Here is a 56,218-nt window from a genome sequence, read left to right on the forward strand (position 1 = left end):
TTCGCGCGGCGAAACCGGCTGCTTAAACGAGTAGTAGGCTACGCCCTGCGCGAACAGCACCTCGATCAGTGCGAGCGTGCGGACATTGGCCGCGGCGGTCAGCGCGAAGGACAGGAACCAGAATTGCGAGGCGAAGGCGCCCATGAAACCGGCGAGCAGCGACGGCTTCCAGAGGCCGAGGATGGCACGCAGGATCTTGGGTGCGCGCCAGAGCAGGTAGACCGTCAGGATCAGCGTCTGCACGAACAGGCCCAGCACCAGCGTGAACGAGGACGCCGTCACGAAGGAGACGCCGGGCACCGCGATGATCGCGCCGCGGAAGCCGACGGCTGACAGCGCGAACGCCGCCGCGGCAACGAGGCCGATGATGGTCGGCTTCAATTCGGCAAAACTCTTCTCGCCGCCGGGACGCAGCGCGGTGATGACGACGCCGACGGTCGCGATCACGATTGCCAGCACCTTGAGCCAGGTCAGGTGATCACCGAGGAAGACGAAGCCGAAGATCGCGGTCTGGATCGCTTCGGTCTTCAGGTAAGCCGTCGTCACCACGAACGACCGATCGTTCATGGCGAGCAGCATCAATCCGGTGGCGACGATCTGGCTGAGCGCCCCTAACAGCAGCCACGGCCAGAACACGGTCGGCGGCGCGCTCAGATGATCGCCCGAGACGACCAGCACGACGGCCAGGAAAAGCACCGAGAACGGAAAGCCGAACAGGAAGCGGATGTTGGTCGCGCCCCAGGTGCCCAGCGGCTTCGTCAGCGACCGCTGCATCGCGTTGCGCGCCACCTGCCCGAGTGCGGCAATGACGGTGAAGGGAATCCAAAGGCTGGTGATGGTGAACATGGGCGGGGGAATGGCTGGGAATGCAGTAATCGTAGCCCAAACTGCCGAGACCGACTCAAGAGGTCAATTGGGCTCACGTCATAGGAGCGATGCTCCTGCTACAAACTTCGTCGTCGTCCTGGACAAGCGAAGCGCAGATCCAGGACCCATTACCCCAGGGAGTAGTTTGGCGAAGACTCGTGGTTACCAGCGCGCCACAACCTCTCCCTGGGGTTATGGGTCCTGGCCTTCGCCAGGACGACACCTTTAGTGCTGTTGCAGCGAGACCCTCAAAGCCAGCATGCCCGCTCACACCATCCCTTCCGCCACGACCATGTAGTTCACGTCCATGTCGGACGAGAGGCTCCATCTGTCGGCGAAGGGCGAGTAGACGACGCCGGTCTGCTCGGTGATGACGAGGCGGTTGTCGAGCAGATATTTGGCGAGTTCGTCGGGGGTGACGAACTTGTTCCACTCATGGGTGCCGCGCGGCAGCCAGCGCAGCACGTATTCGGCGCCGACGATGGCGAGCGCAAAGCTCTTCCAGTTGCGGTTCAGCGTCGAGACCACCATCAGCCCGTTCGGCTTCAGCATGGCGGCGCAGCGGCTCAGGAAGACGCCGACGTCGGTGACGTGCTCCACCACCTCCATCGCCAGCACGATGTCGAAGCGCTCGCGCGGATCGACCTCCTCGACCGTGGTGCAGCGATAGTCGATCGACAGATGCCCCTTGTCGGCATGCAGCTTTGCAGCCGCGATGTTGCTTGCCGAAGGATCGATGCCGATGACCTGCGCCCCGAGCCGCGACAGCGGCTCGCAGAGCAGCCCCGCACCGCAGCCGATGTCGAGCACGCGCAGACCTCCGAGGCAGTTGAGGCTGCGCACGTTGCGCTCGAACTTGCGGCAGGCGGCGTCGCGGATATAGCCGAGCCGCAGCGGATTGATCTTGTGCAGCGGGGCCATCTTGCCGTTGGGGTCCCACCACTCGGCGGAGAGCTTTGAGAACTTGGCGACCTCGCCGGCGTCGACGGTCGAGGACTGGCTAACAATCGTGGTGGCGGAACTATTCTGCTGCATGCTCATGAAAACGCGCCGTCCTACCGCACGGTGATCGAATTGCGGAAGGCAAGTGGGGACGCGATGGTCTGGATCTTCTCGATCCCCTCGCCCACGCCGCGGATCGTCACATCGCCGTAGTTGAAGATGCGACCCAGAATGGTCTGGTCGACATCGACACTTTCGACCTTGTCGAGGCTCATTTCAAAGGTCTTTCGGGTGATGAACCCGGTCTTATGCACAACCCTGAAATTGGTCACATCGGTTTCGGTGGTGAAGCGGTGGAACCAGCCCTTCAGTGTCCAATAGAGGGCGCCTAGTGCCACCAGGCCACCGGCCGTGAGGCACAGCAGCACGAGGCCCTCGGTGGTCGTCTGCCGGGACATCAGAAGCAGGACCAGGGCCACGATCCAGGCCAGAATCGCCGGGGAATAGAAGATCCAGTGCGCATTGGTCGAATACAGCACCTTCTCGCCGGGCTGCAGGATCTTGTCGATATAACGCGCCATAACCTCGATTAACCCATTCCCCGCCCCGACGGGTCCGTCAGGAACCGGCTTGCCCCCGGCCCCGCCGCTCTGTATACGCGCGGTCGGTAGCTACCCCGTCCAGCGCGGGCCACCATACTGATCCTCAAGAGGGAATGCACGCGTCGTCATGAGCCGCCTCGTGATGAAATTCGGCGGCACATCCGTCGCCAATATTGAACGTATCCGCAACGTCGCACACCATGTGAAGCGTGAGGTCGACGCCGGCCACGAGGTTGCCGTGGTGGTCTCGGCGATGTCCGGCAAGACCAACGAGCTGGTCGCCTGGTGTACCGAAGCTTCGCCCATGCACGATGCGCGTGAATATGACGCCGTGGTCGCCTCAGGCGAGCAGGTGACGTCGGGCTTGCTGGCCATCGTGCTCCAGGGCCTGGGCATCCAGGCCCGCTCCTGGCAGGGCTGGCAGATCCCGATCAAGACCAGCGACGCCCATGCCTCGGCCCGCATCGAGGACATCGACGGCAACGAGATCATCAACCGTTTCAAGGAGCGCAAGGAGGTCGCGGTCATCGCCGGCTTCCAGGGCATCAATCCCGAGACCGGCCGAATCACCACGCTCGGCCGCGGCGGCTCCGACACTTCGGCGGTCGCGATCGCCGCCGCCGTCAAGGCAGACCGCTGCGACATCTACACGGATGTCGATGGCGTCTACACCACCGACCCGCGCATCGTGCCGAAAGCGCGCCGGCTCGACAAGATCGCGTTCGAGGACATGCTGGAACTTGCCTCCCAGGGCGCCAAGGTGCTCCAGGTCCGCTCGGTGGAACTCGGCATGGTCCACAACATGCCGATCTTCGTCCGGTCGAGCTTCGACAAGCCCGAGGACATCGACCCGCATGCCAACCAGCCGCCCGGCACGCTGATCTGCAGCGAGGAGGAGATCATGGAAAACCACGTCGTCACCGGCATCGCCTTCTCCAAGGACGAGGCCCAGATCTCGGTGCGCCAGATCGAGGACAAGCCGGGTGTCGCCGCCTCGATCTTCGGGCCGCTCGCGGACGCCAACATCAACGTCGACATGATCGTCCAGAACGTCTCCGAGGACGGCAAGACCACGGACCTGACCTTCACGGTGCCGGCGACCGACTACGCCCGCGCCAGGGACACGATCGCCGCCGCCAAGGCCAAGATCGGCTATGCGCGGCTCGACAGCGCCACCGACGTCGCCAAAATCTCCGTGATCGGCAGCGGCATGCGCAGCCATGCCGGCGTCGCCGCCCAGGCGTTCTCGGCCCTCGCGGCACGGAATATCAACATCCGCGCCATCACAACCTCCGAGATCAAATTCTCGGTTTTGATCGACACCGCCTATACCGAGCTTGCGGTGCGAACCCTGCACACGCTCTACGGTCTCGATCAGGTTTAGACGAATTTTCTGTTAGCGACCGCAGCAAACGCGAAGGTGTACACACCTTCGCGTTTGGCAGGCGTTTTGCTTGGCAAAACAAGCCTCAATTCGCTATACGGCGAACAGGGTGGGCTGCCGCAGACTGTGCCCCAGTTCAGGCGGTGCCGATTCGGCACAGGCGCTAAATCTGAAAAGATTTGGGCTCGTGCCGACGCCGGAAGAGCAAATTTGTTGTTTCTCTGGAGTTTTGGGCCAGCCGCCGGCTACCCCGCCGGGCCAGGCAGATGGAGGAGATTGACGGCACATGCGGAGCGCGTCGGGAGGTCCCCGCGTCTTGTTGAGACGGCTCCGCGAAACCATGGCGGAGCAGGTCTCGGCCCAGGAGCGGCTGGACAAGATCGTGGTGCTGATCGCTGCCAACATGGTGGCCGAGGTGTGCTCGGTCTATGTGCTGCGCGTCGACAATACCCTCGAGCTCTACGCCACAGAAGGCCTCAACCGCGAGGCCGTGCACCATACCGTGCTGAGCGCCCATGAGGGCCTGGTCGGCCTCGTCGCCAGCGAGGCGACCCCGCTCAACCTCAGCGACGCCCAGAGTCATCCGGCCTTCTCGTTCCGTCCCGAGACCGGCGAAGAAATCTACCACTCCTTCCTCGGCGTGCCGATTCTGCGCGCCGGCAACACGCTCGGCGTGCTGGTGGTGCAGAACCGCGCCAAGCGCAATTATGTCGAGGAGGAGTTGGAGGCGCTCCAGACCACCGCAATGGTGCTGGCGGAGCTGATCGCCTCGGGCGAATTGTCCGCGCTCGCCCAGCCCGGCCTCGAACCGGCCGCGCGCCATTCCGCGCAAAAGGTCGGTGCGATCCTGTCGGAGGGTATCGCGCTTGGCCATGTCGTGCTGCACGAACCGCGCGTCGTCATCAAGGACTACATTGCCGAGGACCTGCCGAAGGAAATCAAGCGGCTCGACACCGCGCTCGCCAAGCTGCGCTCCGATCTCGACCGCATGCTGGAGCGCGGCGACGTCGCCGAGGGCGGCGAGCACCGCGACGTGCTGGAAGCCTACCGCATGTTCGCCAACGACCAGGGCTGGTCGCACAAGCTGCATGAAGCGGTGGCGACCGGCCTCACCGCGGAAGCTGCCGTCGAGCGCGTGCAGTCCGACACCCGCGCGCGCATGCTGCGCTCCACCGATCCCTATTTGCGCGACCGCCTGCACGATCTCGAAGACCTCGGCTACCGCCTGATGCGGCAGCTCGTCGGCCAGGATCACGCGCCGTCACGCGAGCAACTGCCCGACAACGCCATCGTCATTGCACGCGCGATGGGACCGGCGGCGCTGCTCGACTACGACCGCAAGCGGCTGCGCGGCATCGTGCTGGAGGAAGGCACCGCAAACTCGCACGTCTCGATCGTGGCGCGTGCGCTCGGCATCCCCGCGGTCGGCGAGGTGCCGAACGCGCCGGGTATTGCCGATCCCGGCGACGCCATCATCGTCGACGGCACCTCGGGCTCGATCTATGTACGACCCTCGCAGGAGATCGAGGCGGCCTATGCGGAGCGCGTGCGCTTCCGCGCGCGGCGCCAGGCGCAGTATCTGGCACTGCGCGACCGGCCCTGCGTCACCAAGGACGGCGAGGCGGTCGAGCTGATGATCAACGCGGGTCTCGCCATCGACCTGCCGCATATCGACGACACCGGCAGCGCCGGCATCGGCCTGTTCCGGACCGAGCTGCAATTCATGGTCGGCCAGAGCCTGCCGCGCACCAGCGACCAGCTCGCGCTCTATCGTACCGTGCTCGATGCCGCCGGCACCAAGCCCGTCACCTTCCGCACCCTCGACATCGGTGGCGACAAGGCGCTGCCCTATATGGAGGCGGTGATCGAGGAGAATCCCGCGCTCGGCTGGCGCGCGATCCGGCTTGGCCTGGACCGCCCCGGCCTGCTGCGCGGCCAGATCCGCGCGCTCTTGCGCGCCGGCGGCGGCCGGGCGCTGCGCGTGATGTTCCCGATGATCTCCGAGGTCGCCGAATTCGATTCGGCGAAGGCGCTGGTCGAGCGCGAGCTGACATATCTGCGCCAGCACGGCCACACGCTGCCGGAGCGCATCGACATCGGCACCATGGTCGAGGTGCCGGCGCTGCTCTACCAGCTCGACGAGCTCCTGAAGAAGGTCGATTTCATCTCGGTCGGCTCCAACGATCTGTTCCAGTTCCTGTTTGCGGTCGATCGCGGCAACGCCAAGGTCTCGGACCGCTTCGACACCATGTCGGCACCGATCCTGCGCGTGCTGCGCGAGATCGTGCGCAAGTCCAAAGCCGCGCAGAAGTCCGTCTCGCTGTGCGGCGAGATGGCGTCCAAGCCGATCGGCGCGCTGGCGCTGATCGCGATGGGCTATCGCTCCCTGTCACTGTCGGCGACCGCGCTCGGGCCGGTGAAGGCGATGGTCCTCGAGCTCGACGCCAAGAAGGCGGCCGCGATGCTCGATCCGCTCCTGGATGCGCCGACCGGCACCGTCTCGATCCGTCAGAAGCTGACGCAATTTGCCGAGGCCGAAGGGCTGTCGTTGTAGCGGGCCGGTCCGAAACCCGCCCCGCGTTGCCCCTTTTTGCATCTGAGACTTGATCGATGTCGTCACTCCCCGAAGCCAAACTGGACGTCCTCCTTGCACATCATGCCTCGCTCGAGGCCGAGTCGCTCGGCCAGCTCTCCTCCGAGCGTTATGTGCAGGTCACGCGCGAGCTCGCCGAGATCAGCCCGTTGATCGAGGCGGTGAAGACCTATCGGTCTGCGGTGAAGGAGCTCGCCGATACCGAGGCGCTGATCGCCGATCCCGCGACCGACGCCGAAATGCGCGGCATGGCCGAGGCAGAGCGCGACGATCTCTCGCCTAGAATCGAGGATCTCGTGCAGAAGATCCGCGTGGCGCTGTTACCCAAGGACGCCATGGACGACCGCAACGTGGTGCTGGAAATCCGCGCCGGCACCGGCGGCGACGAGGCCTCGCTGTTCGCCGGCGACCTGTTCCGGATGTACGAGCGTTTTGCCGGCTTGCAGGGCTGGAAGGTCGAGGTGATCTCGGCGAGCGAAGGCACCGTCGGCGGCTACAAGGAGATCATCGCCGAGGTGCAGGGCCGCGGTGCGTTCTCCAAGCTGAAGTTCGAATCCGGCGCGCACCGCGTGCAGCGCGTGCCCGACACCGAGACGCAAGGCCGCATCCATACCTCCGCCGCGACCGTCGCGGTGCTGCCGGAGGTCGAGGATGTCGACGTCGACATCAAGAACGAGGATCTGCGCATCGAGACCATGCGCGCACAAGGAGCCGGCGGCCAGCACGTCAACAAGACGGAATCGGCGATCCGCATCACCCACATCCCGACCGGCATCGTCGTGATGATGCAGGACAGCCGCTCGCAGCACAAGAACAGGGCGTCCGCGATGAACATCCTGCGCTCGCGCATCTACGACGCCGAACGCCAGCGTGTCGAGGCGGCGCGCTCGGCCGACCGCAAGGAGAAGGTCGGCTCCGGCGACCGCAGCGAGCGCATCCGCACCTATAATTTTCCGCAGGGGCGCGTCACCGACCACCGCATCAATCTGACGCTGTATAAGCTGCCGCAGGTGATCGCGGGCGAAGCGCTCGGCGAGCTGATCGACGCCCTGACCACGGAGCATCAGGCCGCCCAGCTCGCGGCGCAGGGTGCTGCGGCCTAACGCCTCTTCGTGCGGAATGATCGCAGGATCTTGCTCAGGGCCGGGCTTGCCGCGCGCAGCTCTTCGAGATGGATTTTTGAGAGCGCCCGCAGCTTCTGTTCGCCCTTGGCTGTCAGCTTGAGACGGACCTTCCTGGCATCCTGCGGATCGGCAACCCGGGTGATCAGCTTCAGCTTCGCCATCCGGTTCATCAGCTCGACCGCAGTGTGATGCCGGATCAGCAGGAAGCGCGCGACGTCGCCGATGGTCGCATCTTGCGGTCCGGCAGCCCCCTTGATCGCGAGGAGGGCCTGATGCTGCTGGGGCGCCAGACCGGCGCGCCGGGCCGCGGCCTCGCTGAAGGCCAGGAAGGTTCGCACCTGGTAGCGGAATTGCGCTAGCGCCTGATAGTCGGCCTCGCGCATCGCCGCGCTCTCGGGCCGCGCCGGCGTTGTCGTCTTCTTCGGTTGAACCATGCCGTGCCGTCCGCCTCGATCTCACCACCCGCCGACAGGAGCGGATAGGTCAAGGCTAGCAAGCGGCCAGCTCCGGACCAACCGGCCGGCACCGCGGATGCACAGCTATCCGCCCGCCTATTCGAAGTTGGAAAAATTCGAGAGCAGGATCTTCACCAGGATGATCTGGAACGCGATCGGGATGCGCACGCTTCGCCGCCGGATCGACCGCTGCAACGCGCCGGCGATCTCGGTGCTGGTGAGTGCGCCGGATGCGGCGTTGGCGATCAGCCGCGTCCACATCTCCGGCAGTGATCCGCCGGGCCGGACCGCCGGCTTGATCGTGACGCCGCAGCCCTGCGCCCAGGCGATGATCTCGCGTGTCGTGTGCGGGCCGCAATTGCGCGCGGTCGCAAGACGCTCGGCAGTCAGCGCGAGCAGCAACTCGCGTGACGGCGACCAGCTTCCCTTCGGCGGCTGCTCACCCGTCAGCTCGACCGCAAGCTCCTTGAGCACGTTCTGGGCGCGCACGCTCGGCGTCTTCATCGGGCCGGGCGCCAGGTTCGACTGACCGGCCGGCGAGCTGCGCCAGCCGTCCGGCCGATTGCGCGCCTCCGGCGCGCGAAAAGCGTCGAGAGCCTGCGGCGTGGTCCGGTGGCCGTCACCATCCGCCGCTGCCCGCCGCGAGTTCCGCGGCCATGACCGCCGCTTCCTGACACCTGCCACTCTCGTTTGCCGCGTCATGTCGTCTGCCGAACCATCGAGTACGTACTCATAAAGGCTAATATGTATCGTAACACGATATGTTTTTGCGGGACAATTTTCTCACCTAGACCAAAGGCGAAATTGACAGCGAGACATCACAAGCAATGCTTGCGGCAAGAGTTACACGGGGATGTGACACGACGCGCAACCGGCAAGGCCGGGAGCAGCGCCGATGGATGGTCACGTCCCCCAAACAAACATGCTCGGGAGGAACTTGATCATGACAAACAGCTCCATCAGCCGCGGCCTGAATTCAAGACTTTCGCGCCGACGCCTGCTGCAAGGCAGCGCCGGCATCATCGGCGGCTCGCTGCTGCCGGCGATGCCCGCGCTCGCCGACGACAAGCCCGCGCTCGGCACCTATCCGGCGGGCGCCTCGGGCTCTTCTGTCTTCATCGGCATCTCCGTGCCGCGCACCGGCACCTATGCGGTGCAGGGCGAGGACGAGCTCAAGGGCTATCAGCTCGCGATCGAGCACATCAACAGCGGGCATGATCTGATCAAGAAGATCTCGCCCAAGACCAGCAAGGGCGTGCTCGGCAAGGAGCTGAAATTCGGTGTCGCCGATTCCGCCGCCAAGCCCAACGAGGCGGTGCAGGCGCAGCAGCGCTTCATCAGCGAGAACAAGGCGATCATGATCACCGGCGGCACGTCGAGCGCGGTCGCAGTCGCCTTGAACAAGCTCGCGCAGCGCGAGAAGGTGCTCTTCGTGTGCGGCATCTCCGGCTCGAACGACACCACCGGCAAGGATTGCGTCCGCTACGGCTTCCGCCAGGATTTCTTCGGCCAGACGGCGGCCGCGGCGATCGGCCCGGTGATGGTCAAAGCCTTTGGCAAGAACAAGAAGGCCGCTTACCTCACGCCCGACTACACCTACGGACACACCGTGACGAAGTCGATGCAGGATTTTCTGGCAAGCGCGGGATGGACGACCGCGACGAACCAGGTCGCGCCACTCGGCGCGCCCGACTATTCCTCATATCTGCTCAACGTCGCGAACTCCGGCGCCGACGTGCTCATCAACGTCAACTGGGGCCACGATGCCGTTCTCTCGACCCAGCAGGCCAAGCAGTTCGGCGTGCTCGACAGGATGAAGCTCGTGATTCCCTACCAGGTGCCGTTCATCGCGCGCGAGACCGGCGGCCTGATGCAGGGCGTCTATGCCGCGACCGACTATTGGTGGACGATCGAGGACAAGTTCCCGCTCGCCAAGATGTTCAACGACGCCTTCGCGGCGAAGTACGGCTACAAGCCGGAGTGGGGCGCCGAGAACGCCTATGTCAGCTTCGCGCACTGGGCGCGCATGTGTGAGGAAGCCGGCAGCTTCTATCCGCCTGACGTCATCAAGGCCTATGAGAAGGGCGAGACCATCCCCTCCTTCGTCGGCGACGTCCATTATCGCGCGGAAGACCATCAGTGCGTCCGTCCTGTCATCATCGTCAAGGGCAAGATGGAAAAGGACATGAAGAACAAGGAGGACTATTACGACGTCGTCGAGATCGTCCCCGGTGAGGGCCTGATGCAGAAGCCGGACGCGTTCGGCTGCCATCTCGGCGAGTACTCGTGAACCTGGGTTGACCCCTGTGACGCCGCGGGCAGTTGCCACGCCTGCGGCGTCAGCCTTTTGCGGATCGGCGCGTCGGTTCGCGCGGCTCGGAATCAAGACGCACTCATGATCAGTTGGCCCAATCTCATCTCCCAGCTCTTCAACGGGCTCGCGCTCGGCGCGCTGCTCGCGCTGATCAGTTCGGGCCTGACCATCATCTACGGCACGCTCGGCGTATTGAACCTCGCGCATGGCGCGATGTTCATGATCGGCGGCTACGCCGGCTTCGTCGCCTTTCAGTACACCCACTCGTTCATCATCGCCGTCATCGCGGGCTCGCTGTTCGTAATGCTCCTCGGCATCGCGATGGAGCGGGTGATCATCCGCCACTTCTACCAGCGTCCGCATGACGACCAGCTTCTCGTCACCTTCGGTCTCGGCATCTGCTTCGTCGAGATCGTTCGGCTGATCTTCTCAAGCCAGTCGCAGATCGTCCCGCCCCCGCCGTTGTTCCAGGGCATCACCAATCTCGGCTTCATGTTCTATCCGACCTATCGCCTCGCGGTGGTCGGCATCGTCGCGGTCGCGCTCGGCGCGCTGTTCCTCGTACTCTACCGGACCCGACTCGGCATGATCGTGCGCGCCGGCATCGAGGACTCCGTGATGGTGGATTCGCTCGGCATCGACGTCTACCGCGTCTTCATGGTCGTGTTCGGCATCGGCGCGATGGCCGCTGGATTTGCCGGCATCATCAACGCGCCGGTGGTGTCGCTGACACCGGGCGTCGGCGACGACATTTTGGTCGAGACCTTCGTGGTGGTGGTGATCGGCGGCGTCGGCTCGTTCCCGGGCGCCATTCTGGGCGGCCTGATCGCCGGCGAGATCATCAGCGTCACCTCCATGTTCAACCCCGGCTATGCCTATGTGATGCTGTTTGCTGCGATGACGCTCGTGCTTGTGGTGCGACCGCATGGCCTGCTCGGCGTGCAGGGGCGCGAATGAGTGGTCCGATGCCCAAGCAAGCGAAGTCCAGGCAGCTTCCCTATCTGATCGAGATCCTGACGGCGGCCGGCCTGATCGTCGCACCTGTCCTGCTGCCCCATCTTGGCTTTGCGCCGAACACCGTGAACCGGATCCTGGTCTGGGGCCTGTTCGGCCTCGGCTTCGACATCCTGTTCGGCTTCACCGGGCTGTTGTCGTTCGGCCAGTCTGCCTTCTACGGCACCGGCGGCTTCGTCGCCGCCTGGCTTCTGACCCGCGCCGGCTTCGGCAACGTGCTGGGCGCGCTGATCATCGGCATGATCGCCGCGGCTGCGACCGGCTACCTGGTCGGATTGATCGCGTTGCGCCGTACCGGCATCTACTTCGCCATGATCACGGTGGCGATCGCGGAGGTGTTCTTCTTCGTCGAGTTCAATCCGCTGGCCGACTTCACCGGCGGCGAGAACGGCCTGCCGGGCGTGCCGACGCCGAGCTTCGATCTCGGCTTCATTACGCTTCACTTCACCGATGGCTGGTCGCTCTACCAGTTCATCGCGCTCTGCTACTTCATCGGCATCGTAATCGCGCTCAGGATCGTGCGCTCGCCGGTCGGCGCGATCTTCAGCGCGATCCGCGACAATCCGCTGCGCGCAACCGCGGTCGGCCACAACATCCACGGCTACAAGCTCACCGCCTTCGTGATCGCCGCCGCCTATGCCGGCTTTGCCGGCGGACTGCTCGGCGTGCTGCAAGCCTTCATGCCGCCGGACGCCTTCACGTTCGACACCTCCGGCCAGCTCGTGATGCAGACCGCGATCGGCGGCCGCGGCACGCTGTTCGGCCCGCTAGTCGGCGCTGCCGTCTGGCTGTTCCTCCAGGATTTCCTGCAGGCCGCGATGGGGTTAGGGGCCGCCTGGAAGCTCGTGCTCGGCGTCGTCTTCGTGGCTTTGGTCTGCTTCCTGCGCGGCGGCATCGTCGGCGGACTCATCAACCTCTTCGGCTTCGTCACGGGCAAGCGGGCCGCGGCTCCGGCCGAGGAAGCGCCAGCCGTAGCAGGCCAGCACGCCGCGGAGGCCGAAATAGCGGAACGAACGCCTGTCGTTCCTGCGCCGGCGGGGACCAAACGCGACCACCGTCCGGGTCCAATCCTTCAAGCCACCGGCCTGACCAAGCGCTATGGCGGCCTCGTCGCCAACAGCGACATCGACTTCAGCGTCAATCATGGCGAGCTGCGCGGCATCATCGGCCCCAACGGCGCCGGCAAGTCGACCTTCTTCAAGATGCTGACCTGCGAGATCGCGCCGACCTCGGGCCGCATCGTGTTCGAGGGCCGCGATATCACGGGACAGCGCATCACCGATGTCTGCCAGCTCGGCCTGACCAAGAGCTACCAGGTCAACCAGCTTTTCGCCGGCCTGACCGTGCGGCAGAACCTGACCATCGCGGCGCTCGCAAAATTGCGCGGCAAGTTCCGCCTCGATCTGTTCCGCAAGCTCTCCACCGTGAAGGGCCTGTCGCGGCAGGTCGAGCATACGCTTCATCTCGTCAATCTGGCCGCGCGGGCCGACACGCCGGTTGCCGAGCTCGCCTATGGCGAGAAGCGCCGGCTGGAGATCGGGCTCGCACTCGCCACCTCGCCCCGGCTGCTGCTGCTCGACGAGCCGCTCGCGGGCATGAGCCCGCGTGAGAGGATTGAAACCGTGCGCCTGCTCAAGGCCATCGCGCGCGACCGCACCATGATCATCATCGACCACGACATGGATTCGCTGTTCGAGCTGGTCGAGCGCGTCACCGTGCTCCAGGAGGGCCGCGTGCTGCTCGAGGGCACGCCGGAGGAAATCAGGACCAACGCCGCCGTGCAGGAAGCCTATCTCGGCGGCGTGCATGGAGAGATCGCCGCATGAGCCTGATCGAGGTCAACGGCCTGAACAGCTATTACGGGGATTCGCACATCCTGTTCGACGTCGCCATGCGCGTCGAGCGGCACGAGGTCGTCGCGCTGCTCGGCCGCAACGGTGCCGGCAAGAGCACGACGTTGAAGAGCCTGATGGGCGTGGTGAGGCCGCGCAGCGGCACCGTGATCTTCGACGGCACCGACATCGCCGGGCGCCGCAGCCACAGGATCGCGCGGGCCGGCATGCAGCTGGTCCACGAGGAACGCCGCATCTTCGGCAGCCTCACCGTCGAGGAGAACATCGTCATTGCCGGCTTCACCGCGGAGAAGCGCTGGCCGCTCGATCGCATCTACGAGATGTTTCCGCGGCTGAAGGAACGGCGCGGCAATCGCGGCAACGAGCTTTCCGGCGGCGAGCAGCAGATGCTGGCAATCGCGCGCGCGCTGGTGCGCGATCCCAAGATCATCCTGCTGGACGAGCCGTTCGAGGGGCTTGCCCCCGTGATCGTCCGCGATCTCGTCAGGGCATGCGGCGATCTCGCCGCCGCCGGCCAGACCATCGTGCTGGTCGAGCAGAACCTGGCGGCAACGCTCGCGCTCGCCAAGCGCATCTACATCATCAACAACGGTCACATCGTGCACGAGGGCCCAGCCCAGGAGCTGAAGGCCCAGCCGCAGCTTCTGCAACGCTGGCTCGGCGTCTGATCCGCTTCACAGGATCAACCGCCGAGCGCGGCAATCATCCGTCTGGCGTGATCGGCGAGCACCGCGGGATCTTCCTGTCGCGTCTGCGGCGGCAGCAATTCGACGCCCGCCGTGACCGGCATGACATGCATGTGCAGGTGCATGACCACCTGCCCGCTCGCGGGTTCGCTGAATTGCTGGATGATGATGCCGTCGGCGCCGAACGCCTTCATCGCCGCAATCGCGATCCGCTTGGCAGCACGTGCCACCTCGGCAAGATCGTCCTCGGCGATGTCCAGGATGCCGCGCGCAGGCGCCTTGGGGACCACCAGGGTATGGCCGGGCGAGCGCGGCATGATGTCGAGGAAGGCCAGCACACGGTCGTTCTCGTAGATCCTGAGGCAGGGAATCTCGCCGCGCAAAATCTTTGCGAAGACATTCTGATCGTCATAGGTCGGCATGGCTGTTACCGTGCATTTTCGCCGATCAAACGCGACCGCTTCCGTTGACGCAAGCAGGGCCATCGTCCTATCCACGTGGCGAGGCAGGATGGTCCAGCGGTGACAGATTTCGTTCCCGGGAGCAGTATCGAGAGCACGCGGCGCATTTTGGCGGCGCGGCTGCGGTCGGCCGCCATCGACGAGGCCGAGATCGAGGCGCGCCTGCTCGTCGGAGCCGTGCTGGGCCTCGATCTGACCGGGCTGATCACGCAGGCGAGCCGGCCACTCACGCCCACCGAGGCCGCGCAGCTCGAACGCTACGCGCAGCGTCGCCTCGTGGGCGAACCGGTCGCGCGCATTCTCGGAACCAGGGAATTTTGGGGCCTCACCCTTCAGCTTTCGGACGCAACGCTGGTGCCACGGCCCGACACCGAGACCGTCGTCGAGCTGGCGCTGGAGATCTTTCGCGAACGTCCCGTCTCAGGACGGCCGCCGCGGATCGCCGATATCGGCGTGGGTTCGGGCGCAATCCTGCTTGCGCTGTTGCATGAGATTCCGGATGCGTTCGGCGTCGGCACCGATGTCAGCCTGACCGCGCTGGGCACCGCGAAGGCTAACGCGACAGCGCTTGGCCTCGCCGACCGTTCCGCCTTCATCGCCTGCTACTACGCAGCCGCGCTCGCGGGTCCCTTCGACCTGATCGTGTCGAACCCGCCCTACATTCCCTCGGGCGACATCGCGAATTTGAGCGTCGAGGTCCGCGACTACGATCCGCGCCTTGCGCTCGACGGCGGCAAGGACGGCTTCGACGCCTACCGCGCCCTGATACCGCAGGCGGCGGAGCTTCTGGCCCCCGGCGGAGCCTTGGTGGTGGAGGCCGGACAAGGTCAGGCACGCGGCATTGAAACCTTGATGGCAGCTGCGGCGTTAGAGGTGGACAGGCCGCCCAAGGCTGACCTGGCGGGCGTCTTAAGGGCCGTGTCGGCCCGAAAAATGCCCCCATAAAAGCCCGATTGGGCAGCAAAAACCTCTTGGAATATCCCGTGGGAACGACTACGTTCCGGTCAAACATCGGTGCCGGCCCCGTAGACCTACGGGCGAAAGCCGGGCTCTCAAGGCGAGAGCTGCACTGGATTGAAGGTTCCAAGCCGCAGGTCCTGTTAAGCGCGATGGCCCGTGGAGCTGCGCTGCTTTCCGACCGCAAAGTGAACGAAAGCCTGATATTGCGCTTGAAGATTTACGCAAGAAACCAGGGCTTGTTTCGGCAGGCAGAATGAATGGGTTCGCCGGCGATGGGCGCTGGCGATGGGGAACGCGTCTTGGTTGAACGCGAAGGTCACGACATTGACAGGAACTCGGCAGGGTCTTGAGGCGTGCGCTGCGCGCGTATGAAGCCTGCGTCGCAGCAATTCAGGTCACTCTCAACAGCAGTAACGCGTACGAACTTTTCAAGGGCTGGAATTAAAGGCAGGACATGAGAAACGGTCAGAACAAGCAGCGGATGCGCAACCGGAATAACAACAACAACAACAATAACCGGCGCGGCCAGAACCCGATGACCCGGGTTTACGAGTCCAACGGACCCGACATCAAGATCCGCGGCACAGCCTCGCACATCGCCGAAAAATATCTTCAGCTTGCGCGCGACGCGCGCTCTTCCGGCGACCCGGTTGCGGCCGAGAACTACTACCAGCACGCCGAGCATTATTTCCGCCTGATCGCGGCCGCCCAGGAGCAATTCCGCCAGAACCAACAACAGCCGCGCAGCGGTGAAGAGGTCGTCGTCAGCAGCGACGACAGCGAAGACGACGGCGAGAGTTTTTCGAACTTCGGCCAGGAGCCCGGCTTCGTCCCGCAGCCCCAGCAGCAGCCCTATATGCGCGACCGCGACCATCAGCGTGACCACCAGCGCGGCGAGGGCCAGCCCTATCAGCGCAACCAGCAGCAGCCGCGCGAGCATCGCGATCGCGACCACCGTCCGCAGCCGCAATATGAGCCCCAGCCGCAACCGCAACCGCAGAACCAGCCGCAGCCGGTGATTGCGGATGCCGGCAGCGTCGATCGCCTGCCCTCCTTCATCACCGGCGCACAGCCGCAGATCAATGGCGGCCAGGGTGGCTTCGAAGGCGGCGGTGGCGGTGAGCGCTATCCGCGGCGGCGCCGCCGGCCGCATGGCCCGCGCCCCGACCGCGAGGCAGCGCCGGCCGCCTCGAGCGACGATCTCGCGCCCGGTGAGTAGGCCGCAAAGCCCGCTTCGATTTATCCGACATGAAAAAACGCCCCCGGCCCGCGGGGCGTTTTGCTGTCAGCTCCGCGTCACCGTCGTCGAGGACGGCACCAGCACGGGCTTCAAAGAAGGGATCAGCCGCGCGCGTTCGCGCTTCGCCGGGATCACGCGATAGACCTGCTTGGTCGCTTCCACGATGTGCACGCCAGCAAACGGCAGCGACAGCGCGGCGCCCGCACTCTCCCACATCAGCGCCGACTTCAACAGCCAGCCGCCGGCATAGGGCGGCATGAACAGCGCCTCGCCCCAGGCGGTCGGCGTGAACCAGGTCTGGCGCAGCAGGTCGGTGATCTGTGCGCGCGAATACGGCCGGCCATGGCCGAAGGGCGTGTTCTCGGTGCGAGTCCACACCCCGCGCCGGTTCGGGATCACTGCAATGACGCGGCCCGATGGCGCCAGCACCCGCCACACCTCGCGCAGCAGCGCCGCCGGATCGTCGCAGATCTCGAGCGCATGGACGAGCAGGATGCGGTCAACCGCGGCATCCGGCAGCGGCAGCGAGAACTCATCGACCAGAGAGGCCAGCGCCGGCCGGCCTGTGGGCCATTTCAACACGCCCTGAGCGGCCGGCATGAAGGCGATGCAGCGCTCGGCGTCCTCGCGGAACAGGCCGAGATAGGGGGTGGGATAGCCGATGCCGAGCACCCGCTGCCCCTCGGCACCCGGCCAGCGTTCCCTGATCCCGCGATTGATCAATTGGCGCGCCACGATCCCGAGGCGGCGCGAATAGAAGTCACGCAGATCAATGACATCAATGCTCATGGCCGCAATGTAACATGCGCCCGGCGGCCTGGGCGCGCGGAATATTGCATTGCCTGCGCAACGTTAACGCCATATCTGTTTGCCGGGGCTGAGCGCGATGGAGATGTCATGGCCGCCGAAATTCGTACTTTCACCTGTTTAAACGACAATTTCGGTTATCTGATCCACGATACGGAAACCAAGGCAACCGCCTCGATCGACGCGCCCGAAGCCGGGCCGATCCTGAAGGCGCTGGAGCGCGAAGGCTGGACGCTCACCGACATTCTCATCACTCATCACCATGGCGACCATGTCGGCGGCGTCGCCGAGCTGAAGCAGAAATATAATTGCCGCGTCGTCGCGCCGCATGACAAGACGACGAAAATCGCCAATGTCGATTTGCGCGTCGTCAATGCCGACGTCATCAAGGTCGGCAGCCTGCTCGCGCGCGTCCTAGAGACGCCCGGTCATACGCTCGACCATGTCTCGTACGTGTTCGACGCCGAGAAGACGGTGTTCGCCGCCGACACGCTGTTCTCGATCGGCTGCGGTCGCGTGTTCGAGGGCAACTACCCGATGATGTGGGATTCGCTCCTGAAGCTGCGGGCGCTGCCCGACGACTTCAAGCTCTATTGCGGCCACGAATACACCGCCTCCAACGTCAAGTTCGCGCTCACCATCGAGCCTGACAATCAGGCGCTCCAGGCCCGCGCGGCAGAGGTGACCAGGCTCCGCGCCGAGAACAAGCCCACGATCCCCTCACTGCTTGGTGATGAGAAGCGAACAAATGTGTTCCTGCGCGCCGATGACCCCTCGGTTGCAGCCAAGCTACACATGAAGGGCGCCGATGGCGCCATCGTGTTCGGCGAATTGCGCGAACGCAAGAACAAGTCCTGACGGGGATCGATGCCGACAGCAGCCGAGATCATCGCGCGCCTGGAGCTGAGACCGCATCCTGAGGGCGGGCACTACCGTGAGACGTTTCGCGACCAGACGACCGACGCGCAAGGACGCTCACGCTCGACCTCGATCTACTTCCTGCTGGCGCGCGGGGAGCGCTCGCACTGGCACCGCATCGATGCGGTCGAGGTCTGGCACTACTACGCGGGCAGCCCCTTGACGCTGCGCATTGCGCATGAGGGCTGCTCGCAGCACGAGGTGCGGCTCGGCACCGGGCTCGCGCACGGCGAGCGGCCGCAAGCGATCGTGCCGGCGCAGGCCTGGCAGATGGCGGAGACATCAGGCGAATGGACGCTGGTGGGCTGCACCGTGGCGCCGGCCTTCGAGTTCGCAAAGTTCGAGCTCGCGCCGAAGGGCTGGGAGCCCTAGCGGCGGGCAAACGCCCTCACCGCTTCCGCAACACCATGTCCTTCGCCGCGATCAAGCCGCCACCGGCGATCAGGATCGCGGCGAAGGCGATGTTGGCGCTGGCTTTGGCGAAGCCGGCGGCGATGAGAAAGGCCGTCGAGAGCAGCGGTGTCGCGTAGGACGCCGCGCCCAGCACGCGGATGTCGCCGCGCTTCATGCCGATGTCCCAGGCGTAGAACGCAGCACCTACCGGACCGATGCCGAGCGCGATCACCGAGAGCCATTGCAGCGTCGTCTCCGGCCACACCGTGGTCTCGAGCGCGGCATGCATCAGCGCGGCGAGCAGCGCGGTGGCGAGGCAGAAGCCGGCAACCGCATCGGTCGGCACCGCTTTCAGCCGGCGCGACAGCACCGAATAGGTTGCCCAGACGAAGGCAGCGATGAAGGCTGCGATCAGCCCCGGCAACTGGCCCGGTGCAAAGCCGCTCGTATTGCCGGCGAACAGCAGCACGGTGCCGACGAGGCCGAGCACGGCGCCGACGACGTGATGCACGGCGAGCCGCTCGCCCGGCAGGAAGGACGAGAACAGCACGATCAGCAGCGGCCAGAGATAATTGAGCAGGCCCGCTTCGGCCGGCGGTGCGAAGCGCAGCGCGAGGAAATAGAGCGCGTGATAGCCGAACAGGCCGCCGACGCCGACGGCCCACACGACCGGCGGCTGGCGCAGGCTCGCTGCCACGCCACTGCGACCGATCCAGGTCAGGAGACCGACGAGGCCGCCGATCGCAAACGTCATCGCAGCGAGCTGAAACGCGGGGATCTTGCCGGTCGCGACCGTCATCACCGCGAGCAGGGACCACATCAGGATTGCGGTCAATCCGATCAGTGTCGCGGAGCGGGGAGCCATCAGAGAGGATACCTCGTCATTCCGGGATGGCGCAAAGCGCCGGACCCGGAATCTCGAGATTCCGGGTTCGGCTCCGAGCCTGTCATCGGGCCGGCCAAAGGCCGGACCCGTTGGAGTCGCCCCGGAATGACAGTGCATGGGTGGATGCCCGGGACAAGCCCGGGCATGACGTCGAGACGGTTGTGATCGGGCGTGATGCTTGCGCATCACACCATGTACTGGCCACCGTTGACCGACAGTGTCGAGCCGGTGATGGCGCCGGCCTCATCCGCTGCGAGGAACACCACCGCGCGGGCTATCTCCTCGGGCTCGCCCAGGCGGCCGATCGGAATCAGCGGCAGGATCGCCTTCTCCAGCACGTCCTTCGGCACCGCCTGCACCATCTCGGTGTTGATGTAGCCCGGGCAGATCGCATTCACGGTGACGCCACCCTTGGCGTTCTCGAGTGCGAGCGCCTTGGTGAAGCCGATCTCGCCGGCCTTTGCGGCGGAATAGTTCACCTGGCCGAACTGACCCTTCTGGCCGTTGATCGACGAGATGTTGATGATGCGGCCAAATTTACGCGCGCGCATGCCCTCGATCACCTGGCGCGACATGTTGAACAGCGAGCCGAGATTGGTGCCGATCACGGCATTCCATTGCTCGACGCTCATCTTGTGGAAGGCGCCGTCCTTGGTGATGCCGGCATTGTTGACGAGCACGTCGACCGGGCCGACCTCGGCCTCGACCTTCTTCACGCCCTCGGCGCAGCCGTCGAAGGAACTGACGTCCCATTTGTAGACGTTGATGCCGGTCTCGGCCTTGAACTTCTCCGCCGCCGCGTCATTGCCGGCGTAACTCGCCGCGACCTTGTAGCCGGCCGCCTTCAGCGCCTTGCTGATCGCAGCACCGATGCCCCGCGTACCACCCGTGACCAATGCAACACGTGCCATATTGTATTCCTTCCCTCGACGTTTCCCTGGGCGCTTCTAGAGACTTGAGTGATCGTTTTTACTGACGGATTATGCGGGTGGATTGACGGACATCAAGAACAAAACGCCCGGCGGTGAGCCGGGCGCCTGTCTTTAGTCGAGGCTTACGCGGTTGCGAAGAATATTTGAGTTGCAACCGCTGCCTGTTTAGTCGCGTGCAACGCACCCGTTCTCAGTCACGTGCTACGCACATGGCGATACCCATGCCGCCGCCGATGCACAGCGTGGCGAGACCCTTCTTCGAATCGCGCTTCTGCATCTCGTGCAGCAGCGTCACCAGCACGCGTGCGCCGGAGGCGCCGATCGGATGTCCGATCGCGATCGCGCCGCCATTGACGTTGACCTTCGAGGTATCCCAGCCGAGGTCCTTGTTGACGGCGCAGGCCTGCGCCGCAAAGGCCTCGTTGGCCTCGATCAGGTCGAGGTCGGCGATGTTCCAGCCTGCCTTCTTCAGCGCGGCGCGCGAAGCCGGAATCGGCCCCGTACCCATGATCTTCGGATCGACGCCGGCATGCGCCCAGGACACGATGCGGGCGATCGGCTTCTTGCCTTCCTTGGCCGCCTGCTTGGCGGTCATCAGCACGACGGCAGCGGCGCCATCATTGATGCCCGACGCATTGCCGGCAGTCACCGAGCCATCTTTCTCGAAGGCCGGCCGCAGCTTGGTCATCGCATCGATAGTAGCGCCATGGCGCGGATACTCGTCGGCATCGACCACGACGTCGCCCTTGCGGGTCTTGATTGTGACCGGAACGATCTCGTCCTTGAACCTGCCGGCCTTCTGCGCGGCTTCAGCCTTGTTCTGCGAGGCCACCGCAAACTCGTCCTGCTGGGCGCGGGTGATCTGATATTGCTTGGCCACGTTCTCGGCGGTGTTGCCCATGTGGTAGCCGTTGAAGGCATCCCACAACCCGTCGCGGATCATGGTGTCGACGAGCTCGAGGGCACCCATCTTGACGCCGCTGCGCAAATGCTGGGCGTGCTGGGCCATGCTCATGGATTCCTGGCCGCCGGCAACCACGATGTCGGAGTCGCCGTTGAGCAGCGCCTGGTAGCCGAGTGCGACGGAGCGCAAGCCCGACCCGCAGAGCTGGTTGACGCCCCAGGCCGGGCTCTCCACCGGGATGCCGGCCGCGATCGAGGCCTGACGGGCCGGGTTCTGGCCCTGACCTGCGGTCAGGATCTGGCCCATGATGACTTCGGAGACCCGGCCGGGCTCGATGCCACCGCGCTCCAGCGCGGCCTTGATGGCAATGGCGCCGAGGTCGTGGGCGGGAAGGGTCGCGAAGGCTCCGTTGAAGCTTCCGACCGGGGTGCGGGCGGCGCTGACGATGACAACATCGTCTGACATGGGCATCTCCTGGGGCTTGAGGTTCTTTGAAATGGGGGCAGGCAAGCGATCCGAAAAGGCTCGCCAGTCTCACCCGGCATCCTGTTAACGTCGTTGCGGCATGTCAATCGGCGGAGGGGCAGATTCATACCGCAGCGCATTCAGAATAGCGCATCTGTCGCTTTCGCAAGCAAGTTTTTGCTCTGCAATTAACCGTGGCGCACAAAACGGTAGCGTGAGCCCTTTGAAAATGCTTATTTTGTTGCGTTGCGTACTCTTCCCGCCCTGCGGCATAGCCCGCCGGGTTCCCGTTCTCAGCGTTTGCAAGTGAGAGCCCATGGCGAAATCAGACCAACCCACCACAATCAAAAAATACGCTAACCGCCGGCTCTATAACACCGGAACGAGCACCTATGTGACGCTGGAAGACCTCGCCGCCATGGTGAAGGAAGGCGAGGATTTCCTGGTTTATGACGCCAAGACCGGCGACGACATCACCCGCTCGGTGCTCGCCCAGATCATCTTCGAGCAGGAGAACAAGGCCGGCCAGAACCTCTTGCCCACCACCTTCCTGCGCCAGCTGATCCGCTTCTACGGCGACAGCATGCAGATGGTGGTGCCGAAATATCTGGAGCAGTCGCTCGCGACGCTGACCCAGGAGCAGGAGAAATTCCGCAAGCAGCTCGCCAATACCCTGTCCGGCACGCCCTTTGCGCCACTGGAGGAGCAGGTCCGCCGCAACATGGAGCTGTTCCAGCAGACCTTCTCGATGTTCAAGCCGTTCGCGACCCCGCAGCGCTCCGCAACGCCGGAGCAGCCGGAAGCCAACGGCGAGGCGCCGAAGAGCGACAACATCGACGAACTGCGCCAGCAGATGAAGGACATGCAGGAGCGCCTCGAGCGGATGTCGAAGAAGGAGGAGTAGGCTCCTCCGTCGCGCGTGCCACTTCTTCCTGCGCAGCAATTTGCATCGACCGTGACCACACCCGCCGCCGTCATTCCCCGCGAAAGCGGGGAATCCAGTACGCCGCGGCTTATCGATTGATCACGGACATCTCGGCGTACCGGATCGCCCGATCAAGTCGGGCGATGACACCGAGAGTACGGCACGCGTGTGTCTCGATCTCGTCATCCCAAATCGCGGACACAGCTTCTCGTCGGCATGCAGCCGTTTGCCCGACGATCAGTTGCAGAATCCGCACCGGCGGTCACGGTCCGTAAACTAAGGCGCTTAAGACAATCTTCCCGGATGGCGGCTTAAGCTCCGGTTCCCGATTACGCCCGTTCATTGTCCCGCTCCTGACGAAGCGCCTTTGCCGATGACGACGCCCAGCACGACAGAGCCGCGCGCGAGCGTCCAGCACGGGCCCGAAGCCTTGCTCGCGCTGAGCCAGCTTGCGCTCGATCGCATGGAGCAGGGTGTCTGCGTCTACGATTCCGACAACCGGATCGTGCTGTTCAACCGCCGCTATGTCGACCTCTTCGACATGTCGCCCGAGGTGGTGCGCCCCGGGACGAGCTATCGCGAGGTGCTGGCTCATAGCGCTTCGCGCGGCAACTTTCCGGCGAGCGAGATCGACAAGCTCTATCAGGAGCGCGTCACGCAGATCACGAACGGCAAGCACTTCCGGACGGAGCAGCGGCTGTCCAGCGGCCTGGTGCTGGCGCTCGACCTGAAGCCGCTCCCCGAGGGCGGCTGGATGACAATCTGCGACGACGTCACCCGCCTCGACCGGCTCGAGGCGGAGCTGCGCGTACAGACCGAGCGCAGCCAGCATGCGCTGACCAACATGTCGCACGGTCTCATCATGTACGACGCGCAAGGCAGCGTCGTCGTCTGCAACGAGCGGTTTCTGCGCCTCTACAACCTCGACCCCGAAATCGTGAAACCCGGCGTGTCGCACAGTGCCGTGATCGGGCACTGGATCTCGCGCGGCAATCTGCCCGGAATGTCTGCGGAGGAATTCCACGACAGACGGATGAACGATGTGCGCAGCAAGAGCTCGGACGCCGTGCTCCTGATGCGCTACGACGGTCGCATGGTGCAGGCGATATCGCGCTTCCTGCCCGACGGTGGCTGGGTGACGGTGCACGAAGACGTCACCGAGCGGCTGCGGTACGAGGAGGCGTTGAAGCAGCAGAATATCATGCTCGACGCGGCGCTTGAGAACATGGCGCATGGACTCGCCTTCTACGACGGCGACATGCGGCTCAAGGTCTGCAATAACCGCTACCGCGAGATCTACCGGCTGTCGCCCGAGGAGACCAGGCCCGGCACGCATCTCGCCGAGCTGATCGAGCGGTCGATGGCGAATGGCGCCTTCGCATCCGAGTACAGTCCGCAGCAGATCCTGGAAGCCGCCCGCGCGCGCATAGCGAGCCGCGACGACTCGTCGATGCGGCGGAGCATGGCCAACGACACCGTCGTGTCGGTGCGCTACTGCACGCTGCCCGAGGGCGGCTTCGTCGCGACCTACGAGGACATCACCGAGCGCGAGCGCGCGGTCGAGGAGCTCAGCGAGCAGTATCGCCGGTTCGATGCGGCGCTGAACAACATGAGTCAGGGGCTGTGCATGTTCGACAGCCACCTGCGGGTCATCGTCTGCAACACGCGTTACATCGAGATGTTCGGCCTGTCGCCCGAGATCGTCAAGCCCGGTGTCTCGATGCGCGAGATCATGGAGCATAGTTGCGCGCTCGGCATCAACCCGAACACGACGGCGGCCGCACTCTATGCCGACTATCTCGAGCGGCTGCGCGAGGGCGCGCATACGCTGCACCGCCATTTGAGCGACGGTCGCATCATCAAGCTCAACCACACCCGCATGTCACATGGCGGCTGGGTCGTCACCTATGAGGACGTCACCGAGCGCCACAAGACGCAGGCCCGCGTCGCGCATATGGCGCGACACGATTCGCTGACCGACCTGCCCAACCGCGTGCTGTTCCGTGAGCAGATGAGCGAGGGCCTGAACGAGGTCGCGACCGCCGGCGGCGCGATGGCCGTGCTGTGCCTCGACCTCGACAATTTCAAGACCGTCAACGACCGCCTCGGCCACGCCGCCGGCGACCAGCTGCTGCGCTGGGTCGCCACGCGACTGAAGGAGCAGGCGAGCGAGCACGCCACCGTGGCGCGGCTCGGCGGCGACGAATTCGCGCTGATCCAGCGCGGGCCGCAGCCGGAAGCGGCAGAAAAGCTGGCGCGCCGCCTGATCGAGATCATCGGCCGCCCGCCGCCGCTGGAAAACCAGTCGATCCATGTCGGCGTCAGCATCGGCATCGCACTCGCGCCCGATCACGGGCTGGACGCGGACGAGCTGATGAAGTGCGCCGACCTCGCGCTCTATGGCGCGAAGGCCAAGGGGCGCGGCGCCTATCAGATCTTCGAGCCAGCGATGGAGGAAGAGGCGCGCGCGCGGCATGCGCTGGAGGCGGACTTGCGCGGCGCGCTCGAAGCCTACGAGTTTCATCTGGTGTTCCAGCCGCAGGTTCGCCTGGACACATCCGAACTGACCGGTTTCGAGGCGCTGCTGCGCTGGAAACATCCTTCGCGCGGCATGGTCTCGCCGGCGGAGTTCATTCCGATCGCGGAGGAGACCGGGCTGATCGTTCCGATCGGCGAATGGGTTTTGCGCACCGCGTGCGCGAGGGCGGCGGGTTGGCCGGACATGACCATCGCGGTGAACCTGTCGCCGGTGCAGTTCCGCGCGCGTGGTCTCGTCGCCATGATCACGAGCGCGCTCGCTGAGGCCGGCCTTGCGCCGCATCGGCTCGAGCTCGAGGTCACCGAGACGGCGCTGCTCGACGACAGCGAGGCGACGATCGAGATCCTGCATCAGCTCCGCGCACTCGGCGTGCGCGTGAGCCTCGATGATTTCGGCGTCGGCTATTCCTCGCTCAGCTATTTGCGAAAATTTCCCTTCGACCGCATCAAGATCGACCGCTCCTTCGTCGGCACGCTCGGCGAAAGCCCGGAAAGCGTCGCCATCGTCCGCACCATCGCCAGCCTCGGCTCGGTGCTCGGCGTCGAGACCACGGCGGAAGGCGTCGAGACCTCCGACCAGCTCGACTTCGTCCGCGAATGCGGTTGCACCGCGGTGCAGGGATTTTATTTCGGCAAGCCATGCCAGGCCGCGGAAGTCGGCCGCACGATCGAGCGGCTGAACGCGATCAGGCGCGTGGCATGATGTTTCTTCACCTCGCCCCGCTTGCGGAGAGGTCGGCTTCATCTCAACCCAGCTCCGCCGCGCCATCGGCGACAGCCCGACCTGTCTGAATTACGCGGTATGGGAATCGAACGCTGCACTTCCGCGCGGCGTTCACGCGATAGCGGTAACAGGATAAACCGACCACACGAGCAACAGCCAGCTGGAATGCAGCAAGAGGCTCGCCTCCCAACCGACGCGCGCCCGCCGCCAGCACACGTGAATCTGCTGCAGTATCGTTTCCGCTCGCGCCGTTGAGGACGCCGCCGCGCCGTCATTGCAGTCACGCAAACACTGCAACGCACGCTTATCTCGCAGTCGCAAACAGAGCGATTGCAAGACGCGCCAATTGCCGCTTTTTCCTTGTCAAGGTTCCCCTGTGGGATCAGACTTGAACAACACCGGCAAGTAAATGGGCCGGTTCAAATCATAGGGGCGGAACCATGAATAGATTTTCTATTGCATGCGCCACCTTGTTCGGCATGAGTTGCACGCTCGCTGCAGCAGCAAGTCATGCGCAAGAGGTCCCCAATCCGGACCAGTGGACGCCACCGCGCGAGGCGAAGATTTCTCCAGTCACTCAAGATCAACTCAACGCAGCAGGCAAGAACGCGACGAATTTTCTGCTGACCAACGGCAACTACGCTCAGACGCGCTTTCACCCTGCAAAGCAGATCAACCGCGACAACGTGAAGAACCTGCGCGTCGCCTGGATTTTCCAGACCGAGGTCAAGGAATCTCTGGAAACGTCGCCCATTGTAGTCAATGGCGTGATGTATGTGACAACATCCTTCAGCCATGTCTATGCAATCGACGCCAAGACAGGCGAACAGCTCTGGCACTATGCTCACAAGATGGGACCCGTGACGATTTACTGCTGCGGTCCCAACAATCGGGGCGTCCAGGTTCTTGGCGATCTCGTCTATCTCGCCACGCTGGACGCCAAGCTCGTCGCACTCAATGCAAAGACCGGTGACGTCGTCTGGAAGACGGACGTTGCCGATCCCGAGCTCGGCTATAGCGAGACGATGGCTCCGACCGTCGTCAACGATAAGGTTTTGATCGGAACGAATGGTGGTGAGTATGGCATCCGTGGCTTCGTGAGGGCTTACGGTGCGAAGACCGGAAAGCTGATCTGGAATTTCGATACGATTCCGGAAAATTCCGTCGGCGAGTGGACGACCAAGGATGCCACGGGGCGCGACATGCACCGCGACATCGCAGCAGAAAAGGCCCAGCTCTCCAAATCTGGCGATCCCTACGCGAAGCTCGGTGGCGGTGTCTGGCAAAATCCGGCCGTCGATCTCGAGACCAAGCGGATCTATTTCGTGGTTGGCAATCCATCACCCGACCTCGACGGCTCCGTGCGGCCGGGCGACAATCTCTATACCGACTCGCTGGTTTCGCTTGATCTCGAGACCGGCAAGTATGTCTGCCACTTCCAGTACATCGCCCACGATGTCTGGGATCTCGATGCCGTGAGCCCGCCGGTTCTGGTCGATGTGAAGGACAAGGCCGGCAAGACCGTCCCTGGCGTGATCCATGCCGGCAAGACTGGTCACATCTACGTTCACGACCGCAAGGATTGCAGCCTGATCCGGTTCTCCGAAGCCATGGTGCCACAGGAGAACATGTGGACACTGCCGACCAAGGAAGGAGCCCGCATGCTTCCGGGTGCGAATGGCGGCGTCGAGTGGTCGCCGATCGCGACCGATCCGGGGCAGGAACTGGCCTACGCCATCAACCTGCACCAGCCAATGCACTACCGGGTCGAGAACTCACCCTATCCGAACGGCAAGCTCTGGCTTGGTGGCGCCTTCACGGCGATTCCTGGTGAAAAACAGTCGGGCAATATCACCGCCGTCAACTACAACAACGGCAAGATCAGGTGGCAGGTGAAGACGCCGGAGCCGATGATCGGCGGCATTCTCGCCACCGCAGGCGGTCTGGTGTTTGCCGGTGAAGGCAACGGCAAGTTCGCCGCCTATAACTCGTCGACCGGCAAGGAATTGTGGAGCTTCCGCGCCGGTGCGGGCGTCAATGCGCCGCCATCCAGCTATATGCTGGGCGACAAGCAATACATCGTGGTCGGCGCGGGCGGCAACACGCAGGTGAACTTCAGACGCGGCAACAACATCATCGCCTTCACGCTCGATTGAGCGGGCTGGCATCAGGTGTTCACACCGGCGGGGCCGTTCGCGGCCCCGCATTCTTGAGGCTCACCGCAATGGGATGGATGCGCAGCAAGTCGCAGAGGCCGCTTGGCTGGTTAGCGGGCGGGATCATCATCGGAGCGTTGTCGGGGGCAAGCCCCGCTCCGGCAGTTGCCGAAAGCATTGCCGAGAAGGCCGAGGGCTGCGCCCGCTGTCATGGCCTGGACGGCAAGCCGATCGACAAGACCACTCCCGTCATCTGGGGACAAAAACTCGGATACGCTTACATCCAGCTCCGCGATTACAAACGCGGTGACCGGAAAAGCGACATTATGCAGCCCATCGCGTCAACGCTCGAGAAGGATGACATGCTGGCGATAGCTGAAATTTTTTCGAAAAAGCCCTGGCCTGACCTGGGCCAGCCCGTCACAGCCAGGAACGTTGCGGAACGAGCCCTGCGCGCCGAGTACTCGGTGGGCTGCACCAGCTGTCACCGCGATCGATTTCAGGGCGACAGCACGGTGCCCCGGCTTGCCGGCCAAAGCCTCGAATACCTGGCCAAGACGATGGCCGACTTCCGCACCCGCGCGCGCGGCAACAACCCGGGCATGTCCGACTTGATGATCGCCACCGCGGGCGACGACCTTACAGCGCTGGCGGAATATTTGGCCGGTCTCCAAATTCCTCGGAGCCAGTGAGCCGGCTCACCGCACCGACAGGCGTTCACGCAGAGCCGACGGAACGGCAAGATCTGCGGCACGTCTGCCGGCATTGTCCATAAGCGATGGATCGGCACCTCGCGCCAGCAAGAGAGCGGCGATCTCCGCGTGTCCGCCTTCAGCGGCAATCATCAGCGCCGTGCGCCCGCGGACATCCCGGTCATCAACACGTGCTCCCCCCTCCAGCAAATGCCGGACGACCTCCACCGCCGCCGCTTCGGGCACCTTTTCATCAGGCCCCGCCGCCCACATCAGCAGGGTGAGGTCGTTGGGATAACGGGCATTGATGTCGATATTCCGCGCCAGCAGCCGCTTCACGATGTCGAGCCACGCCCGGGCCGCCGCATAGACGATTGGCGGTTTCCCCGTCTCGTCGGGTACGCGCTCGTCGGCGCCATGCGCGAGCAGCATTTCGACGATGGCATCACTGCCGGCATAGGCCGCAGCCGCAACCGTCGAGATGCCACTGCGCCCGGTCAGACTGATGTCAGCCCCCCGCTCAATGAGCCGTTGCGCGACTGCGACATGGCCTCGTTCGGCCGCAAAGTACAGTGCAGTCGCCCCAGCCAGATTGCGCGCATTGATTGGAGCGCCGCGCGCGAGCAGCAGGTCGACCATCTCAAGGTGACCGAACCTTGCGGCATGGCTAAGCGGGCGCGCGCCGAACCGATCGCGCGCGTCAACGGACGCTCCATCGTCCAGTAGTGCGGTTGCTAGTGCTATGCAATTCGCATCCGCCGCCGAAAACAAAGTCAATGAGACCTCGATCGCGCTGACCTGAGGTTTCAAGGATTGAAACCGGCGCACCACTTCCTGGCATCGTTCGGGGCCGGCTGCGAGGCTCGATGACGCCGCGCTCATCGAGGCGATCGCAACCAGGCAAAACAACACGACACGGCGATACATGGCTGTGTCTCCCCGTCGCATTTCGGTTCGCGCAGGGTGGCACGACGGCTACGTCATGCCAAGCCATCAGGCGTCCACGCCGGAGGCAGGGCCACAGGCGGGCCGCTATCCTATGGCCGGCATTGCGCGATCGGGCTGACCGCCCCACGGCCGCTCGGCCGAGGCGAGGCCGATCAGGCGACCCTGGATGTAGTCGCAGCCCCAGTCGCGCAGCATGTTTGCCGCTTCCTCGTCCTGCACCCATTCGGCGACGGTCTTGATGTCGAGGCGGCGCGCGAGGTCGAGCAGGGTCTGCACGAAGGCGCGGTCGTCGGCGGAACGGGTGATGTTCTGCACGAAGGCGCCGTCGATCTTGACGATGTCGACGCCGAGCTTGCGCAGGTTGCGGAACGAGGTGTAGCCGGCGCCGAAATCGTCGATGGCGATGCGGCTGCCGAAATGCTTGAGACGGCCGACGAAGGCGCGGACGTCGTCGATGTCCTGGATCGCCACCGTCTCGGTGATCTCGACGATCAGCCGCTCGGCAACGCCCGGATGGGCCTGCATCAGCGATTCGATTCCCGCCCACCAGTCGGGATCCATGGTGGTATCGGGCGAGATGTTGAGGCTGAGCCTGACCTCGGGCGAGGCGGCAAGCTCGGCGACGACGAGCTCGAGCACGCGATGGTCGACGAGGCGGATGAGGCCGAGCCGCTCGGCCACCGGCACGATGTCGGGCGCGAGCAGCGTCCGCCCGTCGCCCTGCTCCATCCGCACCAGGCATTCATAGAATGCGCCGTCGCGCGTCGCGGCCGAGACGACCGGCTCATAGGCGAGCACGATGCGACGGTCGTTCAGCGCGGTGACGATCTCGTCGGTGACACGGATGTTGACGCGGCGCTGCGCGTCGCGCTCTGCATTCGGCCGCCAGGTACCGAACGAGCCGGCGCGGCGGCGTTTGGCGGCATCCAGCGTCTCGTGCGCGCGGTTGATCGCTTCATCGGTGTTGCGGGCATAGCGGGGAACGCCGACCGCGCCGATCGAGGCGGTGACCGAAACCGGGCCCGACTTGGTCGGCACCACTTCGTCGCGAATGCCGGCAAGGAAGCGCTCGGCGGCGACGTTCATGTCGTCAATGGTGCAGTTCTTCAAGATGAGGCCGAACTTGTTGCCTGAGAAGCGCCCGAGCACGTCGCCGCCGCGAAGCCGCGCGCGAATGCGTTTTGCCACGTCGAGGATCACGGCGTCCGCAACGTCGAAGCCGAAGGCGTCGTTGACGCGGGCGAGATGATCGATCCCGACCAGCATGAAGGCGCTGGAGGAGCGGAAGCGGATTGACTCCTCGATCGCCTCGGCGAGCGCCGCGATCAGATGCGTGCGGTTGAGCTCGCCGGTCAGGGGATCGAGCCGGGCGAGCTTTGCAAGCTCTTCGTCGCGGGCGTGGCGCTCATTGTTGATGCGGACGGCGCCGATCGCACGGACCGGCCGGCCATCGGGACCTGCGAACCACCGGCCGGTCTCCTCGATCCAGACCACGGGGTCGGAAGCGCTCATGCGCACGCCATATTCGGCACGGTAGGGCGTGCCGTCGGCGCCGTGCACGGCCGGCGACTGGGCCAGGGCGGCCGTGCGCAGCGACTGCGACGGCTCGATCAGGCGGGCGAAGTCCGCGCCGGTCGCCAGCCGCTCGGCGGGGATGCCGGGGAAGACGGAACCGACCTGCTCGCCCCACTGAATCGCATCGCTCGCGATATCCCAGATGAAGACGGCCTCGCCGAGGGAGGCCAGGATGTCGGAGGCTTGCGGCAGGGCAGCGGTCAAAGGCGCCTCGTTTCGGGACAGCGGAGACGGTCTCGCACTCCTGAGGATAAAGCGAGATTCGGCTTTGACCCTAGGCAAAGTTCATAAACAATTTGGAAACCACGTTTCGAAGCTGGTCCGGAACCAGAACGGCCCCGCCGGCATAGACCTTGCGAGTACCTCACACGCACGGCGACCCGCGTCCCGAAACGCGACAGTCTCGCCGGATTTCGAGCCGGATTAACGGTGTTTGCGATGGTGAGTACGGACCGAGCAGAGGAAGCGGAAGGCGGCACCGGGACCGCCCTGGTCCTGCTGACCCCGACGCTCGCATTGGCGCACAAGGTGGTGGTGCTGCCCCGCCCCGACCCGAGCTTCGTCACCCAGCTCATCGCCAATGCCGAGCACCTGCCGCAGGCGAGCCGGCTGCGCCGGGCGAGCCCCGCCGATGCGAACATGGCCTATGGCCATAAGCGCCCGCTGGGCACCGTGAGCGCCAGGACGCGCCAGGTGGCATGAAGGACGTTGGTTAGTTTCGCAATCCGAGCCGCGAGGCACCCTTAGCGCGATCAGCGCTGCGGCGCATCCGGCGACGTCGGCGTGCCGTTGCTCGGCTGCAGATGCGGCGAAGGGATTTCCGGCGAGGGCGCGGCTTGCGGTGCTTTTGGCGCGGGGGGATCCATCAGCACGGACTCGGCGACGGACTGCGCGGATGCAGGAGGCACGATCGGTGCGGGTTGCGGTGCAGGCGCCATGCGCGGCTCGACGACCGGCTCGTCCGCCTCCTCCTCGACCTGACGGCGCGCCTTGCGCGGTGCGGGCGCTGCCTCGGTCACATAGGCGCGGCGACGGGTACGCTGGGCGACGCCGCCGAAGAAATCGGCCATCGCAAGCAGCACAAGCAGGAAAAAGGTGGAGTTGCCGAACTTCTCCGGCCACATGACGAATTCGGCCGCGGCCGCGCCGAACACGATCAGCGACAGCAGATGGTCCATCAGGAATTTCGCGCCGGGCCGCGCGCCCTTGACGATCTCGAGCAGCAGCAGCACCACACCGAGTGCCAGCAGCAGGTCACTCAGCGTCACCGGCCAGACCTGGCCCTCAAGCATCGGCACCTTGAAAAGCACGGCCGTGAAGGACACGTCGTGCATCAGGAACACGATGATGTTGTAGACCGCGAGCGGAATGAGAAGCAGCGGGAAACCGACCATCGCGTGCGCGCCTTCCTGATCGAGACATCCGGGCAGGACAATGCGGCGGCGAAGCGTTTGCTCCGCCGCCGTCACCGTCTTAACTCACTGATTGGCCGAATCCAGGCGGGTCAATCGCCTCGCCTGTTGATACGCCGGCCTCAGGACTCTTTCTTCTTCAGGACCTGCCGGCCCTTGTACATGCCGGTCTTGAGGTCGAGATGGTGCGGGCGGCGGAGCTCGCCGGAGTCCTTGTCCTCGACATAGGTTGGCTTCTTCAGCGCGTCAGCCGAGCGGCGCATGCCACGGCGCGACGGCGAGGTTTTTCTTCTCGGAACGGCCATTATCAATATCCTCTAGGGATTGGTGTTCGGGGCATCGTCCGGCCTTCCGGACGGCTCAGCACCCGCAAACGGGGCGAGCTGAATGCTGATCAAGGCCGGGCTTATAGAGGAAGGCTGCTCGTAAAGCTAGGGTTTTGGGGCGGAAAAAGCACCCGAAATGGGCTCAAAATCCGCGATTTTCCCGCCAACAGATCGAAACGGCCTGCGCCCGCGCCATATAGGTCACCGCCAGCCGCCGCACCCCCGGTCCCGGCGTGCGGGCGCTGCGGTTGACCGGGTTTGGCAGGATCGCGGCCAAAAGCCCAGACTCCCGGGGCGAGAGACTGGCTGCGGACTTGCCGAAGGCATAGGCGCTGCCCGCTTCTACCCCGAACTGCCCCTGAGGGCCGAGCTCGGCAATATTCAGGTAAATCTCGAGAATCCGGTGTTTCGGCAGGACGAAGTCGATCCACAGCGCCAGCGGAAACTCCAGCACTTTCCGGATGGGATCCCGCCCCTGCCAGAGGAACAGGTTTTTGGCCACCTGCTGGGTGATGGTGGAGGCGCCGCGGAACGGCGTTCCGTCCTCTTGCGCATCGTCGATCGCCTCGCGCAGCGCGCCCCAGTCGATGCCGTGATGCTTGCAGAAATGGGCATCTTCAGCCCCGACCACCGCGCGCGGCAAATAGGGCGACATCGCCGAAAGATCGATCCACTGCCGCTGCATCGGGGCACCGCGAAGGGAGCGCCAGGCCATCAGCGTCGAGACCGGGTGGCCGGCACGGTAGAATGGCGCGATCAGATAAGGCAGGAGCGCCGCGGCGGTCAGCACCAGAGCCAGGGTTTTGACGATGCGAAAAATCGACCTTGTCCTGCGCCAAAATGGAAGTGATGAACCGGCCCGGCGATTAAGCCTGTGATAATTCGGGGCTTTTCCAGCAGTTTTAAGGCGTTCCAAGTGATTGACGGAAGCGCCCGCATAAAGGATTGTCCGGCCGAATTTTAGTTCTGGAGCCCTTCTTGATGACCGGCACGACCCCGTCCGATTTCGCTAAACGCCTGGACAAGACCGCTGACGATACCGAGGCCCTGCTGGCCAGGCTGTTGTCGGACGACATCCTGCCAGACGAGATCGCGCGCCCCAAGCGGCTGATGGACGCGATGCGCTATTCGAGCCTCGGCGGGGGCAAACGCCTGCGGCCGTTCCTGGTGGTCGAGAGCGCCGCGGTGTTCGACGTGCCGCGCGAGGCCGCCTTGCTCGTGGGCGCCGCGCTCGAGTGCATCCACTGCTATTCGCTGATCCATGACGATCTGCCGTCGATGGACAATTCCGACCTGCGCCGCGGACGCCCGACGCTGCACAAGCAGACCGACGACGCCACCGCGATCCTCGCCGGCGACGGGCTATTGACGCTCGCCTTCGACATCGTCACCCGCGACGAGATCCATCGCGACGCCAATGTCCGACTCTTGCTCACGCGCGCGCTGGCGCGCTGCGCCGGCATCGGCGGCATGGTCGGCGGGCAGATGCTCGATCTCGCCGGTGAAGGCCGCTTCGGCGATCGCGAGCCGGTCGACGTCGCACGCATCCAGCAGATGAAGACCGGCGCGCTGTTGCGCTATGGCTGCATCGCCGGCGCGATCCTGGGACAAGCCACCGCGAAGGAGTATCAGGCGCTCGACGATTACGGCCGCGCGCTCGGCGAAGCCTTCCAGATCGCCGACGACCTGCTCGACGTCGAGGGCGATGCGGCGGCGCTCGGCAAGCCCTCGGGCCAGGACGCAGCGCTTGGCAAGACCACCTTCGTCACCCAGCTCGGCATCGAGGGCGCCAAGCAGCGCGTGAGTGACCTGCTCGCGCGCGCGGACGCCGCCGTCTCGATCTTCGGCGACCGCGCCGCGGTGCTGCAGGCAGCAGCGCGGTTCGTGGCGGAGCGGAAGAACTAGGCTTTCAAGGACGAAATTGACCAGCCCTCACCCGCAAGCGGGAGAGGGAGTGCACCTGCAACGCGGCGGCAGTCGGGACATTGAAGGCCATGGACCAAGAAGATCCCGTCCTCATCCGCTTCCGCAAGATGTCGCGACCGGTGCGCGTGGTTTATGCGCGGCCGCGGACCTTCATCGCGCTCGGCGTCGGCGTTCTCGTCTGCCTGCTGCTGCCCGGCTCGTTGCGGCTGGTGACACGGCTCTTGCTCGGCTGGGACGCGCTGATCACGGTCTATCTCGTGCTCGTCTACAGCATGATGCTGAACCAGGACCACAGCCACATCCGCCGGGCCGCCGTCATGCAGGACGACGGCCGCTTCGTACTGCTGCTGGTGATAGCGGTGGGCGCATTCGCGAGCATCGCGGCCATCGTTGCCGAACTCGGCACCCATCGCGGCGTCGGCGAACTCTCGCTCGCGATCTCGACCATCGCGCTGTCATGGGCTGCCGTGCACACGACCTTCGCGCTGCATTACGCCCACGACTACTACCGCCACGCCAAGCCGGGCGGCCTGCAATTTCCGAGCGGCGACAAGGACGACCACGCCGACTACTGGGACTTCGTCTATTTTTCCTTCGTGATCGGCATGACCGCACAGGTCTCCGACGTCGGCATCACCGACAAGACCATCCGCCGCACCGCGACCGCGCACGGCATCGTCTCGTTCATCTACAATACGGCGTTGCTGGCACTGACGGTGAACATCGCGGCAAGCGCGATCGCGACGTAGGCTGCATCCTTGGAGTCGTCCTGGCGAAAGCCAGGACGACGTCAGGGAGCTCAGTCGCAGATCTCCGGGTTGGGGTCGGCGCCATAGCCACCGCCACCGCGAAATCCGAGATGACAGCCGCGCTTGACCGGGCGGCAGATGAGGTCGTTGCAATAGATCTGACCGCTGCCTCCCGAGGCGCGGCCTCCGGCCGCCGCAGCGGCGGCGCCAGCCTGTGGACGCTGTTTTGCCGGACGATCCTGCTGCTGGCCGTCGTCGCGCTTGGCGGTGCTCGCGGGCGGCTTGCCGCGCTTCTTCTCGCATTCATTGTCGTCGTTCAGCACATAGCCGTCGCCGCATACGATCTTGGTGCACTTGTCGCCATCCGCCCTGAAGCCGCGATCGCAGACCCGCGGGCAGACCCGCGACGGCTTGGCCTTGACCGCGTCGAGCGCATCGGTGCTTGCGACCTTCACGTCGAGCTTGGTGCCGGCGTAGCGGTTGAACTGCGACAGCGAGCGCTGCGAGGCCGTATTCCAGTTGCCGTCGGCTCGACCTGAGAAGCAGCCGACGCGGCCGAGCTCGGTCTGCACCGAGCGGGTCAGGTCGGCTGGTGCGCTCGGTGTCAGCGCGGCAACGTTGGTGCCGGGTGGATTGTTCGCCTTGACGGTCGAGCCGTCGGGCGCAGCGCCAGCCAGATTGACGCGCTGCTGCTCGGCGGCGGCCGCCTGCTGCTGCGCCTGCTCCTTGGCCTTCTGGGCGGTGAGCTGCGCCTGCTCGGCAGCCTTTGCATCGGCCTCGGCCTTGGCCTGCGCCTCCTTCTGCGCCCCGGCTGCGGCAAGACGATCGCGCTCGGCTTCCGCCTGCTTCGCCTTGGCGGTCGCCGCCGCATGCGCCTCTTCGGCCGCGATCTTGTCGAGCTGGAGTTTTGCCAGGCTCGAATAGAAGCCGTTCGGATGCTGGACCAGGAAGGCATCCCACGCCGCCTTGTTGCCGACCTGGAGCGCGAGCTCATAGTCGCGCCGCACCTCGGCCTGCGCATTGACGGCCGGCTGGGCCGGCGCGACCGCCGCGATCTTGGCCGGCACCAGCGGCACGTCGTCGCCGCCGAGCGAGCCGTACACGAACGGCTCCTGCTTGTAGTTGGTGGTCTTCAAGACGTCGTCGCGCACGAAGCCGAAGGCACGGCGCACGTCGAGGCCTGGCGTCGTCAGATGCTTCGCCAGCGCGATCGTGAACGGGCTGTTGCTGCCGTCGCCGTCCTGGGCCGTGGAGCCGGCCTTGGCCGAATATGCAATCAGCGTGTTGGGGCTGGTCGGCTCGACCTGGGCGAGGCCGCGCCCGATCCCGCGCGAGGCGATCGTGCGTTTCATGGTCTTGCCGAAGGGATTGTCGCGGCAGGCGTCGAGGATCACCAGACGAAGCTGCTTGGCCGGCTCGATCGCGACCAGGACGCGGTCCAGTGACAGCGCTTCGTCATAGACGTCGGTGTCGCGCTCGAGCTTGGCGTCGACGGGGATCAGATAGTTTGCGCCGTCAACCTCGATGCCGTGGCCGGCATAATAGACGACGGCGATATCGGCATCGCGCGCGGAGTCGGCGAATTCGCGCAGCGCGCGGCGGGTCTCCAGCGCCGGCAGGTCGTGGCGGGCGTCGACCACATCGAACCCGGCCTCCTTCAGCGTCTTCGCGATGACGGCCCCGTCATTGTCGGGATTCGCGAGCTGCGGCGCATTCTGATAGGCGGAATTGGAGAGCACCAGCGCGACGCGCTTGCCGGCAAAGGCGGGCCCGGCGCCGAGCAGCAGCGCGAGCACGAGGAGAAGCGGGCAAAATCTGAACAGGCTGCGCATGACGGAACTTCCAGCTCCCTTTTGGATCTACCTAGCAACATCCGCGTCATCCGCTTGTGACGAAGGTCACAGCTTGTGACTCACAGCTTGTGACCGGGTCCACAGCTTGTAACCGAGGTCACGAAGGGCGCGACAGCTCGCGAGCAAAGCCCTTTTTGTTAGTGTCGCCAGAAGGGTAGCGGTTCGCAGGATCAGGCGTTTCCGGCCCGCTCAGCCGGCTCCGACGTGCCCGCGGTGCTGCGGCAGATTGTCCGTGATCTCGTACCAGGGCGCCTTCGAGCCGACGAACATATGCGCAGTGGGGCGGATCGAGGGATCGTCGAGCAGGGTTCCCATGGTCACGTGGACCCAGTGCCCCTCGCGCACCACCGAATAAAGCAGCGAGCCACAGCGGGCGCAATGCGCATCATGAGTCATCTCGTCGCCATAGATCAGCCGCGCATCCTCGCCCGCGACCACGCAGAACTTGTGCCGCTCGATCCCCGCGAACGGCTTGAAGGCGGAGCCGGTGGTGCGGCGGCAATCCGAACAATGGCAATTCAGCGCATAGACGAATTCATCCGCGACGTCGTACTGCACGGCGCCGCAGTAACATTTCCCAGCGAGGCGGCGACGGCTTGTCGAGCTTGTCACGATCTTTCTCCAGCGCGGAATGCGGCATGACAATCTAGCGGGTCGGCCAGCCTGTGCCGATCAGCTTTTCGCGAGCAAAACGCTGGCGGTTTCGCGAGGTCCGCCCTACGTTCTCTCGTCGCGGCAACGTGCCAGGGAAGGAGAGAAGCATGGGGTATGACCGTTCGAGTGTCGAGGCCGTGGTGCAAGGCTATTTCGATGCGCTCTATGAAGGCGACGCCGACAAACTCGGCGCGGTGTTCCATCCCTCCGCCGATCTGCGCTGGGTGGAAAAGGGCGAGCTCAAGATCCTGACGGTGCCGGACTGGCTCGCCTGGGTGCGCAAGCGCGCCTCCGCAAAGTCGGAAGGCAAGCCGCGCGAGGATTTCATCGTCACCATCGACCGCTCGGACGACAAGACCGCCTTCATCAAGGTCAAATGCCAACTGCCGCCGCGCTACTTCACCGACTATCTCGTGGCGATGAAGCTCGCCGACGGCTGGCAGATCGTGTCGAAGTCGTATCGGTATGATCTGAAGGATTGAGGGACGGCGGCCGCGGCGGTTGGGCGTCGCGATCGAAGACGTTCCTCAATTTTTCCGTCATTGCGAGCGAAGCGAAGCAATCCAGATTCTTGCGCGGAGACAGTCTGGATTGCTTCGTCGCTGCGCTCCTCGCAATGACGGCGGGAGAGATCGCACATCGCACCGTGCTTCGTTACTGCATTTCGCGGCGACGCGTTCACACCAGCGCGATGAGCGACGTGTCGCCATAGATTTGTCAGAACAATCAATGACACCGTCGTGAGCGCACTCATGACATCTCCGCAATGCCTCACCCCAATCCTGCCTGAAAGATCCCCATGCTGCTCGATCGTCGTTCCCTGCTCGCTTCTTTGTGCGCGCTGGCCGCAGGTCCAGTATTTGCTGAAGGCGCACCGCCTGCACTTGAAACCTACGAGCGCGAGAGCGGCGGGCGGGTCGGCTTCTATGCTGAAAACCTCAGCTCCGGCAAAAAGCTCGGCTGGCGCGCCGACGAGCGGTTTGTCATGTGCTCTACGTTCAAGGCTTCGCTTGCGGCCTGCGTGCTGGCGCGGGTCGATCGCGGCGAGGACCAGCTTGCGGCGATGATCGGCTATGGCCGGGACGACCTGCTCGACTATGCGCCGGTGGCGAGGGAGAACCTTTCGAAAGGCGCAATGTCAGTCGCCGACATGTGCAAGGCCAGTGTCGAGCTCAGCGACAACACCTGCGCCAATCTCCTGCTGGCGCGGATCGGGGGACCGGCGGCACTCACCGCGTTCTGGCGCTCGCTCGGCGACACCACCTCGCGGCTCGACCACAACGAGCCCGAGCTCAACCGTTCGCCGCCGGGCGACCCGCACGACACGACCACGCCCTCTGCCATGGCCGGCAATTTCCGCCGCCTCGTGCTCGGCGAAGCCTTGTCTGCGGCTTCGCGCGCGCAACTCACCGAGTGGATGGTGAATTGCAAGACCGGCGCAAAACGGCTGCGCGCCGGCTTGCCGGGAACCTGGAGGATCGGCGACAAGACCGGCAACAACGGCAAGGACGCTTCCGGCGATATCGTGGTGGCGTGGCCGAAGCCCGATACGCCGATCCTGATTGCGGCCTACACCCAGGGCGGCACGCCGAACGCCGCGCAGATCGATACGGTGTTCGCTTCCATCGGAAAGACGGTCGCCGCGCAGCTGGGATGATCCCGCCGCATTGACCTCGGCCGCGCTTCCGGGCCAAGTGAAAGAATGGTGGAAGCGCGATTTCAGATCTTTCTGATCCTGCTCGGCGTGCTCGCCGGTACGGCGCTGGTGGCCCGGCGCCTCAACATCGCGCCCGCCATCCTCTTGATGCTGGCCGGCGTGGGCCTGGCCTTCGTGCCGGGCATGCCGCGTGTCGAGCTGCCGCCGGAGCTCGTGCTGCTGCTGGTGCTGCCGCCGCTGATCTACTCGGCGAGCGTCGCCATGAGCTGGCGCGAGTTCAGGAACAATCTGCGCCCGATCGTGCTGCTCGCGGTCGGCTGCGTGATCTTCACAGCGGCGATGGTGGCAACCGCTGCGCATTTCCTGATCGGCATGCCCTGGACCACCGGCTTCCTGTTAGGTGCCATCGTCGCGCCGCCCGACGTGGTGGCGCCGCTTGCGATCGCACGCAAGCTGCACATACCGCGCCGTATCCTGGTGGTGCTCGAAGGCGAAGGGCTTGCCAACGATGCCACCGCGCTGATCCTCTACCGCTTCGCGCTCGCCGCGATCATGACCGGCAGCTTCTCGCTGCCGCTTGCGACCGGCGAATTCCTCCTCATCATCGCCGGCGAGGTCGCCTACGGCATCGGGGTCGGCTGGCTCTCCTTGCGCGCCCGCAAATGGGCCCGCGACCCGCAGGTCGAGATCACGCTGTCGCTGATCACGCCCTACCTCGCCTATTGGCTGCCCGAGCATGTCGGCGGAAGCGGCGTGATCGCCACCGTCGCCTGCGGGCTCTATGTGAGCTGGAACGGGCCGTTGTGGATTTCATCGGCGACGCGCCTGCAGGGCATCTTCTTCTGGGACCTCGTGATCTACCTGATCGAGGGCATCCTGTTCCTGCTCACCGGTTTCCAGATGCGCGCTCTCTATGAGCAGTCGAAGGCGTTTCCGCTCGACGAGATCCTGATCGCGACTGGCGTGGTCGTGGTCATCGTGGTCATCGCGCGCTTTGCATGGCTCTATCCCGCAACCTACCTGCCGCGGATATTGAGCCCGAGCCTGCGCCGGCGCGATCCCTCGCCGCCCTGGCAATGGGTGTTCACCCTGGCCTTCACCGGCGTGCGCGGTGCGGTGTCGCTCGCGGCGGCGCTGGCGCTGCCCTTCGTGCTGCCAGGCGGCGAGGCCTTCCCCTATCGTGACCTGATCCTGTTCGTCGCCTTCGGCGTCATCTTCGTCACGCTGGTCGGCGTCGGCCTCGGCCTACCCAAGGTGGTGCGATGGCTCGGCGTGGCCCAAGCCGGCCGCTCCGAACACGTTGCCGAGCACGAGGCCGAGATCGCCGCACGGCGCCAGGCGCTCGATGCCGCCCTGAGGTCGCTCGATACGCTCGCCGCGGAGAAGGAGCTGTCTGGCGAGGTCGTGCACCTGTTGCGCGCCCGGCACGAAATCCGCGCCAGCCAGCTTCCCGATTCGCTCGAACCGAGCCGCCACGACGTCTCCGCCGCCGGCACCGCGCTGACGCGCGAGCTGATCAGTGCCGAGCGCAGGTTCATCCATGAGCTCCTGCGCGAGGGCAAGATCACCGACGAAGCAAGGCGACGAATCGAGCGCGATCTCGATCTGGAGGAAGCAAGCCTGGCGAACCGGGAGTTTCAGAGGGTGCCGCTGTGAATGGGCGGGTGTCTCCGCCCATCGTCATTGCGAGCGCAGCGAAGCAATCCAGAGTCTTTCCGCGGCGACAGTCTGGATTGCTTCGCTGCGCTCGCAATGACGGTGTTGCACCAGACTAGCGTTTCTCGCAGAATTCCTCCATGGCGGCGGCTACCGCTGACGCAATCATCTGCTGCCGCTCCGGCGAGTTCATCGCCATCTCCTCGTCACGGTTGATGATCGAGCCGGCCTCGAGCAGCACCGCGGCGCTTCTCGTGCGTGAGAGCACGACGAGCTGGTCGTAGCGATAGACCCCGACATCCTTGTCCAGCAGTTCGTGACGATAGCGGCCCATCAGCGGCAGCGTGTACTGGTGCGCGTAAGTCAGGTCCTGCGCCTTCAGCTCCTTACCCACGAGCCGGGCGAACGCGAGGCTCGCTGCGTATCGCGGGTTCTGCCGCGAGACGAACAGCGAATAGCCGGAGAAGCGGTCGCTGAAATGGCTTTTTGCGCCCTCGAACTCCCACTGCTCCAAAAATTTGTCCGGCACGGCGTCGTGATGAATCGACAGGAAGAGATCGGCCCGCCAGTCGTTGGCGGCGTTGACGCGCTTGAACAGGCTCGGCCTCGCCCGGCCTTCCGTCACCAGCAGACGCGTCGTGGCAAAACCTTCCGACTTCAGTTTCTCCGAGATGAGCCTGGCAAGCCGGAGATTGAACGCGAACTCGGGATCGTTGCGAGCGCTGTCCGCGCCAAGCGCTTCGGCGGTGTGGCCGACGTCCACGACGATGCGGAATCTGGCCGGCTCACATTTTTCGGGCGCGAGCTTGGGATTGGGCCTGGGCTTCGCGCGCACGATCTTCCGCGCCGGTACGGCATGCCTCGCATCGACCGGCGCGAGCAACAGCGGAAGAAGCGAAGCAACGACCGCTGCAATGATGGCCCTCACGGACGCCAAGCGCTACACCGGCCGCTCCCCCTTCACCGTCACGCGCGTCCCTGACCGTGTGTGCGGCCAGTAGTCCCACATCGCGCGGTGCTGGGTGCAGCGGTTGTCCCAGAAGGCGATGGCGTTCTCGGTCCAGCGGAAGCGGCACTGGAACAGCGGGTTTTCCGCGTGCTGATAGAGATAAGCGAGCATCGCGTCGCTCTCGTCGCGGGGAATGCCGTTGATGTTGCGGGTAAAGCCGCGGTTGACGTAGAGGGCCTTCTTGCCCGTGACGGGGTGCGTGCGCACCACGGGGTGCTCGGCATGCGGGTAGCTTTGCTTGTCGGCGACGCCGTAATTGGCGTAGAGCCCGCGATAGATCGGCTCGCCGTCATGCAGCGCGATGAGGCCGTCGAGATAGGCTTTCATGCGGTCCGACAGCGCCTCATAGGCCGCATACATGTTGGCGAACAGCGTGTCGCCGCCGCGCGGCGGGCATTGCTTGATGTAGAGGATCGAGCCCATCGGCGGCTCGAGATCGCAGGACACATCGGAATGCCAACCCTCGCCATTGGCGCGCGGCGAGTTCTTGTCGGCATAGATCTTCATCAGCGCGGGATCGTCGTCCTCATGCGGAGCGGCGGGATGAAAATGCAGCTCGCCGAACTTGCGTCCGAAGGCGAGATGCTGCTGCGGCGTGATGTGCTGGTCCCGGAAGAAGATGACGAGGTTTTCGGCCAGCGCGCGATGGACTTCGTCCATCTGCCGGTTGGAGCGCGCATCGTCGGACACGAGCTTGCCGATGTCCACGCCGGTGATTTCAGCGCCGATGATCGGCGTGAGTTTTTCGACGGCGATGGTCTCATACGGTGCGCCGTCGTCTGCCATGTGGCGATAGCGCGGACCCTGCTTGCCGGCGAGCGAGCTCATGGGTGTTGCTCCCAATCGTTTTGATTGAGGGCATGGTAGCGCGGATGGAGCGAAGCGCAATCCGGAGCCACAAACTCAATTCGTCGTCCCGGGGCGCGCGTAGCGCGAGCCCGGGACCCCCGCGCGAGCGCTTGCGCTCGTCGCGATAACCACAGGATTGGGTTTGGCGAAGACTCGCGTTTACCAGCTCGCGCCACAACCTCTCCCTGGGGTTATGGGTCCCGGCCTGCGCCGGGACGACAGCGGAGAATGGGGCACCAGCGGAGCAAAATCACTCCGCTCAGTTCTACTCCGCCGCGGTCTCCGGCACCTTGGCGCCCTGGCCGTAACGCTGGTCGATGTAGTCGATCACCAGCGCCTTGAAGTCGGCGGCGATGCCGGGGCCGCGCAGGGTGCGGAACTTCTTGCCGTCGACGAAGACTGGCGCAGCCGGCGCTTCGCCGGTGCCGGGCAGCGAGATGCCGATATTGGCGTGCTTGGATTCGCCGGGGCCGTTGACGATGCAGCCCATGACGGCAACGTTGAGCTCTTCGACGCCGGGATATTTCGTCTTCCAGGTCGGCATCTCGTCACGGATGAAATCCTGGATCGAGCGCGCCAGTTCCTGGAACGTGGTCGAGGTGGTGCGGCCGCAGCCCGGGCAGGCCGCAACCAGCGGCACGAAGGTACGGAAGCCCATGGTCTGCAAGAGCTCCTGCGCAACCTGCACCTCACGGGTGCGGTCGCCGCCGGGCTCCGGCGTCAGCGAGATGCGGATGGTGTCGCCGATGCCCTGCTGCAGCAGGATACCGAGCGCGGCGGACGAGGCGACGATGCCCTTGGTGCCCATGCCGGCCTCGGTGAGCCCGAGATGGATGGCGTAGTCGGAACGGCTCGCCAGGACCTCATAGACCGCGATCAGATCCTGCACCGCCGACACCTTGGCCGACAGGATGATGCGGTTCTTGGGCATGCCGAGCTCTTCGGCGCGCGCCGCCGACAGCAGCGCGGACTGCACCATGGCTTCGCGCATCACGGCGCGGGCATCGCGCGGATTGGCCGAGGCCGCGTTCTCGTCCATCAGCTTGGACAAGAGCTCCTGGTCGAGCGAGCCCCAATTGGCGCCGATGCGCACCGGCTTGTCGTGCTTGTTGGCGATTTCGATAATGTCGGCGAACTGCGTATCGCGCTTGTCCTTGAAGCCGACATTGCCGGGATTGATGCGGTACTTGTCGAGCGCTTCGGCACAGGCCGGATAGTCGGCGAGCAACTTGTGGCCGATATAATGGAAGTCGCCGATCAGGGGCGTGGTGATGCCGCGCCTGCGCAGGCCGTCGCGGATGTGCGGAACGGCGGCGGCGGCCTCCTCGCGGTCCACGGTGATGCGGACCATCTCGGAACCGGCGCGCGACAGCGCTGCGACCTGGGCGATGGTGCCGTCGATATCGGCCGTGTCGGTGTTGGTCATCGACTGCACGACGATGGGCGCGCCGCCGCCGACGGCGACGTCGCCGACCTTGACCTGGGTGGTGTTGTGGCGCGGCGCAGGCCCCGCGATGTCGGAATCGATGGTGTTTTCGGGCTTGTTCATGGGGTCCAAATATCAGGTTTTGGTGACATTCAGCAATGCATCGCGCGGGGCCGCAGCTTCTTGGCTGGGACGGTTAACCAGAAAAAGCCCAGCAATTACAAGGATGGCGGCGGCCCCGAACGTGAGGCTGAGGGTGTCATGCAGGATGAAATAGCTAGCGACGACGCCAAACAAAGGGGTGATGAAGGTAAAAGCCGACAATTTGCTCGCCGAATAGGCCTTCACCAGCGCGAACCAAAGCGTGAACGTCGTTCCGACGACCCAGACCGCCTGGAACACCATCAGCGTGATCGAGAGCGGGCTCGGGGTATGGGGAATGGACTCGCCCAGGAGGTACGCGGCCAGGCCCAGAATCGGGATCGACATCGCGACCTGGTAACCGATGGCCTTTTCCGGCGGGGCGAAGCGCAGCCGCGTCGACTTGGCGACCAGCGTGGTCGCCGCCCACAGCGCGGCGCCGCCGACGATCATGAGGTCGCCGAGCAGGACCTGTGAATCCACGTTGGGCTGCGGCACGCCGATCGCAAGCGCCACGCCGGCAAAGCTGACGGCGAGCCCGAGCCACTGCGTGCCGCTGAGCCGCTCGCCCAGCACCTGGTAGGAGCCGAGCGCAACGAAGAACGGCGCGGTGTAGAGGAAGACCACGGCGCGCGAGGCCGGCGTGAAGCGCAGGCCCTCATAGATCAGCACGAACTCGAGGCCGAACATCAGCCCGGCGATGAGGCCTGCGGCAAGCGTGCCGTCGCGCTCGAAGAATTTTGCGCCGCGCAAGGTGCCGATGATGAACACCACCGGCAGCGCTCCCATCGAGCGGATGGTCGCCTGCAGCACCGGCGGGATATCCGGGATGACCAGCTTCACCGCGATCTGGTTGAAACCCCAGGTCAGGCACAGCATGAGCATCAGGGCGATGGCGCCGGCGCTCAGGGGGCGGCCGGCGGATGGGCTTGTTGGTTCGATCGACATATCTTCCCGGGACCGGCTTGGCGCCGTTTGTTGATTAAGAAGCTTTCTGACAATGGGTGCAGGTGCCCGTGATCTCGACCACAGACAGTTTGGGGGCAAAACCGGAGGCGCGGGCAGCCTGGTTGAGGCCTTGCGCGACGGACGCAGCCGGAATCTCGCCGACGAGGCCGCAGCGCTCGCAGATCAGGAACGCGACCGCCGAGGTCGCATCGTGGTCGTGGGCGCAGGCGAGATAGGCGTTACGGCTCTCGATGCGGTGCGCGAGGCTATTGGCCATCAGGAACTCGAGCGCGCGATAGACCGTGATCGGCGCGGGCCGCGGCATCGTTTTGGCAAGCTCGTCGATCACTTCATAGGCCCCAAGCGGACGGTGGCTCGAGAGTAGTGCCTTGAGCACCTCGCGGCGGATCGGCGTGAATTTCTGCGCGCGCTGCTCGCAGACGGCTTCCGCATGCGTCAAGGCATCCGCAGTGCAGCGGCCGTGATCGTGGTCAGGCGCGGGAAAGGCCGGCTTTACGAGGCTCATCGCGCAGGCTTTTAGCATTTCCGGACCGGGAACCCAAAGGGCGCGGCTTCGAATGGCTGCCAGCCATGCTTTTGTGGCGGAGCAGCGCCGCGTTAACTTGCCATGAAATAATCATAAGCTTGCTTATTATATGCAAAGCTTATTGGAGACCAAGCTTATGAGCCGCACGTCGGTCGATCAGAACTTCCTGTTCACGCTCGGCGAGCTGTATCGCCTGCTCCGGGTCTATGCCGACAAGGAGGCATCCCGCTACGGCATCACCCGCGCGCAGTGGGCGGTGCTGGCCAAGGTCGAGCGCAGCGAGGGCATGAAGCAGTCCGAGCTCGCCGAGCTCCTGGAGATGCAGCCGATCACCTTGACGCGGCTGATCGACAAGCTCTGCGACAATGACTGGATCGAGCGCCGCAGCGACGCCAGCGATCGCCGCGTCAACCGCCTCTATCTGAAGAAGGCCGGCCGCGCGCTGCTCGGCAAGATGAGCGGCCTGAAGTCCGAGCTCACGGCCAACGCGCTCGACGGCATCAACCCGGCGGACGCCCACCGTCTCCTCACCCAACTCGAAACAATCAAGGAAAACGTGCGTCACGCCATCCAGACCAGTGGAGCGGAACAAGCACGTAAGGAGCAGCGCTATGGCTGATCAGGTCCTGAAATTCGCCCCCGAGCAGAAGGGCGGCCAGAGCGGCAAGCCCACCAGTAAGCTCGCGGCCGAGCCGCGTCGCCGGCTGCTCGCCGGCCTGCGCCGCTATCGCCGCTTCCTGCTGATGGTGGTGCTGCCCGCGGCGGCCGCGATCGGCGGCATCACCTTCTATCTGCATGGCGGCCGCTATGTCGGCACCGATGATGCCTATGTCGGCGCGCAGAAGGTGCTGGTGACGCCCGACATCTCCGGCAAGATCAACAAGGTCGTCGTGAAGGAAGGTCAGCTCGTCAAGCAAGGCGACGAGCTGTTCGAGATCGATCCGGTCCCGTTCCGCCTCGCGGTGGAGGAGGCCAAGGCGCAGCTCGCGCAAGCCAAGACCACCTACGACAACCTCGTCGCCAACGTCAAAATCTACGGCCAGATGCTCGATCTCGCCCAGCAGGGCATGGACCTGAAGCAGCGCGACGTCGAGCGCAAGCAGGCGCTGGTGAAGAACAATTATGGCTCGCAGCTCGACCTGGACAACGCGTCGAACGCGATGGTCACGGCCGGCGCGCAGGCCCAGTTCGTCAAGCAGCAGCTCTCAAACGCGAAGACGCAGCTGCTCGGAAATCCCGACCTGCCGCTGGAAGAGTTCCCGCCCTATGTGCAGGCCAAGGCCAAGCTGGATGACGCCCAGCGCAATCTCGACCATGCCGTGCTGCGTGCCCCGATGAGCGGCGTGGCGACCCAGGTCGACCAGATCCAGCTCGGCCGCTTCGTCGCCGCCGGCACGCCGGTGTTCTCCATCGTCGACATCGCCCACCCCTGGGTCGACGCCAATCCGAAGGAGAGCGACCTCACCTATGTCGCGGTCGGGCAACCAGTCACGCTCGAGGTCGATGCGTTCCCCAACCATGTGTTCAAGGGCAAGATCGGCTCGCTGTCGCCGGGCACCGGCGCGCAGTTCGCGATCCTGCCGCCGCAGAACGCCACCGGCAATTTCGTCAAGGTCGTGCAGCGCGTGCCGGTGCGGATCTATTTCGACGAGAGCGACAAGTTCGTGAAGAAGCTGAAGGCCGGCATGAGCGTCTATGCCACCATCGACACCGGCCACCAGCGCTCGCTCGCCGGCCTGCTCGGCCTGTCGGCGAATGCCAACCAGGACAAGGAAGACTGACGTCGATGTCCGGTCCCGCCAGCACAGCGATGGTTCCCGGCCTGCGCCGGAACATGGTGACGATCTGCGCCATGACCGCGACCATCATGCAGGCGCTGGACACGACGATCGCCAACGTCGCCTTGCCCTACATGCAGGGCACGCTGTCGGCCTCGCAGGACCAGATCAACTGGGTCCTGACCTCCTACATCGTCGCCGCCGCGATCATGACCGCACCGGTGGGCTGGATCGCCAACCGCTACGGCCGCAAGCGCATCTTCATCGTCTGCTCGGCCGGCTTCACACTCGCCTCCGTGCTGTGCGGGCTCGCACAGGACATCAACCAGATGGTGCTGTTCCGCCTGTTGCAGGGCGTGTTCGGCGCCGCGCTGGTGCCGCTGTCGCAGGCCGTGATGCTGGATTCCTACACGCTCCAGGAACGCGCCAAGGCGATGTCGATCTGGGGCATGGGCGTGATGATGGGCCCGATCATGGGCCCATCGCTCGGGGCCTGGCTGACCGAGACCTATTCCTGGCACTGGGTGTTCTTCGTCAATTTGCCGTTCGGCGCGATCACCGTGCTCGGTCTGATGGTCTTCATGGACGAGACCAAAAAGGATCTCAGCCTGAAATTCGACTGGTTCGGCTTCACGGCGCTGGCCATTGCGATCGGCGCGCTGCAGCTCGCGCTCGACCGCGGCGAGCAGCTCGACTGGTTCGAATCGGCCGAGATCGTGACCGAGTTCGTGGTCTCCGCGATCGCCTTCTATTATTTCTTCGCCCACTCCTTCACGACCTCACGGCCGTTCATCCGCTTCGCGCTGTTCAAGGACCGCAACTTCCTCACCGGCTGCATCTTCATGACGGTGATGGGACTTGTGCTGTACTCGACCATGGCGCTGGCCTCGCCTTACCTGCAGAACGTCATCGGCTATCCCATCATCACCGCGGGTGAACTGCTCGCGACGCGCGGCTTCGGCACCTTCCTCGCCATGATGCTGGTCGGGCGCATGATGCGCTATTTCGAGGCGCGCACGCTGATCATTGCGGGGCTGACGCTGACCGCCGGCTCGCTGTTCCAGATGACCGGATGGACCGACCAGACCCAGGCCCCGGAGATCATTACCGTCAGCATCTTCCAGGGTTTTGGCTTCGGTCTCGTTTTCGTGCCACTCTCGACCGTGTCGTTCCTGACGCTGCCGAACGATTTGCGCACCGACGGCACCTCGATGCTGACGCTGCTCCGCAACGTCGCAAGCTCGGTCGGCATCTCCATCGTCATCGCCGAGCTGACGCAGGGCTCGCGCAAGACTTATGCGATCCTTTCCGAGCACATCAACCCGTTCAACCACGCGCTGCAGATGCCTGATGTAGCCGGCATGATCAACCTCTCCACCGACGCCGGCCGCGCCATGGCCGACAAGATCGTCGCCATCCAGGCGCAGATCATCGCGTTCGCGCACGACTACTCGCTCGTGATGATCTTCATCCTCTGCACCATCCCGCTGGCCCTGATGATCGGCTCGACCAAGGCCGCGCTGCGCAAGCAGGCGGCCGGGCCCGAGCATGCGGTGATGGAGTAAATGTAGGTGTCATGCCCCCGGCTTGACCGGGGCATCCAGTACGCCGCGGCATCTCCGTATTCGTCACTGCCTCTGGAGTACTGGATCGCCCGATTCAAGTCGGGCGATGACAGCGAGCGTGCGGCGCCCTCACTCCAAAAACTCCTCGCAGCCGAGATCATCGACGGCCATCAGCACCCGCTGAAGATTGTTCCACCAGATCACCGGCGGGATGTTGACGCTCCATTGCCAGACCGGGTTGGTGATGTGCCAGAGCACCGACTGGCGATAGTCGCGGTGAAGCGCGTCGCGGCTGTAGCCGGTCACGCCGTGCGCGATCAGCGTATCGTAGTAGCTGTCCAGCAGCGGCCGTTCGAGTGCCTGCCGGGTCTCGGGATACCATTGCAACGCCATCATGTAGGCGAGGTCGCCGGTCGGCACGTTGATGCGCCACTGGTCGAAATCGAAGATGCGCACGGTGTCGGCAACGGCGGCGCGCGGCAGCAGGAAATTCCACATATGGGCGTCGCCATGGACGATGGTGACGTTGCGGCGCGAATGGTAACGCTGGAACAGCCGGCCCCATTGCGCGAGCAAGCGGTGGAAGAGATCGCGCCGCTCTTCGCCGAGGCGATCGCCGAGCACATCGGCGAAGCGGTCGTAGTGGCCGGTGAACGTCTCCAGCAGATTTGCCGTCTCGTCGGCGGTCATCCAGACGCCAACCGTCTCGCCGAGACTTGGGTGATCCCACCACGCCGCATGCATGCGCGCGAGCGTGGTGACGATCCCCATCGCCTGCCTGTGTGATGGCGGCAACGGCCACGCCGTCGCGATCTCGTGGCTGTCGGTCAAATCTTCCAGTGTCAGATGCCAGGCGAGGCTCTCCTCGTCGAAATGTCCGTCGAAGCAGCGTGGCACGAGGCGCAAGGGCATCTTGGGTGCAAGCTGCGTGTAAAAGGCCACTTCGCGCCGGCCGGCGTTCGGCAGCGACTTGGCGAACGACGCATGGGCCGTCTTGAAGATCAGGGATTGCGGCGCCCCATTGGACTCCCCGACATAGCGCAGGCCGAGGCGCTGGATGTGCGACACGATCGTGTCGTACGACGACAGCACCTTGACCTCGCGCACCGCGCCGCGGTCCAGCGCGCCGGCCTTGCGCAGCGCGGCGGTGAGATACGCGGCCTCAGCGACCGCCGGCAGTTGCGGAATTGTCATGAAGCGCCCCGGGTGCCGCGCTCATCCTGCACGATCACACCCGGAAGCGCCAGCCGCGTCACACGTCGAAGAACACCGTCTCCTCATCGCCCTGGAGCCGCAGGTCGAGGCGATAGACCGGCTTGCCGGCCTCACGCTTCGCGATCAGCGTCGCGCGGCGGTCGGCGGGCACCAGCGCCAGCACCGGATCGGAGGCGAGGCCTGCATCGTCGCTGAAATAGATGCGGGTGTAGAGATGCCTGAGCATGCCGCGCGCGAACACCGCGACCAGGATGTGCGGCGCCTGCGGCCTGCCGTCGGGATCAGGCACCGCGCCCGGCTTGATGGTGTCGAAGGAATAGTTGCCGTCCTTGTCGGTGCCGCAGCGGGCAAAGCCGCGGAAGCTGGCGTTCGGCAGCGCGCGCTTGTCCTGCGGATCGGCAAAGCGTCCCTGCGCATCCGCCTGCCAGATCTCCAGCATGCAGTCCGGCACGGCGACGCCGTCACCGTCGAACACCTTGCCCTCGATGCGGAGGCGGTCGCCGGTGACGTCGGGCGTGAGCGTCGAGTTGGTGAAGGCGTCGTTCCACTCGTAATCGCCGGTCGGCGTCAGGCCGTATCTGAAGAACGGGCCGACGGTTTGCGATGGCGTGATCCCGTTGGGCTTCACAGAATCCTGCACTTAGGTGTTCTCCATTGGCGTGGCGTTCTTGCCGCGCAGCACGATGTCAAAGCGATAGCACAGCGCCCATTCGGGCTGGGTGTTCTCGAGATCGAAGGATGAGACCATCCGCATGCGCGCTTTCTCGTCCGGCACCGAGTTGAAGATCGGATCGAACGGGAACAGGGGATCGCCGGGGAAATACATCTGCGTCACCAGGCGCGTGACGAAGGAATGGCCGAACACCGAGAGGTGGATGTGCGCGGGCCGCCAGGCATTGTGATGATTGCCCCAGGGGTAGGCGCCCGGCTTGATGGTGACGAAGCGGTAGTAGCCCGCCGCATCGCTCTGGGTGCGGCCGGCGCCGGTGAAGTTCGGATCGAGCGGCGCAGGATGCTGGTCGCGCACGTGCACGTAGCGGCCGCAGGCATTGGCCTGCCAGATCTCGACCAGCGAATTGGGCACGCCGCGACCGTCCTCGTCGAGCACATGGCCGTGCACGATGATCCGCTCGCCGAGCGGCTCGCCCTTATGCTGCAGGGTGAGATCGTTGTCGCCCTCGCGGACGGTCTCGTGGCCGTAAACCGGGCCGGTCAGCTCCGACAGCGTGTGGCGCATCGGGATCAGGGGCTTGTGCGGCGCCCGCTTGATCGAACTCTTGTAGTCGGGCGACAGCGGCAGGGGATGCGCCTTGTTGCTGTCGACGGGATAAATGAATGTCATGGCCAAACTCCTGGCGAGCTCCTCCCCGGCCATTTTAGTCCGGCCGGTCAACGCTTCGGCCAATCATTATAGTATATAACTAATTGGGGGAAGCGGTTTGGCGGGCTTCCTACGCCCGGCACCTGACATATGGGCGCACTACTTGATCGGCGGACGCGGCAGCACGGCCTCGCCGGCCTCGAGCCGGTAGGTGTGGTCGAGCGAATACCAGGGCGTCGCAACCTCGCGCTCGGTCGGATGCGGCGAATCGTGGCGCTCGAACTTGCCGGTCAGCGCTTGCGTCACGCCGAACTGCACGTCGCTGTCGATGTGCGGATCGGCGGGGTCGTAGACCTGCGAAATCAGCACCTTGAATCCGTGCTTGAAGATCAGGGCGTGCAGATGCGCGGGACGATAGGGGTGCCGGCTCTGCGCCTTCAGGAGGCGGCCGACCACGCCGTTGGTCGGAATCGGATAGCCAACCATCATCACCGAGCGGAAGGAGAAGCGTCCGTCCTGGTCGGTCGTGAACTTGCCGCGCAGGTTCATGTCCGCCTGCTCCGGATCCTGGTTCTCATAGAGGCCGACGGGCGAAGCGTGCCAGACATCGACCTCCGCCGCAGTGACGGGACGGCCGTCACCGTCCACGACGCGTCCGCTGACGAACAGCGGCGCACCCGGCGTCTTCGAGCGGACGATCGATCCGCCATTCTCCACCCGCGGCGAGTTCAATCGCCAGAACGGCCCGAGCAGCGACTGATCGGTTTCCGTATTGCCCTGATCGCCATTGTTGAGCAGGCACACCAGCGGCGAGACGCCGAGCGAGCCCGCCATCAGCACGACTTCATTATGCGTGTCGGTCGAGAGCTTGCCCAGCTCGGCCACGATCGCCGTGGCATCGCGGAATTCCGCCTCCGTCAGCCGAACATCGCGGACGAAGGCATGCAGGTGCTCGACCAGGGAGACCATGATCTGGCGAAGCCGCGGATCAGATGTCCGCTCCATCACCGCCAGTGCCGCGGCCGTGACGTCCTGCTCGCGCTCGATGATCATGGGCGGTCCTTTCCCCCGTCATTCCGGGGTGATGCGAAGCATCGAACCCGGAATCTCGAGATCCCGGGTTCAGCCCTGTCGGGCTGCCCCGGGATGACGGGACGATGCGCGTCCCGTCAATTCAGCTTCTCGATCGCGACAGCGACGCCCTGGCCAACGCCGACGCACATGGTGGCGAGCGCGAGCTTGCCGCCGCGCTTCTCCATGCCGTGGACGGCGGTGAGCGCAAGACGCGCGCCGCTCATGCCGAGGGGATGGCCGAGCGCAATCGCACCGCCATGCGGATTGACGAAATCAGCATCGTCCTTGACGCCGAGCTGGCGCAGGCAGGCGATGCCTTGCGAGGCAAAGGCTTCGTTCAGCTCGATCAGGTCGAAATCGCTGATTTTCTTGCCGAGACGCTCCATCAGCTTGCGGGTGGCGGGCACCGGGCCGATGCCCATGATGCGCGGCGGCACGCCGGCCGAGGCAAGGCCGAGGATGCGCGCGCGGGGCGTGAGGCCATGCTTCTTCACGGCAGCTTCGGAGGCAAGGATCATCGCGGCGGCGCCGTCATTGACGCCGGAGGCGTTGCCGGCGGTCACCGTGCCGGGATTGCGCACGATGGGCTTCAGCTTGGCGAGGCCCTCGAGAGTCGTTTCGGGACGCGGATGCTCGTCCTTGCCGACCGTGATCGGGCCGGCCTTGCCGCCGGGAATGGTGATGGGCGTGATCTCCTCGGCGAAATAGCCCGCCGCGATCGCCGCGCCCGCGCGCTGCTGCGAGCGGATGGCGAAGGCGTCCTGGTCGGCGCGCGAGACCTGGAATTCCTCGGCGACGTTCTCGCCGGTCTCCGGCATGGCATCGACGCCGTATTGCACCTTCAGCAGCGGATTGATGAAGCGCCAGCCGATGGTGGTGTCAAAAATCTCGGCCGAGCGCGAGAAGGCTTCCTGCGCCTTGCCCATCACGAAGGGCGCGCGGGTCATGGATTCGACGCCGCCGGCGATCGCGAATTCGATCTCGCCGGAGCGGATCGCGCGCCCGGCGGCGCCGACCGCGTCGAGGCCGGAGGCGCAGAGGCGGTTCAGGGTCTGGCCGGGAACCGAATCCGGGAGGCCTGCGAGCAGCAGCGCCATGCGCGCGACGTTGCGGTTGTCCTCGCCGGCCTGGTTGGCGCAGCCGAAGAACACCTCATCCACCTGCGACCAGTCGAGCTTGGGGTGCTTGGCCATCAGCGCCTTGATTGGAGCGGCGGCGAGGTCGTCGGCGCGCACCTTGGCGAGTGAGCCGCCAAAACGGCCGATCGGGGTCCGGACGGCATCGCAGATAAACACATCACGCATCGTTGTTCTCCCTGAGCGCCGCGGTTCGGCCAAAATTCTTCAATGACGGCGGAGTTTTAGGAGGGCGCCCGCGGCAGGTCAATTGACGGTTTCGCGGGTGGCGTATTCGGCCAAGCAACATGAAACTCGGTCGGGGCGCCCGGAGGGCGAACCCGGAATGACTGAAGATGTGTCGACCCGCGTTCCACAATACGGACAACGTGGAAAACCCGCATCCCCTGGCCAAAGCGATAGGACCATGGGGCGAAATTTTGTAGGTTGCGCCGCCCATGACGATGCAACAGCCCATCCAAGCGCCAGAACCTGAACCCACACCCGTGCCGCAAGCGGAAACTGCCGCGCGCGTCACGCCGATGATGGAACAGTATTTGGAGATCAAGGCGGCGCATCCGGGCCTGCTTCTGTTCTACCGGATGGGCGATTTCTACGAATTGTTCTTCGAGGACGCCGAGATCGCTTCCAGGACTCTCGGCATCGTCTTGACCAAGCGCGGCAAGCATCAGGGCGCCGACATCCCGATGTGCGGCGTGCCGGTCGAGCGTTCCGAGGATTATCTGCACCGCCTGATATCAGCCGGCCACCGGGTCGCGGTGTGCGAACAGACCGAGGATCCTGCCGCCGCCAAGGCGCGCGGCAACAAGAGCGTCGTGCGCCGCGGCGTGGTGCGGCTGGTGACGCCGGGCACGCTGACCGAGGACACGCTGCTCGATGCGCGCGCCAACAATTATCTGCTGGCGATCGCGCGCGCCCGCTCCTCTTCCGGCGGCGACCGTTTCGGCCTCGCCTGGATCGACATCTCGACCGCCGAGTTCATGGTGACGGAATGCGCGGGCGGCGAGCTTGCCGCGACGCTGGCACGCATCAACCCTAACGAGGCGATCGTCACCGACGCGCTCTATAGCGACAACGAGCTGGGGCCAACCTTGCGCGAGCTGCCGGCGGTGACGCCGCTGACGCGTGACGTCTTCGACGGCGCCACCGCCGAGAAACGCCTGTGCGACTACTTTGCCGTCGCAACCATGGATGGGCTGGCGCAGCTCACGCGCCTCGAGGCCACCGCCGCGGCCGCAGCGGTCACCTATGTCGACCGCACCCAGGTCGGAAAACATCCGCCGCTGTCGCCGCCCGCGCGCGAGGCCTCGGGCGCGACGATGGCGATCGATCCGGCCACCCGCGCCAATCTCGAGCTGACCCGGACGCTCGCCGGCGAACGGCGCGGCTCGCTGCTCGACGCCATCGATTGCACGGTGACGTCGGCGGGCTCGCGCCTGCTCGCACAACGTCTCGCGGCACCGCTGACGGACGCAGCAGGCATCGCACGCCGGCTCGATGCAGTCAGTGCCTTCGTCGCGGATTCTGCCGCACGCGAGGACATCCGCAGCATCCTGCGCGGCGCGCCTGACATGTCGCGGGCGCTGGCGCGGCTGTCGGTTGGCCGCGGCGGACCGCG

Annotated in this window: 52 protein-coding genes and 1 pseudogene (1 of these 53 cut by a window edge); 26 read left to right on the plus strand and 27 right to left on the minus strand. The window is 64.8% G+C overall.

Translation table 11 applies throughout. The features are described 5' to 3' along the window. The 3 genes from Q2941_RS17575 to Q2941_RS17585 all read right to left on the minus strand — a co-directional run. A partial coding sequence (locus tag Q2941_RS17575; RefSeq protein ID WP_458193263.1) for an EamA family transporter occupies positions 1–846 on the minus strand: 846 nt, incomplete at its 3' end. Positions 847–1,134: 288 nt separating this feature from the next. After that, positions 1,135–1,908, minus strand: coding sequence for a bifunctional 2-polyprenyl-6-hydroxyphenol methylase/3-demethylubiquinol 3-O-methyltransferase UbiG (gene ubiG, locus Q2941_RS17580; RefSeq protein WP_027524055.1), 774 nt, complete (start codon positions 1,906–1,908; stop codon positions 1,135–1,137). Positions 1,909–1,922: 14 nt separating this feature from the next. Further along, positions 1,923–2,390 carry a PH domain-containing protein gene (locus Q2941_RS17585; protein ID WP_027524054.1) on the minus strand — a complete coding sequence of 156 codons (468 nt, stop codon included), beginning with the start codon at positions 2,388–2,390 and terminating at the stop codon, positions 1,923–1,925. Between the two features lie 148 nt (positions 2,391–2,538). On the opposite strand from Q2941_RS17585, the gene Q2941_RS17590 reads away from it, so the two are divergent. The 3 genes from Q2941_RS17590 to prfA all read left to right on the plus strand — a co-directional run bounded on the left by Q2941_RS17590 (position 2,539) and on the right by prfA (position 7,491). Continuing rightward, positions 2,539–3,795, plus strand: a complete 1,257-nt coding sequence (locus Q2941_RS17590) for an aspartate kinase (RefSeq protein ID WP_027524053.1) — start codon at positions 2,539–2,541, stop codon at positions 3,793–3,795. A 286-nt stretch (positions 3,796–4,081) separates the two neighbouring features. Continuing rightward, on the plus strand, positions 4,082–6,349 hold the full coding sequence (gene ptsP / locus Q2941_RS17595) for a phosphoenolpyruvate--protein phosphotransferase (RefSeq protein WP_027524052.1): 2,268 nt from the start codon (positions 4,082–4,084) through the stop codon (positions 6,347–6,349). 56 nt (positions 6,350–6,405) lie between these two features. Continuing rightward, positions 6,406–7,491 (plus strand): peptide chain release factor 1, encoded by a 1,086-nt coding sequence (prfA, locus tag Q2941_RS17600; protein ID WP_458193264.1) that lies wholly within the window; start codon positions 6,406–6,408, stop codon positions 7,489–7,491. Here the strand turns inward: prfA and Q2941_RS17605 are convergent. Beyond that, the gene (locus Q2941_RS17605) at positions 7,488–7,946 is read right to left on the minus strand and encodes a MarR family winged helix-turn-helix transcriptional regulator (protein WP_254109860.1); all 459 of its coding nucleotides are present in this window, start codon (positions 7,944–7,946) and stop codon (positions 7,488–7,490) included. The two genes, prfA and Q2941_RS17605, sit on opposite strands and share 4 nt — an antisense overlap. Before the next feature lie 117 nt (positions 7,947–8,063). Next, positions 8,064–8,669 (minus strand): hypothetical protein, encoded by a 606-nt coding sequence (locus tag Q2941_RS17610; RefSeq protein ID WP_254109859.1) that lies wholly within the window; start codon positions 8,667–8,669, stop codon positions 8,064–8,066. 241 nt (positions 8,670–8,910) lie between these two features. Here Q2941_RS17610 and Q2941_RS17615 point away from each other — a divergent pair, with 241 nt between their 5' ends. From Q2941_RS17615 to Q2941_RS17630, 4 genes are all read left to right on the plus strand, one after another. After that, entirely contained in the window at positions 8,911–10,257 is a 1,347-nt protein-coding gene (locus tag Q2941_RS17615) for a substrate-binding protein (protein ID WP_458193265.1), read from the plus strand. Positions 10,258–10,362: 105 nt separating this feature from the next. Next, positions 10,363–11,238: a branched-chain amino acid ABC transporter permease gene (locus Q2941_RS17620; protein WP_458193266.1), complete on the plus strand. Its 876-nt coding sequence runs from the start codon at positions 10,363–10,365 to the stop codon at positions 11,236–11,238. 8 nt (positions 11,239–11,246) lie between these two features. Next, positions 11,247–13,121, plus strand: a complete 1,875-nt coding sequence (locus Q2941_RS17625; RefSeq protein ID WP_458193267.1) for a branched-chain amino acid ABC transporter ATP-binding protein/permease — start codon at positions 11,247–11,249, stop codon at positions 13,119–13,121. Beyond that, positions 13,118–13,816, plus strand: a complete 699-nt coding sequence (locus tag Q2941_RS17630) for an ABC transporter ATP-binding protein (RefSeq protein ID WP_254109856.1) — start codon at positions 13,118–13,120, stop codon at positions 13,814–13,816. The genes Q2941_RS17625 and Q2941_RS17630 overlap by 4 nt, the downstream gene beginning before the upstream one ends. Before the next feature lie 14 nt (positions 13,817–13,830). Here Q2941_RS17630 and Q2941_RS17635 read toward each other — a convergent pair whose 3' ends face one another. Further along, positions 13,831–14,256 (minus strand): HIT domain-containing protein, encoded by a 426-nt coding sequence (locus Q2941_RS17635; RefSeq protein ID WP_027524044.1) that lies wholly within the window; start codon positions 14,254–14,256, stop codon positions 13,831–13,833. 147 nt (positions 14,257–14,403) lie between these two features. Here Q2941_RS17635 and prmC point away from each other — a divergent pair, with 147 nt between their 5' ends. Both prmC and Q2941_RS17645 read left to right on the plus strand, forming a co-directional pair. Next, on the plus strand, positions 14,404–15,240 hold the full coding sequence (gene prmC / locus Q2941_RS17640; RefSeq protein ID WP_371260493.1) for a peptide chain release factor N(5)-glutamine methyltransferase: 837 nt from the start codon (positions 14,404–14,406) through the stop codon (positions 15,238–15,240). Between the two features lie 469 nt (positions 15,241–15,709). Further along, positions 15,710–16,474 (plus strand): DUF4167 domain-containing protein, encoded by a 765-nt coding sequence (locus tag Q2941_RS17645; protein ID WP_027524041.1) that lies wholly within the window; start codon positions 15,710–15,712, stop codon positions 16,472–16,474. A 66-nt stretch (positions 16,475–16,540) separates the two neighbouring features. Here Q2941_RS17645 and Q2941_RS17650 read toward each other — a convergent pair whose 3' ends face one another. Then, entirely contained in the window at positions 16,541–17,284 is a 744-nt protein-coding gene (locus Q2941_RS17650; RefSeq protein ID WP_027524040.1) for a methyltransferase domain-containing protein, read from the minus strand. Between the two features lie 108 nt (positions 17,285–17,392). Between Q2941_RS17650 and gloB the strand changes: the two genes are divergently transcribed. Then, complete coding sequence (gene gloB / locus Q2941_RS17655) at positions 17,393–18,160, plus strand: hydroxyacylglutathione hydrolase (RefSeq protein WP_458193268.1); 768 nt, start codon at positions 17,393–17,395, stop codon at positions 18,158–18,160. Between the two features lie 9 nt (positions 18,161–18,169). Beyond that, complete coding sequence (locus Q2941_RS17660; RefSeq protein WP_027524038.1) at positions 18,170–18,592, plus strand: cupin domain-containing protein; 423 nt, start codon at positions 18,170–18,172, stop codon at positions 18,590–18,592. A gap of 16 nt (positions 18,593–18,608) precedes the next feature. Here Q2941_RS17660 and yddG read toward each other — a convergent pair whose 3' ends face one another. The 3 genes from yddG to Q2941_RS17675 form a co-directional block, all read right to left on the minus strand. Next, positions 18,609–19,478 (minus strand): aromatic amino acid exporter YddG, encoded by an 870-nt coding sequence (gene yddG / locus Q2941_RS17665; protein ID WP_027524037.1) that lies wholly within the window; start codon positions 19,476–19,478, stop codon positions 18,609–18,611. A gap of 206 nt (positions 19,479–19,684) precedes the next feature. Beyond that, complete coding sequence (gene phbB, locus Q2941_RS17670) at positions 19,685–20,410, minus strand: acetoacetyl-CoA reductase (RefSeq protein WP_027524036.1); 726 nt, start codon at positions 20,408–20,410, stop codon at positions 19,685–19,687. 211 nt (positions 20,411–20,621) lie between these two features. Beyond that, a complete protein-coding gene (locus Q2941_RS17675; RefSeq protein ID WP_027524035.1) occupies positions 20,622–21,800 on the minus strand; it encodes an acetyl-CoA C-acetyltransferase in 1,179 nt (392 codons plus the stop codon). A gap of 316 nt (positions 21,801–22,116) precedes the next feature. Here Q2941_RS17675 and phaR point away from each other — a divergent pair, with 316 nt between their 5' ends. The 5 genes and pseudogenes from phaR to Q2941_RS17700 all read left to right on the plus strand — a co-directional run bounded on the left by phaR (position 22,117) and on the right by Q2941_RS17700 (position 28,835). Next, a complete protein-coding gene (gene phaR, locus Q2941_RS17680; RefSeq protein ID WP_458193269.1) occupies positions 22,117–22,704 on the plus strand; it encodes a polyhydroxyalkanoate synthesis repressor PhaR in 588 nt (195 codons plus the stop codon). Positions 22,705–23,098: 394 nt separating this feature from the next. Beyond that, positions 23,099–25,966: a PAS-domain containing protein gene (locus tag Q2941_RS17685; RefSeq protein WP_458193270.1), complete on the plus strand. Its 2,868-nt coding sequence runs from the start codon at positions 23,099–23,101 to the stop codon at positions 25,964–25,966. A 34-nt stretch (positions 25,967–26,000) separates the two neighbouring features. Then, positions 26,001–26,103, plus strand: a pseudogene (locus Q2941_RS17690) (antibiotic biosynthesis monooxygenase family protein); the annotation flags it as partial. Positions 26,104–26,427: 324 nt separating this feature from the next. Further along, positions 26,428–28,143, plus strand: coding sequence for a pyrroloquinoline quinone-dependent dehydrogenase (locus Q2941_RS17695; protein WP_051389811.1), 1,716 nt, complete (start codon positions 26,428–26,430; stop codon positions 28,141–28,143). 77 nt (positions 28,144–28,220) lie between these two features. Then, positions 28,221–28,835, plus strand: coding sequence for a c-type cytochrome (locus Q2941_RS17700; protein WP_035662876.1), 615 nt, complete (start codon positions 28,221–28,223; stop codon positions 28,833–28,835). A gap of 6 nt (positions 28,836–28,841) precedes the next feature. On the opposite strand, the gene Q2941_RS17705 is transcribed toward Q2941_RS17700, so the two are convergent. Next, positions 28,842–29,666: an ankyrin repeat domain-containing protein gene (locus tag Q2941_RS17705; protein WP_458193271.1), complete on the minus strand. Its 825-nt coding sequence runs from the start codon at positions 29,664–29,666 to the stop codon at positions 28,842–28,844. 201 nt (positions 29,667–29,867) lie between these two features. Then, the gene (locus tag Q2941_RS17710; protein WP_458193272.1) at positions 29,868–31,562 is read right to left on the minus strand and encodes an EAL domain-containing protein; all 1,695 of its coding nucleotides are present in this window, start codon (positions 31,560–31,562) and stop codon (positions 29,868–29,870) included. A gap of 234 nt (positions 31,563–31,796) precedes the next feature. Between Q2941_RS17710 and Q2941_RS17715 the strand changes: the two genes are divergently transcribed. Next, positions 31,797–32,060, plus strand: coding sequence for a hypothetical protein (locus Q2941_RS17715; RefSeq protein ID WP_254109851.1), 264 nt, complete (start codon positions 31,797–31,799; stop codon positions 32,058–32,060). A 50-nt stretch (positions 32,061–32,110) separates the two neighbouring features. Here the strand turns inward: Q2941_RS17715 and Q2941_RS17720 are convergent, their stop codons facing one another. The 3 genes from Q2941_RS17720 to mtgA form a co-directional block, all read right to left on the minus strand. Beyond that, positions 32,111–32,752: a hypothetical protein gene (locus Q2941_RS17720; protein ID WP_458193301.1), complete on the minus strand. Its 642-nt coding sequence runs from the start codon at positions 32,750–32,752 to the stop codon at positions 32,111–32,113. Positions 32,753–32,892: 140 nt separating this feature from the next. After that, on the minus strand, positions 32,893–33,075 hold the full coding sequence (gene rpmF, locus Q2941_RS17725; RefSeq protein WP_024509484.1) for a 50S ribosomal protein L32: 183 nt from the start codon (positions 33,073–33,075) through the stop codon (positions 32,893–32,895). Positions 33,076–33,238: 163 nt separating this feature from the next. After that, positions 33,239–33,916, minus strand: a complete 678-nt coding sequence (mtgA, locus tag Q2941_RS17730) for a monofunctional biosynthetic peptidoglycan transglycosylase (protein WP_458193302.1) — start codon at positions 33,914–33,916, stop codon at positions 33,239–33,241. A gap of 161 nt (positions 33,917–34,077) precedes the next feature. On the opposite strand from mtgA, the gene Q2941_RS17735 reads away from it, so the two are divergent. Together Q2941_RS17735 and Q2941_RS17740 are read left to right on the plus strand one after the other, a co-directional pair. Further along, positions 34,078–35,001 carry a polyprenyl synthetase family protein gene (locus Q2941_RS17735; protein WP_027524026.1) on the plus strand — a complete coding sequence of 308 codons (924 nt, stop codon included), beginning with the start codon at positions 34,078–34,080 and terminating at the stop codon, positions 34,999–35,001. Between the two features lie 89 nt (positions 35,002–35,090). Further along, entirely contained in the window at positions 35,091–35,771 is a 681-nt protein-coding gene (locus Q2941_RS17740) for a DUF1345 domain-containing protein (RefSeq protein ID WP_458193273.1), read from the plus strand. 50 nt (positions 35,772–35,821) lie between these two features. Here Q2941_RS17740 and Q2941_RS17745 read toward each other — a convergent pair whose 3' ends face one another. Together Q2941_RS17745 and Q2941_RS17750 are read right to left on the minus strand one after the other, a co-directional pair. After that, positions 35,822–37,603: a caspase family protein gene (locus Q2941_RS17745; protein ID WP_027524024.1), complete on the minus strand. Its 1,782-nt coding sequence runs from the start codon at positions 37,601–37,603 to the stop codon at positions 35,822–35,824. Positions 37,604–37,813: 210 nt separating this feature from the next. Then, positions 37,814–38,236, minus strand: coding sequence for a GFA family protein (locus Q2941_RS17750; RefSeq protein WP_027524023.1), 423 nt, complete (start codon positions 38,234–38,236; stop codon positions 37,814–37,816). 149 nt (positions 38,237–38,385) lie between these two features. Here Q2941_RS17750 and Q2941_RS17755 point away from each other — a divergent pair, with 149 nt between their 5' ends. The 3 genes from Q2941_RS17755 (at position 38,386) to Q2941_RS17765 (ending at position 41,591) form a co-directional block, all read left to right on the plus strand. Continuing rightward, on the plus strand, positions 38,386–38,760 hold the full coding sequence (locus Q2941_RS17755; protein ID WP_458193274.1) for a nuclear transport factor 2 family protein: 375 nt from the start codon (positions 38,386–38,388) through the stop codon (positions 38,758–38,760). 317 nt (positions 38,761–39,077) lie between these two features. After that, a complete protein-coding gene (gene bla / locus Q2941_RS17760) occupies positions 39,078–39,935 on the plus strand; it encodes a class A beta-lactamase (RefSeq protein WP_458193275.1) in 858 nt (285 codons plus the stop codon). 48 nt (positions 39,936–39,983) lie between these two features. Beyond that, positions 39,984–41,591 (plus strand): Na+/H+ antiporter, encoded by a 1,608-nt coding sequence (locus Q2941_RS17765; protein ID WP_458193276.1) that lies wholly within the window; start codon positions 39,984–39,986, stop codon positions 41,589–41,591. 115 nt (positions 41,592–41,706) lie between these two features. Here the strand turns inward: Q2941_RS17765 and Q2941_RS17770 are convergent, their stop codons facing one another. The 5 genes from Q2941_RS17770 to Q2941_RS17790 form a co-directional block, all read right to left on the minus strand. After that, positions 41,707–42,528: an N-acetylmuramoyl-L-alanine amidase gene (locus Q2941_RS17770; protein WP_254109848.1), complete on the minus strand. Its 822-nt coding sequence runs from the start codon at positions 42,526–42,528 to the stop codon at positions 41,707–41,709. Positions 42,529–42,531: 3 nt separating this feature from the next. Then, positions 42,532–43,428: a TauD/TfdA dioxygenase family protein gene (locus Q2941_RS17775; protein WP_027524017.1), complete on the minus strand. Its 897-nt coding sequence runs from the start codon at positions 43,426–43,428 to the stop codon at positions 42,532–42,534. Positions 43,429–43,714: 286 nt separating this feature from the next. Continuing rightward, on the minus strand, positions 43,715–44,998 hold the full coding sequence (gene ispG / locus Q2941_RS17780) for a flavodoxin-dependent (E)-4-hydroxy-3-methylbut-2-enyl-diphosphate synthase (protein ID WP_458193277.1): 1,284 nt from the start codon (positions 44,996–44,998) through the stop codon (positions 43,715–43,717). Between the two features lie 12 nt (positions 44,999–45,010). Then, positions 45,011–45,964 (minus strand): DMT family transporter, encoded by a 954-nt coding sequence (locus tag Q2941_RS17785; protein WP_027524015.1) that lies wholly within the window; start codon positions 45,962–45,964, stop codon positions 45,011–45,013. A 34-nt stretch (positions 45,965–45,998) separates the two neighbouring features. Continuing rightward, complete coding sequence (locus tag Q2941_RS17790) at positions 45,999–46,490, minus strand: Fur family transcriptional regulator (RefSeq protein ID WP_027524014.1); 492 nt, start codon at positions 46,488–46,490, stop codon at positions 45,999–46,001. Positions 46,491–46,647: 157 nt separating this feature from the next. Here Q2941_RS17790 and Q2941_RS17795 point away from each other — a divergent pair, with 157 nt between their 5' ends. From Q2941_RS17795 to Q2941_RS17805, 3 genes are read left to right on the plus strand one after another with little or no spacing between them, the layout of a single operon-like run. After that, entirely contained in the window at positions 46,648–47,130 is a 483-nt protein-coding gene (locus Q2941_RS17795) for a MarR family winged helix-turn-helix transcriptional regulator (protein ID WP_027524013.1), read from the plus strand. Further along, positions 47,123–48,292 carry an HlyD family secretion protein gene (locus tag Q2941_RS17800; protein WP_254109847.1) on the plus strand — a complete coding sequence of 390 codons (1,170 nt, stop codon included), beginning with the start codon at positions 47,123–47,125 and terminating at the stop codon, positions 48,290–48,292. Before Q2941_RS17795 ends, Q2941_RS17800 begins: the two co-directional genes overlap by 8 nt. Before the next feature lie 5 nt (positions 48,293–48,297). After that, a complete protein-coding gene (locus tag Q2941_RS17805; RefSeq protein WP_458193278.1) occupies positions 48,298–49,854 on the plus strand; it encodes an MDR family MFS transporter in 1,557 nt (518 codons plus the stop codon). A gap of 129 nt (positions 49,855–49,983) precedes the next feature. Here the strand turns inward: Q2941_RS17805 and Q2941_RS17810 are convergent, their stop codons facing one another. The 5 genes from Q2941_RS17810 to pcaF all read right to left on the minus strand — a co-directional run bounded on the left by Q2941_RS17810 (position 49,984) and on the right by pcaF (position 54,768). Further along, positions 49,984–51,048, minus strand: a complete 1,065-nt coding sequence (locus Q2941_RS17810; RefSeq protein WP_458193279.1) for a phosphotransferase — start codon at positions 51,046–51,048, stop codon at positions 49,984–49,986. Positions 51,049–51,106: 58 nt separating this feature from the next. Next, the gene (pcaG, locus tag Q2941_RS17815) at positions 51,107–51,709 is read right to left on the minus strand and encodes a protocatechuate 3,4-dioxygenase subunit alpha (protein WP_254109845.1); all 603 of its coding nucleotides are present in this window, start codon (positions 51,707–51,709) and stop codon (positions 51,107–51,109) included. Next, positions 51,710–52,411: a protocatechuate 3,4-dioxygenase subunit beta gene (gene pcaH, locus Q2941_RS17820; RefSeq protein WP_458193280.1), complete on the minus strand. Its 702-nt coding sequence runs from the start codon at positions 52,409–52,411 to the stop codon at positions 51,710–51,712. It lies immediately after the preceding gene. A 138-nt stretch (positions 52,412–52,549) separates the two neighbouring features. Beyond that, a complete protein-coding gene (locus Q2941_RS17825) occupies positions 52,550–53,443 on the minus strand; it encodes a dioxygenase family protein (RefSeq protein ID WP_458193281.1) in 894 nt (297 codons plus the stop codon). 116 nt (positions 53,444–53,559) lie between these two features. Next, positions 53,560–54,768 carry a 3-oxoadipyl-CoA thiolase gene (gene pcaF, locus Q2941_RS17830; protein WP_458193282.1) on the minus strand — a complete coding sequence of 403 codons (1,209 nt, stop codon included), beginning with the start codon at positions 54,766–54,768 and terminating at the stop codon, positions 53,560–53,562. Between the two features lie 269 nt (positions 54,769–55,037). On the opposite strand from pcaF, the gene mutS reads away from it, so the two are divergent. Next, on the plus strand, positions 55,038–56,218 hold the 5' portion of the coding sequence (gene mutS, locus Q2941_RS17835) for a DNA mismatch repair protein MutS (protein WP_458193283.1). The gene runs 1,558 nt beyond the window's last position; 1,181 of the gene's 2,739 nt are visible here — the first part of the coding sequence; it begins with the start codon at positions 55,038–55,040; the stop codon falls past the right edge of the window.

Source organism: Bradyrhizobium sp. UFLA05-153 (assembly GCF_054185185.1).

Excerpts from the sequence above, each read along its gene's own strand:
- ubiG (WP_027524055.1), bottom strand. The coding sequence starts at position 1,908 with ATGAGCATGCAGCAGAATAGTTCCGCCACCACGATTGTTAGCCAGTCC.
- Q2941_RS17585 (WP_027524054.1), bottom strand. The coding sequence starts at position 2,390 with ATGGCGCGTTATATCGACAAGATCCTGCAGCCCGGCGAGAAGGTGCTG.
- Q2941_RS17590 (WP_027524053.1), top strand. The coding sequence starts at position 2,539 with ATGAGCCGCCTCGTGATGAAATTCGGCGGCACATCCGTCGCCAATATT.
- ptsP (WP_027524052.1), top strand. The coding sequence starts at position 4,082 with ATGCGGAGCGCGTCGGGAGGTCCCCGCGTCTTGTTGAGACGGCTCCGC.
- prfA (WP_458193264.1), top strand. The coding sequence starts at position 6,406 with ATGTCGTCACTCCCCGAAGCCAAACTGGACGTCCTCCTTGCACATCAT.
- Q2941_RS17605 (WP_254109860.1), bottom strand. The coding sequence starts at position 7,946 with ATGGTTCAACCGAAGAAGACGACAACGCCGGCGCGGCCCGAGAGCGCG.
- Q2941_RS17610 (WP_254109859.1), bottom strand. The coding sequence starts at position 8,669 with ATGACGCGGCAAACGAGAGTGGCAGGTGTCAGGAAGCGGCGGTCATGG.
- Q2941_RS17615 (WP_458193265.1), top strand. The coding sequence starts at position 8,911 with ATGACAAACAGCTCCATCAGCCGCGGCCTGAATTCAAGACTTTCGCGC.
- Q2941_RS17620 (WP_458193266.1), top strand. The coding sequence starts at position 10,363 with ATGATCAGTTGGCCCAATCTCATCTCCCAGCTCTTCAACGGGCTCGCG.
- Q2941_RS17625 (WP_458193267.1), top strand. The coding sequence starts at position 11,247 with ATGCCCAAGCAAGCGAAGTCCAGGCAGCTTCCCTATCTGATCGAGATC.
- Q2941_RS17630 (WP_254109856.1), top strand. The coding sequence starts at position 13,118 with ATGAGCCTGATCGAGGTCAACGGCCTGAACAGCTATTACGGGGATTCG.
- Q2941_RS17635 (WP_027524044.1), bottom strand. The coding sequence starts at position 14,256 with ATGCCGACCTATGACGATCAGAATGTCTTCGCAAAGATTTTGCGCGGC.
- Q2941_RS17645 (WP_027524041.1), top strand. The coding sequence starts at position 15,710 with ATGAGAAACGGTCAGAACAAGCAGCGGATGCGCAACCGGAATAACAAC.
- Q2941_RS17650 (WP_027524040.1), bottom strand. The coding sequence starts at position 17,284 with ATGAGCATTGATGTCATTGATCTGCGTGACTTCTATTCGCGCCGCCTC.
- gloB (WP_458193268.1), top strand. The coding sequence starts at position 17,393 with ATGGCCGCCGAAATTCGTACTTTCACCTGTTTAAACGACAATTTCGGT.
- Q2941_RS17660 (WP_027524038.1), top strand. The coding sequence starts at position 18,170 with ATGCCGACAGCAGCCGAGATCATCGCGCGCCTGGAGCTGAGACCGCAT.
- yddG (WP_027524037.1), bottom strand. The coding sequence starts at position 19,478 with ATGGCTCCCCGCTCCGCGACACTGATCGGATTGACCGCAATCCTGATG.
- phbB (WP_027524036.1), bottom strand. The coding sequence starts at position 20,410 with ATGGCACGTGTTGCATTGGTCACGGGTGGTACGCGGGGCATCGGTGCT.
- Q2941_RS17675 (WP_027524035.1), bottom strand. The coding sequence starts at position 21,800 with ATGTCAGACGATGTTGTCATCGTCAGCGCCGCCCGCACCCCGGTCGGA.
- phaR (WP_458193269.1), top strand. The coding sequence starts at position 22,117 with ATGGCGAAATCAGACCAACCCACCACAATCAAAAAATACGCTAACCGC.
- Q2941_RS17685 (WP_458193270.1), top strand. The coding sequence starts at position 23,099 with ATGACGACGCCCAGCACGACAGAGCCGCGCGCGAGCGTCCAGCACGGG.
- Q2941_RS17695 (WP_051389811.1), top strand. The coding sequence starts at position 26,428 with ATGAATAGATTTTCTATTGCATGCGCCACCTTGTTCGGCATGAGTTGC.
- Q2941_RS17700 (WP_035662876.1), top strand. The coding sequence starts at position 28,221 with ATGCGCAGCAAGTCGCAGAGGCCGCTTGGCTGGTTAGCGGGCGGGATC.
- Q2941_RS17715 (WP_254109851.1), top strand. The coding sequence starts at position 31,797 with ATGGTGAGTACGGACCGAGCAGAGGAAGCGGAAGGCGGCACCGGGACC.
- Q2941_RS17720 (WP_458193301.1), bottom strand. The coding sequence starts at position 32,752 with ATGGTCGGTTTCCCGCTGCTTCTCATTCCGCTCGCGGTCTACAACATC.
- rpmF (WP_024509484.1), bottom strand. The coding sequence starts at position 33,075 with ATGGCCGTTCCGAGAAGAAAAACCTCGCCGTCGCGCCGTGGCATGCGC.
- Q2941_RS17735 (WP_027524026.1), top strand. The coding sequence starts at position 34,078 with ATGACCGGCACGACCCCGTCCGATTTCGCTAAACGCCTGGACAAGACC.
- Q2941_RS17740 (WP_458193273.1), top strand. The coding sequence starts at position 35,091 with ATGGACCAAGAAGATCCCGTCCTCATCCGCTTCCGCAAGATGTCGCGA.
- Q2941_RS17745 (WP_027524024.1), bottom strand. The coding sequence starts at position 37,603 with ATGCGCAGCCTGTTCAGATTTTGCCCGCTTCTCCTCGTGCTCGCGCTG.
- Q2941_RS17755 (WP_458193274.1), top strand. The coding sequence starts at position 38,386 with ATGGGGTATGACCGTTCGAGTGTCGAGGCCGTGGTGCAAGGCTATTTC.
- bla (WP_458193275.1), top strand. The coding sequence starts at position 39,078 with ATGCTGCTCGATCGTCGTTCCCTGCTCGCTTCTTTGTGCGCGCTGGCC.
- Q2941_RS17775 (WP_027524017.1), bottom strand. The coding sequence starts at position 43,428 with ATGAGCTCGCTCGCCGGCAAGCAGGGTCCGCGCTATCGCCACATGGCA.
- ispG (WP_458193277.1), bottom strand. The coding sequence starts at position 44,998 with ATGAACAAGCCCGAAAACACCATCGATTCCGACATCGCGGGGCCTGCG.
- Q2941_RS17785 (WP_027524015.1), bottom strand. The coding sequence starts at position 45,964 with ATGTCGATCGAACCAACAAGCCCATCCGCCGGCCGCCCCCTGAGCGCC.
- Q2941_RS17790 (WP_027524014.1), bottom strand. The coding sequence starts at position 46,490 with ATGAGCCTCGTAAAGCCGGCCTTTCCCGCGCCTGACCACGATCACGGC.
- Q2941_RS17795 (WP_027524013.1), top strand. The coding sequence starts at position 46,648 with ATGAGCCGCACGTCGGTCGATCAGAACTTCCTGTTCACGCTCGGCGAG.
- Q2941_RS17800 (WP_254109847.1), top strand. The coding sequence starts at position 47,123 with ATGGCTGATCAGGTCCTGAAATTCGCCCCCGAGCAGAAGGGCGGCCAG.
- Q2941_RS17805 (WP_458193278.1), top strand. The coding sequence starts at position 48,298 with ATGTCCGGTCCCGCCAGCACAGCGATGGTTCCCGGCCTGCGCCGGAAC.
- Q2941_RS17810 (WP_458193279.1), bottom strand. The coding sequence starts at position 51,048 with ATGACAATTCCGCAACTGCCGGCGGTCGCTGAGGCCGCGTATCTCACC.
- pcaH (WP_458193280.1), bottom strand. The coding sequence starts at position 52,411 with ATGACATTCATTTATCCCGTCGACAGCAACAAGGCGCATCCCCTGCCG.
- Q2941_RS17825 (WP_458193281.1), bottom strand. The coding sequence starts at position 53,443 with ATGATCATCGAGCGCGAGCAGGACGTCACGGCCGCGGCACTGGCGGTG.
- pcaF (WP_458193282.1), bottom strand. The coding sequence starts at position 54,768 with ATGCGTGATGTGTTTATCTGCGATGCCGTCCGGACCCCGATCGGCCGT.